The 57671-nt window shown below is 33.2% G+C and carries 57 protein-coding genes and 1 tRNA gene; 30 read left to right on the forward strand and 28 right to left on the reverse strand.

The features are described from left to right. Nucleotides 1-156 precede the first annotated feature (156 nt). The 3 genes from AB8B52_RS08080 to AB8B52_RS08090 all read left to right on the forward strand — a co-directional run bounded on the left by AB8B52_RS08080 (nt 157) and on the right by AB8B52_RS08090 (nt 1916). The gene (locus AB8B52_RS08080; RefSeq protein ID WP_406026961.1) at nt 157-741 is read left to right on the forward strand and encodes a hypothetical protein; all 585 of its coding nucleotides are present in this window, start codon (nt 157-159) and stop codon (nt 739-741) included. Nucleotides 742-964: 223 nt separating this feature from the next. Further along, nucleotides 965-1405 (forward strand): UPF0158 family protein, encoded by a 441-nt coding sequence (locus tag AB8B52_RS08085; RefSeq protein ID WP_406026963.1) that lies wholly within the window; start codon nt 965-967, stop codon nt 1403-1405. 160 nt (nt 1406-1565) lie between these two features. Next, nucleotides 1566-1916 (forward strand): hypothetical protein, encoded by a 351-nt coding sequence (locus AB8B52_RS08090; protein WP_406026965.1) that lies wholly within the window; start codon nt 1566-1568, stop codon nt 1914-1916. Here the strand turns inward: AB8B52_RS08090 and AB8B52_RS08095 are convergent. Then, complete coding sequence (locus tag AB8B52_RS08095) at nt 1913-2398, reverse strand: CBS domain-containing protein (protein WP_406026967.1); 486 nt, start codon at nt 2396-2398, stop codon at nt 1913-1915. The two genes, AB8B52_RS08090 and AB8B52_RS08095, sit on opposite strands and share 4 nt — an antisense overlap. A gap of 231 nt (nt 2399-2629) precedes the next feature. Here AB8B52_RS08095 and AB8B52_RS08100 point away from each other — a divergent pair, with 231 nt between their 5' ends. Next, nucleotides 2630-3439: an NAD(P)H-binding protein gene (locus AB8B52_RS08100; protein WP_406026969.1), complete on the forward strand. Its 810-nt coding sequence runs from the start codon at nt 2630-2632 to the stop codon at nt 3437-3439. Nucleotides 3440-3539: 100 nt separating this feature from the next. Next, nucleotides 3540-4259: a hypothetical protein gene (locus AB8B52_RS08105; protein WP_406026971.1), complete on the forward strand. Its 720-nt coding sequence runs from the start codon at nt 3540-3542 to the stop codon at nt 4257-4259. A gap of 58 nt (nt 4260-4317) precedes the next feature. On the opposite strand, the gene AB8B52_RS08110 is transcribed toward AB8B52_RS08105, so the two are convergent. Continuing rightward, the gene (locus AB8B52_RS08110) at nt 4318-4845 is read right to left on the reverse strand and encodes a hypothetical protein (protein WP_406026972.1); all 528 of its coding nucleotides are present in this window, start codon (nt 4843-4845) and stop codon (nt 4318-4320) included. Nucleotides 4846-5008: 163 nt separating this feature from the next. On the opposite strand from AB8B52_RS08110, the gene AB8B52_RS08115 reads away from it, so the two are divergent. Next, nucleotides 5009-5959, forward strand: coding sequence for an NAD-dependent epimerase/dehydratase family protein (locus tag AB8B52_RS08115; RefSeq protein ID WP_406026974.1), 951 nt, complete (start codon nt 5009-5011; stop codon nt 5957-5959). A 98-nt stretch (nt 5960-6057) separates the two neighbouring features. On the opposite strand, the gene AB8B52_RS08120 is transcribed toward AB8B52_RS08115, so the two are convergent. From AB8B52_RS08120 to AB8B52_RS08135, 4 genes are all read right to left on the reverse strand, one after another. After that, nucleotides 6058-7137: a hypothetical protein gene (locus tag AB8B52_RS08120; protein ID WP_406026976.1), complete on the reverse strand. Its 1080-nt coding sequence runs from the start codon at nt 7135-7137 to the stop codon at nt 6058-6060. A gap of 66 nt (nt 7138-7203) precedes the next feature. Next, nucleotides 7204-7449, reverse strand: coding sequence for a hypothetical protein (locus tag AB8B52_RS08125; RefSeq protein ID WP_406026978.1), 246 nt, complete (start codon nt 7447-7449; stop codon nt 7204-7206). A gap of 33 nt (nt 7450-7482) precedes the next feature. Continuing rightward, nucleotides 7483-7710, reverse strand: coding sequence for a hypothetical protein (locus tag AB8B52_RS08130; protein ID WP_406026979.1), 228 nt, complete (start codon nt 7708-7710; stop codon nt 7483-7485). Nucleotides 7711-7978: 268 nt separating this feature from the next. Beyond that, the gene (locus tag AB8B52_RS08135) at nt 7979-8158 is read right to left on the reverse strand and encodes a hypothetical protein (RefSeq protein WP_406026981.1); all 180 of its coding nucleotides are present in this window, start codon (nt 8156-8158) and stop codon (nt 7979-7981) included. Between the two features lie 373 nt (nt 8159-8531). Here AB8B52_RS08135 and AB8B52_RS08140 point away from each other — a divergent pair, with 373 nt between their 5' ends. From AB8B52_RS08140 to AB8B52_RS08150, 3 genes are read left to right on the forward strand one after another with little or no spacing between them, the layout of a single operon-like run. Continuing rightward, complete coding sequence (locus AB8B52_RS08140; RefSeq protein ID WP_406026983.1) at nt 8532-9050, forward strand: RNA polymerase sigma factor; 519 nt, start codon at nt 8532-8534, stop codon at nt 9048-9050. 53 nt (nt 9051-9103) lie between these two features. Beyond that, nucleotides 9104-10012, forward strand: a complete 909-nt coding sequence (locus AB8B52_RS08145; RefSeq protein ID WP_406026985.1) for a FecR family protein — start codon at nt 9104-9106, stop codon at nt 10010-10012. Nucleotides 10013-10040: 28 nt separating this feature from the next. After that, entirely contained in the window at nt 10041-12497 is a 2457-nt protein-coding gene (locus AB8B52_RS08150) for a TonB-dependent receptor plug domain-containing protein (RefSeq protein ID WP_406026987.1), read from the forward strand. Nucleotides 12498-12565: 68 nt separating this feature from the next. On the opposite strand, the gene AB8B52_RS08155 is transcribed toward AB8B52_RS08150, so the two are convergent. After that, nucleotides 12566-17611 (reverse strand): T9SS type B sorting domain-containing protein, encoded by a 5046-nt coding sequence (locus AB8B52_RS08155; RefSeq protein ID WP_406026989.1) that lies wholly within the window; start codon nt 17609-17611, stop codon nt 12566-12568. An 827-nt stretch (nt 17612-18438) separates the two neighbouring features. On the opposite strand from AB8B52_RS08155, the gene AB8B52_RS08160 reads away from it, so the two are divergent. Further along, a complete protein-coding gene (locus AB8B52_RS08160) occupies nt 18439-20013 on the forward strand; it encodes an anti-phage dCTP deaminase (protein ID WP_406026991.1) in 1575 nt (524 codons plus the stop codon). A 266-nt stretch (nt 20014-20279) separates the two neighbouring features. On the opposite strand, the gene AB8B52_RS08165 is transcribed toward AB8B52_RS08160, so the two are convergent. Genes AB8B52_RS08165 through AB8B52_RS08175 form a run of 3 tightly spaced genes read right to left on the reverse strand, consistent with a single transcriptional unit; the run spans nt 20280 to nt 22519 of the window. Next, nucleotides 20280-20720, reverse strand: coding sequence for a DUF6527 family protein (locus AB8B52_RS08165; protein ID WP_406026993.1), 441 nt, complete (start codon nt 20718-20720; stop codon nt 20280-20282). Continuing rightward, a complete protein-coding gene (locus AB8B52_RS08170; protein WP_406026995.1) occupies nt 20707-21879 on the reverse strand; it encodes a ThiF family adenylyltransferase in 1173 nt (390 codons plus the stop codon). Before AB8B52_RS08170 ends, AB8B52_RS08165 begins: the two co-directional genes overlap by 14 nt. Then, nucleotides 21854-22519 (reverse strand): multiubiquitin domain-containing protein, encoded by a 666-nt coding sequence (locus AB8B52_RS08175; RefSeq protein WP_406026997.1) that lies wholly within the window; start codon nt 22517-22519, stop codon nt 21854-21856. The genes AB8B52_RS08170 and AB8B52_RS08175 overlap by 26 nt, the downstream gene beginning before the upstream one ends. Before the next feature lie 433 nt (nt 22520-22952). Here AB8B52_RS08175 and AB8B52_RS08180 point away from each other — a divergent pair, with 433 nt between their 5' ends. Both AB8B52_RS08180 and AB8B52_RS08185 read left to right on the forward strand, forming a co-directional pair. Further along, nucleotides 22953-23294, forward strand: coding sequence for a helix-turn-helix domain-containing protein (locus tag AB8B52_RS08180; protein ID WP_406026999.1), 342 nt, complete (start codon nt 22953-22955; stop codon nt 23292-23294). Nucleotides 23295-23344: 50 nt separating this feature from the next. Further along, nucleotides 23345-24208: an ImmA/IrrE family metallo-endopeptidase gene (locus AB8B52_RS08185; protein WP_406027000.1), complete on the forward strand. Its 864-nt coding sequence runs from the start codon at nt 23345-23347 to the stop codon at nt 24206-24208. A gap of 43 nt (nt 24209-24251) precedes the next feature. Here AB8B52_RS08185 and AB8B52_RS08190 read toward each other — a convergent pair whose 3' ends face one another. The 5 genes from AB8B52_RS08190 to AB8B52_RS08210 form a co-directional block, all read right to left on the reverse strand. Then, nucleotides 24252-24500: a hypothetical protein gene (locus AB8B52_RS08190; RefSeq protein WP_406027002.1), complete on the reverse strand. Its 249-nt coding sequence runs from the start codon at nt 24498-24500 to the stop codon at nt 24252-24254. 9 nt (nt 24501-24509) lie between these two features. After that, complete coding sequence (locus AB8B52_RS08195) at nt 24510-25103, reverse strand: recombinase family protein (protein ID WP_406027004.1); 594 nt, start codon at nt 25101-25103, stop codon at nt 24510-24512. 154 nt (nt 25104-25257) lie between these two features. Further along, nucleotides 25258-25428 carry a hypothetical protein gene (locus tag AB8B52_RS08200; protein WP_406027006.1) on the reverse strand — a complete coding sequence of 57 codons (171 nt, stop codon included), beginning with the start codon at nt 25426-25428 and terminating at the stop codon, nt 25258-25260. Between the two features lie 176 nt (nt 25429-25604). Next, nucleotides 25605-25844, reverse strand: coding sequence for a hypothetical protein (locus tag AB8B52_RS08205; RefSeq protein ID WP_406027008.1), 240 nt, complete (start codon nt 25842-25844; stop codon nt 25605-25607). After that, the gene (locus AB8B52_RS08210) at nt 25841-26395 is read right to left on the reverse strand and encodes a hypothetical protein (protein ID WP_406027010.1); all 555 of its coding nucleotides are present in this window, start codon (nt 26393-26395) and stop codon (nt 25841-25843) included. The genes AB8B52_RS08205 and AB8B52_RS08210 overlap by 4 nt, the downstream gene beginning before the upstream one ends. Nucleotides 26396-27346: 951 nt before the next feature. Between AB8B52_RS08210 and AB8B52_RS08215 the strand changes: the two genes are divergently transcribed. After that, nucleotides 27347-28894: a recombinase family protein gene (locus AB8B52_RS08215; protein WP_406027012.1), complete on the forward strand. Its 1548-nt coding sequence runs from the start codon at nt 27347-27349 to the stop codon at nt 28892-28894. Here the strand turns inward: AB8B52_RS08215 and AB8B52_RS08220 are convergent. Both AB8B52_RS08220 and rseP read right to left on the reverse strand, forming a co-directional pair. Beyond that, nucleotides 28860-28933: transfer RNA gene (locus tag AB8B52_RS08220), tRNA-Asn, on the reverse strand. The genes AB8B52_RS08215 and AB8B52_RS08220 overlap by 35 nt on opposite strands. A 95-nt stretch (nt 28934-29028) precedes the next feature. After that, the gene (gene rseP, locus AB8B52_RS08225) at nt 29029-30375 is read right to left on the reverse strand and encodes an RIP metalloprotease RseP (RefSeq protein ID WP_406027014.1); all 1347 of its coding nucleotides are present in this window, start codon (nt 30373-30375) and stop codon (nt 29029-29031) included. Between the two features lie 194 nt (nt 30376-30569). Between rseP and AB8B52_RS08230 the strand changes: the two genes are divergently transcribed. The 4 genes from AB8B52_RS08230 (at nt 30570) to AB8B52_RS08245 (ending at nt 33983) form a co-directional block, all read left to right on the forward strand. Beyond that, entirely contained in the window at nt 30570-31250 is a 681-nt protein-coding gene (locus AB8B52_RS08230; protein ID WP_406027016.1) for an SCO family protein, read from the forward strand. A 90-nt stretch (nt 31251-31340) separates the two neighbouring features. Then, complete coding sequence (locus tag AB8B52_RS08235) at nt 31341-31574, forward strand: ferrous iron transport protein A (RefSeq protein ID WP_406027122.1); 234 nt, start codon at nt 31341-31343, stop codon at nt 31572-31574. Beyond that, complete coding sequence (gene feoB / locus AB8B52_RS08240; RefSeq protein ID WP_406027018.1) at nt 31567-33666, forward strand: ferrous iron transport protein B; 2100 nt, start codon at nt 31567-31569, stop codon at nt 33664-33666. Before AB8B52_RS08235 ends, feoB begins: the two co-directional genes overlap by 8 nt. A gap of 176 nt (nt 33667-33842) precedes the next feature. Then, nucleotides 33843-33983, forward strand: coding sequence for a FeoB-associated Cys-rich membrane protein (locus AB8B52_RS08245; protein WP_406027020.1), 141 nt, complete (start codon nt 33843-33845; stop codon nt 33981-33983). A 340-nt stretch (nt 33984-34323) separates the two neighbouring features. Here AB8B52_RS08245 and AB8B52_RS08250 read toward each other — a convergent pair whose 3' ends face one another. Further along, the gene (locus AB8B52_RS08250; RefSeq protein ID WP_406027021.1) at nt 34324-34755 is read right to left on the reverse strand and encodes a hypothetical protein; all 432 of its coding nucleotides are present in this window, start codon (nt 34753-34755) and stop codon (nt 34324-34326) included. A gap of 118 nt (nt 34756-34873) precedes the next feature. Between AB8B52_RS08250 and AB8B52_RS08255 the strand changes: the two genes are divergently transcribed. The 7 genes from AB8B52_RS08255 to AB8B52_RS08285 all read left to right on the forward strand — a co-directional run bounded on the left by AB8B52_RS08255 (nt 34874) and on the right by AB8B52_RS08285 (nt 40960). Next, entirely contained in the window at nt 34874-35536 is a 663-nt protein-coding gene (locus tag AB8B52_RS08255) for a metal-dependent transcriptional regulator (RefSeq protein ID WP_406027023.1), read from the forward strand. Beyond that, nucleotides 35520-36323, forward strand: coding sequence for a transporter (locus tag AB8B52_RS08260; protein ID WP_406027025.1), 804 nt, complete (start codon nt 35520-35522; stop codon nt 36321-36323). Before AB8B52_RS08255 ends, AB8B52_RS08260 begins: the two co-directional genes overlap by 17 nt. A 56-nt stretch (nt 36324-36379) precedes the next feature. Further along, entirely contained in the window at nt 36380-37291 is a 912-nt protein-coding gene (locus AB8B52_RS08265) for a metal ABC transporter solute-binding protein, Zn/Mn family (protein ID WP_406027027.1), read from the forward strand. Between the two features lie 44 nt (nt 37292-37335). Next, nucleotides 37336-38133 carry a metal ABC transporter ATP-binding protein gene (locus tag AB8B52_RS08270; protein WP_406027030.1) on the forward strand — a complete coding sequence of 266 codons (798 nt, stop codon included), beginning with the start codon at nt 37336-37338 and terminating at the stop codon, nt 38131-38133. Nucleotides 38134-38218: 85 nt separating this feature from the next. Next, a complete protein-coding gene (locus AB8B52_RS08275; protein ID WP_406027032.1) occupies nt 38219-38611 on the forward strand; it encodes a VOC family protein in 393 nt (130 codons plus the stop codon). A 68-nt stretch (nt 38612-38679) separates the two neighbouring features. After that, the gene (locus AB8B52_RS08280) at nt 38680-39807 is read left to right on the forward strand and encodes a metal ABC transporter permease (RefSeq protein ID WP_406027124.1); all 1128 of its coding nucleotides are present in this window, start codon (nt 38680-38682) and stop codon (nt 39805-39807) included. Then, a complete protein-coding gene (locus AB8B52_RS08285) occupies nt 39800-40960 on the forward strand; it encodes a metal ABC transporter permease (RefSeq protein ID WP_406027034.1) in 1161 nt (386 codons plus the stop codon). Before AB8B52_RS08280 ends, AB8B52_RS08285 begins: the two co-directional genes overlap by 8 nt. Before the next feature lie 284 nt (nt 40961-41244). Here AB8B52_RS08285 and AB8B52_RS08290 read toward each other — a convergent pair whose 3' ends face one another. Then, complete coding sequence (locus tag AB8B52_RS08290) at nt 41245-42033, reverse strand: TerB family tellurite resistance protein (protein WP_406027036.1); 789 nt, start codon at nt 42031-42033, stop codon at nt 41245-41247. Nucleotides 42034-42160: 127 nt separating this feature from the next. On the opposite strand from AB8B52_RS08290, the gene AB8B52_RS08295 reads away from it, so the two are divergent. From AB8B52_RS08295 to AB8B52_RS08315, 5 genes are all read left to right on the forward strand, one after another. Further along, complete coding sequence (locus tag AB8B52_RS08295) at nt 42161-42568, forward strand: hypothetical protein (RefSeq protein WP_406027038.1); 408 nt, start codon at nt 42161-42163, stop codon at nt 42566-42568. 140 nt (nt 42569-42708) lie between these two features. After that, nucleotides 42709-43119 (forward strand): BrxA/BrxB family bacilliredoxin, encoded by a 411-nt coding sequence (locus AB8B52_RS08300; RefSeq protein WP_406027040.1) that lies wholly within the window; start codon nt 42709-42711, stop codon nt 43117-43119. 87 nt (nt 43120-43206) lie between these two features. After that, nucleotides 43207-43944 (forward strand): lysophospholipid acyltransferase family protein, encoded by a 738-nt coding sequence (locus tag AB8B52_RS08305; RefSeq protein ID WP_406027041.1) that lies wholly within the window; start codon nt 43207-43209, stop codon nt 43942-43944. A 20-nt stretch (nt 43945-43964) separates the two neighbouring features. Beyond that, on the forward strand, nt 43965-44945 hold the full coding sequence (locus AB8B52_RS08310; RefSeq protein ID WP_406027043.1) for an acyl-ACP desaturase: 981 nt from the start codon (nt 43965-43967) through the stop codon (nt 44943-44945). Nucleotides 44946-44954: 9 nt separating this feature from the next. Next, complete coding sequence (locus tag AB8B52_RS08315; RefSeq protein ID WP_406027045.1) at nt 44955-45617, forward strand: HD domain-containing protein; 663 nt, start codon at nt 44955-44957, stop codon at nt 45615-45617. Between the two features lie 64 nt (nt 45618-45681). Here AB8B52_RS08315 and AB8B52_RS08320 read toward each other — a convergent pair whose 3' ends face one another. The 3 genes from AB8B52_RS08320 to AB8B52_RS08330 form a co-directional block, all read right to left on the reverse strand. Next, complete coding sequence (locus AB8B52_RS08320) at nt 45682-46461, reverse strand: hypothetical protein (RefSeq protein ID WP_406027047.1); 780 nt, start codon at nt 46459-46461, stop codon at nt 45682-45684. 94 nt (nt 46462-46555) lie between these two features. Further along, the gene (locus tag AB8B52_RS08325) at nt 46556-46729 is read right to left on the reverse strand and encodes a hypothetical protein (RefSeq protein WP_406027049.1); all 174 of its coding nucleotides are present in this window, start codon (nt 46727-46729) and stop codon (nt 46556-46558) included. A 16-nt stretch (nt 46730-46745) separates the two neighbouring features. After that, complete coding sequence (locus AB8B52_RS08330) at nt 46746-47624, reverse strand: AraC family transcriptional regulator (RefSeq protein ID WP_406027051.1); 879 nt, start codon at nt 47622-47624, stop codon at nt 46746-46748. A gap of 248 nt (nt 47625-47872) precedes the next feature. Here AB8B52_RS08330 and AB8B52_RS08335 point away from each other — a divergent pair, with 248 nt between their 5' ends. Beyond that, the gene (locus tag AB8B52_RS08335; protein WP_406027052.1) at nt 47873-48430 is read left to right on the forward strand and encodes a hypothetical protein; all 558 of its coding nucleotides are present in this window, start codon (nt 47873-47875) and stop codon (nt 48428-48430) included. Between the two features lie 327 nt (nt 48431-48757). On the opposite strand, the gene AB8B52_RS08340 is transcribed toward AB8B52_RS08335, so the two are convergent. From AB8B52_RS08340 to hemH, 6 genes are all read right to left on the reverse strand, one after another. Next, nucleotides 48758-49540: an enoyl-CoA hydratase/isomerase family protein gene (locus AB8B52_RS08340; protein ID WP_406027054.1), complete on the reverse strand. Its 783-nt coding sequence runs from the start codon at nt 49538-49540 to the stop codon at nt 48758-48760. A gap of 179 nt (nt 49541-49719) precedes the next feature. Further along, the gene (locus AB8B52_RS08345) at nt 49720-51201 is read right to left on the reverse strand and encodes an ATP-binding protein (protein ID WP_406027056.1); all 1482 of its coding nucleotides are present in this window, start codon (nt 51199-51201) and stop codon (nt 49720-49722) included. A gap of 149 nt (nt 51202-51350) precedes the next feature. Further along, nucleotides 51351-51899, reverse strand: coding sequence for a CopD family protein (locus AB8B52_RS08350; protein ID WP_406027058.1), 549 nt, complete (start codon nt 51897-51899; stop codon nt 51351-51353). Between the two features lie 73 nt (nt 51900-51972). Continuing rightward, entirely contained in the window at nt 51973-55059 is a 3087-nt protein-coding gene (locus AB8B52_RS08355) for a glycosyl hydrolase (protein ID WP_406027060.1), read from the reverse strand. Nucleotides 55060-55105: 46 nt separating this feature from the next. Beyond that, a complete protein-coding gene (locus tag AB8B52_RS08360) occupies nt 55106-56461 on the reverse strand; it encodes an MATE family efflux transporter (protein ID WP_406027062.1) in 1356 nt (451 codons plus the stop codon). Next, on the reverse strand, nt 56461-57498 hold the full coding sequence (gene hemH, locus AB8B52_RS08365; RefSeq protein ID WP_406027064.1) for a ferrochelatase: 1038 nt from the start codon (nt 57496-57498) through the stop codon (nt 56461-56463). The genes AB8B52_RS08360 and hemH overlap by 1 nt, the downstream gene beginning before the upstream one ends. Nucleotides 57499-57671: the final 173 nt, after the last annotated feature.

Raw genomic sequence — 57671 nt, forward strand, 5'->3', positions numbered from 1 at the left:
GCAACCAAAAATGCAATCAAATTATATAACTCTAAAAGATTACATTTATCTTTAAACTATAAAATACCTAATAACGTGCACCAAAATGCAGCTTAATTTTAATCAATAATCTGTAGACGTATTTTAGGACGAGACATTTGACCAAACTCAGAAACATTGAGAAATATCATAGCGTTATTACATCCAATTGAAAAAAAAGAAACTATAAGATTAGATTTTCAAACGGAATTATTGGAAACTGATATTTACGAAAAATTAAAACTTCCTGAATACGGAATTTACCAATTTATTGAAAACGATTTTCTGTATAATATGGAACAATCGGAATTGGACGCTGAACGAATAAAATATTATGAATTAAAGCGTGAAAAAAAAACTTGGTTTGGACTTTCAAAAAAAACAGTAACGGATTTACTAATTCAGCCGAAAAACAAATTTTATTACCCATACCAATATGGACATTATTTTTACTTGTATACTAAACATAAAGTAAATCCTGCCGAATTTCAAGAGTGGATTAACATTATGTTTCCAAATAAGTTTACTGATTTTGATGACACATTATTTATGGGAACTAATGAGAATTTCGAATTTTTAAATAAAGACGATTACTTTTTAATCACTCATCACGATTACCAACGGGATTTTGGAATTTCTGCAAATGAAATTATAACGAATGAGCTTCTAAAAATATTAAGAAAAGAAGAAGTTCAAAAAGAATTTAGAAATAAAAGAAAATAAAAAAACGTGTTACAACACCATATATAAGTTATTACAAATTCTAGACGACTTACAAAAGTCGTCACAGATTTTCTACAATAAAAAGAAATGGAAAACCCATAAAATAGACATTTTAATCTGACGAAAATAAAAATTGGATTGACGGAAGTACAACAGGATTAATTAACTTGGCTTTTTGGCAAAAAACAAATGTGGTTTATTTACAAAATGATTTAATAAAATAATGACTAATTCTCATCCCAATACAATCAAAGAAATTGCGCAACAATTAGATTGCGGATTCGACTGTTTCTTAAACCTTAGAACTAACGAAATTGTAGCTATTCCCAATTTCGGGCAACTGATGGACGAAGATGAATTTCGTGATGCGTTTGGCGAAGAGATAAAAAAAGTGGCTAACAAGAAAACAGATTTTATCAAATTTGAGGTTTTAGAGGGTTTTGAATCGTTTAAAATTATGGAACGATTTGTTGAGGAATTAACCGATAAAAATCTTCAATTAGAATTGAAAAACGTTTTAGCGAATAAGAAACCATTTCAGAATTTTAAGCATTTAATTGACCATTCAGAATTTAGACAACGTTGGTTTAATTTTAAACAAACTGAACTCGAGAAAAGAGTAGAAGCCCAATTAAAAATAGAAAAGCAAGCGCATAATATTTAAACTATCAGCCTAATTAAATTTTAACCTGTAAACACATTTAAGGACAAGACCAGAAACAGTGTCCGTCAAAAATCAATATTTAAAGCGACCTTAAGCACCATCCACTGCCAACGTACTTCACAATAATTATTAGTATATTGTACATACAAAAAGTAACCGTATGCGTAAAAAATGTCCAGAATGTGGTGATCTCATCGTTGGTAGAATCGATAAGAAATATTGTAGTGATGGTTGCAGAAATACTCAGAATAACCGTCTCAATAAAGATTCTAAAAATCTCGTAAGAAACACCAATAACCGTTTACGAAAAAATTACAGAATCTTAGAAGCTCTCAATCCTAATAAAAAGATGAAATGTTCTAGAGCGAAGCTTGTAGAAAAAGGATTCGATTTTAATTATATCACCAGTATTTATACTACCAAAGCTGGTACCATTTATTATTTTGTTTATGATCAAGGGTATTTACCGCTTGAAGGTGAGTATTATGCTTTGGTGAAGCGTGGAGATTAAACCCCTCCCTTAGTCGTACTATTCCAATTCTCACCTTTTAGCTTCAAGGCAGCAATCAAAATATCTTTTTGACTAATCTGACCGACGAGTTTTCCGTTTTCAACAATTGGGAAACGTCGTCTTTTGGACTGTAAAAATTTGTTAGCCGCATCAAAAACATCCATGTTACCATCAATGGTTTCAACATTTGTAGCCATACGTTTTTCAACATTGTCGTGTTCTAAAGGCATGTTATAATACCGACTTTCACTGAGTTGTTTTAAGCAGTCCCCTTCTGAAATGATGCCTACCAACTCTTGCTTTTCGTTAACTACTGGTCCGCCCGAAATCTTATTTTTAATTAAAGCCTCAACCACCTCTTGCACCGACTGATCTGGTTTAAAGGTTATCAACTTTGTAGTCATGTAATCTCTAACCTTTAATTGTGCAGATTCTGTAGAATTTTGCTGCTTACGAGCACCTTGAAAACTTTTAATTGGCATAATATCAGTATTTAGAGTGAATTTTAAAGTTACTTAAAATTAATGGGTTCACAAAATTGAACTTCAAAAGCCTATATAATCCGTATTTTTGTCAGTAATTTTTAATAGATTCTTTTTGAGCCTTATTAAACAATTGCCCAAATAAAACGAGACCTTTCAGGTTTTAAAAACCTACAAAGTCTGAAAAGTCTGAAAATCAAAACATAAGTTGTATTGTAAATAGCATTGATTTTGAAAACACAAATTAGCATTATCGGTTGTGGTTGGTTAGGCTTGCCTTTGGCTAAAAAATTAGTTGAAGACGGATTTTATATCAACGGTTCTACAACATCAAAAGACAAGCTAGGTTCTTTAAAAGTACTTAGAATTAATCCGTTTTTAATTGGTCTAACTGAATCTGAAATTTTAGGTGATGCTCATACGTTTTTAGCGGAAAGTGATACTGTTATTATTAATATTCCACCTGGATTGCGAAAAGATCCCACTAAAAATCATGTGGCTGAAATCAGAAATTTAATCACTGTTATAGAACAGCAGTCCGTAAATCACGTCCTCTACATCAGCTCAACATCTGTTTTTGAAGACTCCGTTAATTTTCCAATAATAAAAGCAGAAACGCAACCAAATGGCAGTTCCAATAGTGCCAAACAACTTATTGAAATTGAACATATGCTTCAAAATAACAAACATTTTAAAACTACAATTTTACGCTTTGGCGGTTTAATAGATGACAATCGGCATCCTGGTAAATTTTTATCGGGTAGAGCACATGTTTCAAATCCAGATGCTCCAATCAATTTAATTCATCAAACCGATAGTATCCATATTATTTTAGCCATACTTAAACAAAACGTTTGGAAGGTAGAATTTAATGCAGCCTATCCAAAACATCCCACAAAAAAAGACTATTACAACAGCTATTGTCAATCGAAAAATTTACCACTGCCAGCCTATAATAGTTCAGATAAAAGCAAAGGAAAAATAATAGATAGTACTAAAGTGGTACAACTTTTGAACTACAGCTTTCAAGTAGTACCATAGGCTTAGATTAAAATTATCAGTTTTTTAAGAGCATTTACTACTTAAATTTTATAGATTAGCCCATTATTTAAACAAATTAAGAATACTAAACTCAATACAAATGAAGACGATTACAAGCGCAATAATCCTACTATTTTCAGTAAGTATGTTTGCACAAACCAATACCGAATTAAAAAAGCACTACGAAGCATTTTACAAGCAAATGAAAAAACAAGGAGATGTGCAAGGTATTATCAATGCCATGACACATTTAGAGGTCTTAGACCCTTCAGTGGCTCGTAAGGATACTTTAGCATACATCTACCTTTCTGAAGGAGAGCACATGCAAGCACTAAATACTATTGGTGTTGAAAAAAATGCTACAGATTCTGATATGAATGTGGAAGTGAAAGCTTTGGCACTAAAAAACCTGAATCAACCTAAAATGGCTTTAGAACATTTTGAGGTCTTGTACACGCGAAAGCCAAATGTATATTTAGCCTATGAAATGGCAGATATGAAAATTCAGACCAACGATTTAGTAGGTGCAAAATTAAACATCGATTACGCTTTAGCAAATGTTACAGACGATATGAAACGTGCTTATTACGAAACACAACAACCTTATGAAACGTCTATGAAAGCGGCATTAACGTATTTAAGTGGCTTATTGAAGTTTTCTGAGAATAAATCGGCTAATATCGATGCAGCCTTAAAATTAATGAACGATGCTTTGGCTATCGATCCTAATTTTAACTTAGCAAAAGTAAGCCGACAAGCTTTAGAAGGCCAAAAAGCACAATTAGCTCAAAAAGCTGCTGCTGATGCTAAAAAAGGGTAATTACTAGAAAACATAAACAGTAAAATGCAGCCCAAAAGGCTGCATTTTTTTATGGCAATTATTCTGGTTGAATTTTATCATATAAATCGCGCTCTAACTTTTTATTAATTTGATAGTTAAGGTTAGACACAGCTTCAAACAGCCCTTTTATACTTTCTAATTTCTCACTTCTCTCAATATTATCGATGGTTAAGTTTTCGTTCAGTTTCAAAAGCTCAGTTTCTACAATAGCATTTCTAGATAATATAGGACTTGTTTTTAAATCTTCGGGTAATTGTGTTTTAAATTCGTCAATAAACGTCTTCAACAACACTTTATCTCCATTGAAAAAAGAAAAATCAGCTTTCTTTAAATAACCTAATTGTCTGGCAAGTTCTTGATATTTTTCCCAAGTGACTATCGCCTGTTCTGCTTCAATACTCAAAGCATAATCCTTATAATCAATACGTTCTATAGCTTTGGCTGTTATACGCGAACTCTGTTCTGCTTTTTCTATGTTTTCAGTAGTATCGACCTTATTGTTTTCCTTAGCACAGTTGATAACTAGCAGACAACAAAGGCCTAAAATAACTGATGTAATTTTCATGTTTGATTCTATTTGAATGGTAAAGATAGTTAAACGCTACATTTTAAGAATTTAGTATCTACTTTTAATGATCATCCGCACCACTTAGCATTTTATTTCTGAAAATTTTAATATTAGCACATCTTTATTCTTGTTACTTTTGAGCGTAATTTAACACGAGCTAATGTCTTCAAAAATACTCATTATTGGTGCCTGCGGGCAAATAGGAACGGAACTTACTTTAAAGTTGAGAGAACTTCATGGTGTAGATAACGTTATTGCTAGCGATATCAATACCCGAAAACTCGATTTGGTTAATGCTGGACCTTTTGTGATTTTAGATGCTAAAAACTTTAATGCTATTAAAGATTGCTGTGTTAATCATAACATAGATACCGTTTATCTGATGGCTGCGCTTTTAAGTGCTACTGGCGAAAAATATCCGATGGAAGCTTGGGATTTAAATATGAATTCACTCTTTCATGTCCTAAATTTAGCCAAAGGAGGACAAATAAAAAAAGTGTTTTGGCCAAGTAGTATTGCTGTTTTTGGACCCACAACTCCAAGAGAACATACACCACAGCATACCATTTGCGAACCGACAACGGTTTACGGCATTACCAAACAAGTTGGTGAACGTTGGTGCGAATATTATTTTAATAAATATGGTGTAGATGTGAGGAGCATTCGTTATCCAGGAATTATTAGCCATAAAGCCATGCCAGGAGGTGGTACCACAGACTATGCTGTAGAGATTTATCACGAAGCCATAAAAGAAGGTAAATACGAAAGTTTTTTGTCTGAAGACACCAATTTACCAATGATGTTTATGGATGATGCCATTAAGGCTACTACCCAAATAATGGCTGCACCTGCTGAGCATTTAACCATACGATCGTCTTATAATTTATCTGCCATTAGTTTTACACCAAAAGAAATTGCAGATAGTATAAAAGCTGAAATGCCTGAGTTTTCAATTTCGTATAAACCTGATTTTAGACAAGCCATTGCCGATAGCTGGCCATCTTCTATTGACGATAGTGTGGCACGAAAAGATTGGAACTGGTCGCACGACTTTGATCTTACAAAAATGACATCTGAAATGTTATCTCAATTATACAAAAAGTACAAATAATAACTAAAAAAAACCAACACTAATTAAAGTGTTGGTCTGCTATTAATCAATCATTTTGAATCCCTCAAAAGTTGAACTTTTTGTTAAAAAACATATCTTTAATCATTAATACAATAACTTCCAAAGCGGAGACGATCTGTACCTAGTTTTAATTCAATTTTCTTCTCAACAGGAGCTAGGTTAATGTTGCGAACCTCCCAAGTATCGTTAAAATCTGGTAGATCATCAACTTGGATTGTTAAGAAAATATCATCTCCAACTTCCGTAATCACCCATATTCCACTATATGTGTTAACGTCTTCTGTAACTAAAATAGTACCATCACTATTAAAAGTAAACATATAGTCTGTATAAATAGAGACAAGATTAGTATTGTCTCGTTTTAGTTTATCTATGCTCCACTCTGTACAGTCTTCAAAAGCATTTTCTAATTCATTTACTGAACAAGAACCACAATTTTGTTCATCATCGTCATCATCAAAATCATTATCATCATCTTCGTCGCAAGTATTATCTGTAGCCTCAATGACAGCTTCTAATTCTTGAATGTTATTTATTATTTGACTGGTATCATCAGAAAATAATACTGCAAAAGGAAAATTAAATGTAACCGCAGCGAATTGATCTAAATCTTCAATAAAATCAAATATTTCATTATCATTATTAATTGTTAATGTGGCAAATATTTCATTAATTTCATCGAAGTAAGATAGCGTTATTGGATATTGGAAATCTAAACATTCAATATCATCGTCATTTTCAGCATTTACTGTAAGTGCTAATAATTCTGTGTCAGAGTTTACAACATTGGTAGAAAAATCAGAAGAAATAGTAATTATTGGATACATAATCACTACTGAATCAACATCATCTTCAGAGAAATCAATAATATCCTCTATGTCTTCATAACCGTCCTCGTCAATGATTTCAAGTTCAATGCCGTTGACCATAACAGTAACTGGTAATTGTACAGTTAAATTGCTCGCTTTATCAATAATATTGTCTTTAGAGCCGTCTTTTTTTGCAACTCTACTCATTAAATTCGCCAAAGTAGAATTGGGTTTAATGGTCTCGTTGGTAGGAGGATCTATACTTAAATCATCTTCCGTTCTGCAAGATACTAGCACTATAAAAACCAGTGCAAATAAAAAATAACTTTTTTTAATCTGAAGCTTCATAATCATTATTTTTAAAAAGGTATTTTTAGCCTTTCAATCTTTGTTGGGTAACTTTTTATCTTAAAATTACATTTGGAAATTTACTAGTTTTTGTTCTAATTTGTTTAAACCTTTTGTTGTTCTTTTCAATTGGTCTAAACGCATTTTTGTAATGTAATACTTATACTCTTTAACTAGGTTATTTGGATCTTGAGATAAAACTTCCTTTAGTTCTTGTACTTTTTTCTCATAATCACTAATTTCACTTGCTTTGGTTGCAGCTATTAAGTGTAATAAACTTGTTGTTTTTTTTATTTCGAGGCAGTTGGTCATCTTTTTGCAATTATTATATAAGTTATACTTTAATTATGCACTCATTAGGGCTTCTAATTGGCATAAAGATGATCTTAATATTTCTTGTTCTGGTTGTCTTTTTGAATCTTCTAAGATCGCTTCAGACATAGAAACTACTTTAGTGCGGTAATAGTTAATTTCTTTTAGTTTTAAATCTCTTAGAACTTCACTTAAATTCGGTTGAACGTTTGTTTCTCTTAGTTTTAATTCAACTATTGTTTCGTTTAGGGTAGTATGCATAATGTAGGATCAATTTGGGTTATATAATTAAAACAACTCAATAACTGATTGTCCCAAGAATTTTTTATTTTTTTCTAAATTTTTATGATTTCTAAAGCTTAAATAGCTACAAATACTTGATAATCAACAGTAAAAAATAACAAATCTATTCTTGTTTTTTTTGAAAGAAATAAGAATTTTATAAAAATTACACGTCTAGGCAGCCTTTAAATAACTATTTACCTAACGATTAAGACCATTAGTGTTTTTAGATTTAATAATGACAACATTAGGCAATAAGAAGTAATTCTAAACGCCTTAGAGTTATACTAAGTAATGCCTGACAGTATTTATTTTTTGGGTCTTCTAAAATAGCCTCAGTAAGAGATATAACTTTTGAGCGTTGTCTAAGAATCTCTTCTTCTTTAAAAAAGGATTTATCAACGACTGAATTGAGATCTTCAATCATAATACTATGGATTAATCAAGAGCGTGTTTTATAATTGTGAGGGGTCGTCTTATTTCTAACTTGTTTTTAAAGATTTTCTGATTCAATTTCTGAAACGAAACAGTAATAAGTCTTTTTTAGCTTCAAATACAAAAGAGATCTTAAAGAGTATAGCTAGTTTCTTGAATATTTAATTTATTTAAAATGTCCGCAAGATTTGGACGAGAATCAAAATAATTTAACTTTAATTGTACAATGGCTTCGTTAAGGGTAGTGTGCATAATAGTGTAAGGTTTAATTAGGGTTACATTATTAAAACAACTCAATAAATAAATGTCCCAAGATTTTTTTAATTTTTTTCTATATCTTTCCTTTTCCTAAATAAAACCCTTAAATGCCACAATCTTTACACACAGATATCTGTGATAAAATACGTTTCTCAAAACTTTACGAAAAATACGCACAGACTTTAAGTAATATACTCTTGTATAAGTATGGTGATTTATTAAATCCTTCTGATAAAGTACAGGAAGCATTTATTAAACTTTGGGAAAACTGTTCTAAAGTAAAACCAGAAGCTGTAAAGACCTATTTATATACTACAGCAACTAATATGATGTTAAATGAAGTGAAACACCAAAAGGTAGTTTTTAAACATCAAGAAGTAAAACCAAAGGATTATACCAATGAATCGCCTGAATTTGTAATGCGTAAAAAAGAATTCTTACAACGCTTTGAGCATGTATTGTCTAAATTAAAAGAAGAAGAACGAGCTGCTTTTATGCTTAGTAAGGTTGATGGTAAAACCCATAAAGAAGTCGCCGAAATTTTAGGCATTACTAAAAAGGTTGCTGAACATAGGATATATGCAGCCTTTAAGAAGTTAAAAAACGAATTAGAAGAATTAAATTAATTTTTTTTGGGACAATTAATGTTTCAGTTGTTTTAAGTATAGAAGCCTATATTATGGAAAACGAATATTTAGTTAAAAAGTGGTTAAGCAATGAATTATCCGAAGCGGAGGAAGCATCCTTTAAAGCTATGGATGATGCAAAACTGTATGAAGAAATAATACAAGAAGCACAACGTTTTAATGGTAATACTCAAGCCAAAGTAGCCTCTTTTGAAGAATTAGATCGTTTACTATCCACGCAAAAGAAAGTTATTTCTTTAAGTTGGATGAAAATAGTATCTAGCATTGCAGCAATACTTGTTGCTGGTTTTGCTGTGTTTTCTATTTTAGATAATGGAAACATTAATGCGTTTGAAACAAATTATGCACAGAATGAAATTATTACGTTACCAGATAATTCTATTGTAAATTTAAATGAGCATTCTCAATTATCTTTTGATGCGTCAACATGGAATGATGAAAGAACATTAGATTTAAACGGAGAAGCTTTTTTTGATGTTGAAAAAGGAAAACGATTTCAGGTTAAAACCAATCGTGGTATTGTAAGCGTTTTAGGCACAGAGTTTAACGTTATTGCTACAGACAGTCTTTTTAAAGTATCTTGTTACGAAGGTTTAGTACAAGTTAATTATAATAACGAAGAAATTAAATTACCTGCCGGAACCGAGTTCACTTTAAAATTAGGAAACGCTAAAAAAACAGAAATAACTATTGCAGAGCCAAGTTGGATTAAAAACATGAGTGTTTTCGAAAACGCATCATTAAGTGCTGTTTTTAAGGAGTTTGAAAAACAATATGGTGTTACCGTTAATTTTGATCCAAGTATCCAATTACACTTTACTGGAGCGTTTGAGCATAATAATCTTGAAAATGCTTTGAATTCTATTACACAACCCCTTAATTTGACTTTTGTAATAAAAAACAACAATCAGGTTATAATTGGTAATGCTCATAAGGAATAAATATTTTATATGTATTTTAATAAGCTTATTGACATGCCTACATCTTAATAGCCAAGAAAACCAAAAAGTTCCGCTCTCAGAGGTATTATCTAAAATAGAAACATTACATCGTATTACATTTAATTACAAAAGTGGCCTTATTGATACCATTGAAGTTTTTCCACTTCAAAATAAATTAAGCTTACCAGAAAAAGTTAAAAAGCTCAATGAGCAAACTAATTTAATTTTTAAAAAGGTCAGTGATGCTATTATTACCATCTCCAAACCAATTACCATATGTGGTTATCTCATAGATGAGTTTTCTGAAAAGCCTCTTCAAGATGCCACCATTAATGGAACGCTAGATTATGCAATAAGTGACCAAAACGGTTATTTTGAAATAAAATTAAATTCTGAAGAAGAATTAGTTACTATTAGGCATTTAGGCTTTATACCTATTAACCGTGAAGCTAAATTGTTTAATAAAGAAGAGTGTGCTTCCATAATTATGTTTGTACAACAAGAAATGATTAATCCTGTAATGCTTCAAACCTACCTTATTAAAGGTATAGACAAAAAACAAGATTGGTCTACAGCAATAGATTATAGCAGATTTAGCCTTCTTCCTGGTCTTACGGAATCAGATGTCCTTCAAACTGTGCAAGCCTTACCAAGTATTTTAAGTGTCGATGAAACGGTGTCTAACATTAATATAAGAGGAGGTTCAAACGACCAAAATCTTTTTCTTTGGGACGATATTAAAATGTACCAAACTGGGCATTTTTTTGGTCTCATTTCAAGCTTTAATCCAAGTATGACGCAAACAGCCAGTGTTATTAATAATGGCTCTGATGTGTCTTATACAGATGGTACCTCTGGCACCATACACATGAAGACTAATGAGCATATAAACTCTGAGTTTGAAGGAATGTTTGGTTTAAATTTTTTAAACGCGGAACTATTTATAGACACGCCTATTGGAGACAAATCATCACTACAACTGGCATCCCGAAAATCTATTGATGATCTTCTTAGAACACCAACTTATAACGTTTATTTTGATAGAATAACCCAAGACACGGAAATACAAAACAACGTTTCTGACGTTACAAATTCTAACCAAGAATTTAATTTCTATGATACCTCTTTAAGATGGTTGTACAATCCATCGGATAAAAATTTCTTCCGACTTAACTTTATGCTCACCAATAACAACCTTAGTTTTAACGAAAGTTTAAATACTAATAGTTTTGAAAGAAACAGAGAAAGTAGTGTATCTCAAAATAGCATCGTTGCAGGCTTAAGCTATATAAGGCAATGGGATAAAAAATTCTCTTCTACACTTAATATTACTAATAGCGATTATAAGTTAGAAGCAGAAAACGCAGATATTATTGCAGAACAACTTTTTCTACAAAGAAACAGTGTTTCTGAAACAAACCTAAAATTTGAGAATAGATACGTCAAAGAGCTCTTACAATTTAAACTAGGATATAATTTTACAGAAACCGAAATCGTTAATTTAAATGATATCGACTTGCCAAGGTTTGTGAGACGAGACGAAGAAGTTTTAAGAGAACATGCTTTATTTGGGCAGGCTTGGTATAGTACTCCTAGTCAAGATTTTTCGTTTCGTGGTGGTATACGTGCTAATTATATAACCGAATTTAATGAGTTAATTATTGAACCTAGAGTAAGTGTTCGGAAAGCCATCGGAAACCATATAGAAATTGAAGCATTAGGCGAGTTTAAACATCAAAGCACATCACAGATTGTTAATTTTCAGAATGATTTTTTAGGTATTGAAAAAAGGCGCTGGCAACTTACTGATAATGATAGTATACCAATTATAAGAAGCAAACAAGCATCGATAGGTATACTGTATAATAAAAAAGGCTGGCTGGCAGATGCTAAAGCATATTATAAAAATGTAGATGGTATTACAACCCAAAGCCAAAGTTTTACCACTAAATATGAGACAGCAAGAACACAAGGAAGTTACGATGCCTATGGTGTTGAATTTCTATTAAGAAAAAAACTTGAAAAGCTTAGCACTTGGTTTAGTTATTCTTTCATTAAAAATATTTATACATTTCAAGATCTTGAAGAAGTAGAGTTTGCGAGTAATTTTGATATTACACATTCCGTAACAATTGGCAGTACGTTTAGTAATAAAAATTGGGATATTTCTGCCGGCTTAAATTATAGAAAAGGTAAACCAACTTCGATACCCTTAGCAGATAATGAAATTATAAAAGAAGATATAAATTTTGATATTGCCAATAACGAACGTTTATTAGACTATATGCGTGTTGATGCTTCTGCCATGTACAAATTTAAAATTAACAACACATTTCGGTCAGAAATAGGTGCTTCAGTTTGGAATATAATGGATAGAAGAAATGTAATTAATAACTACTACAGAATTACTGACGATACCATTAATCAATTTTCAAGATATTCACTTGGCCTAACTTCAAATGTTGTTTTTAAAATCTATTTTTAATACTTTATCAAAGTAAAAAGTAGATGGCTGAAGGCATTAACTTTTAAAAAAACCAAACATAATTATATTTACCGCTTCAAAGTAAAATGCCCAGAGAATTGGCGACCATCTTCAAGTATCACTCTAAACCAATAATCGCTTGTTGGTAAGTCTGCACCATTTAAGGTACCATCCCAACCATTGAGGGGTTCCAATTCCTTCAGAAGTTTTCCGTAACGATTAAAAATATAAATCGTGGTTCGGAATTGATGCGCAGAACTGATGCCTTTAAGTTGCCATGTGTCATTAACACCATCACCATTTGGTGTAAAATATTTTGGATAGCCAATGACTGGTATTTCTAGTGTGGCCACACCACAGCCATTTTTATCTCTTACATAGAGTGTGCGGAAACCGGCTTGAACGTTACTAAAAAAGGGTTCGTCTTGGTAAAACAAGTCGTCATCTAAAGCAAATTCATAGTCACCTAAACCTAAATTGTTATTCGTATTATTTATGGTTATTGAATTATTTTCCGAAATATCATTCACTATAATATCATCTAACGTAATAGTGGCTAGCTCAGAAGCATCAACAAAAACGTCTCTAGATCTAAAACAACCAGAACCGTCTGTTTTGGTTAATGTTATGGTATAGATTCCAGGATTAGAAACTTCTAAGGTTGTAAGATTAGAAAGTATAGTACCATCTTGGTACGTCCATTCATAACCATAATTTTCATTTATATTGGCCTCAATTGGATCTAACACTATTGTAAATGTAGGATCCGAAGAACAGACAGTTTGAGGCGTTTCAATAGTAAAATCTGGTCTAGCATTTACCACAAACTGTAACTCAGTACTATCTGAACAAACTTCATTTAAAGGGTTACTTACTACGGCAGTAACAGTCTGCGTATCTGTAACAAATGAGTTTGGTAATGGACTTGCTAGCTCGTTACCAAAACTATTAAAATAGCGCACTTCCATATTGGTTTGCCCTTGTAAAATTTCATCTTCAATGGTAGATGTATCAAAACTATAAAAGCCGTCGGTGTCATCATCGTCGTCATCACAAACTGGCGAAATCGTAACAGGATTAGCAACAGGCGAATCAAAAACTGTAAACTCTAAAGTGGTTTCGTCAAAACATGGGCCATTTGGATCTGCTGCAACAGTATTGGTAACACGAATGGTTATGGTCTGATTTTCTGTGAGAAATGGATTTGGTAACGGACTTGGTAATGCCACACCATTTTCATCAAAATAAGTAAGGCTAACCTCATTTAATGATTGACCATTTAAGACCGTTGCTTGTACTTGAGATACATCAAAAGGAAAAAATCCGTCATTATTATCGTCGCATTGTGCTTCAATAGTTACCGAATTTGCAATAGGTAATGCTTCTACAGTTAAGGTAATGTGTGTGCCTAATCCTAGACAATCGTTAGACAAATTACTATCTACTCTAATATAAATTTGTTGTGTGTTTGGAAAGCCAATATTTCTATAATTTGAAATATCAGTAATCTCATTAATTTCTGCTAAGGCATCAGCTTCAGTTCTAAAATATCTTGGTGGCAATGGATTTTGACCTGCAGGAATAAAGGCTAAAACCTCTGCTGTAACACTACTAAAATCAAATGTAGCAATGCCATCTCTATCATCATTATTTCCCGTATCATTTCCATTGCTATCCAAAAAATCGTCACAGACATTAAACGTTCTTTGAAAACTTGAAGGAATTACAGTTGTAGATACTTGAAGCGCTACTTCTGAAACCGAAACACAACCAAATTCTGAAACTACACGTGCCCAAACCGAACCACTACTTACATTTAGATTTGTAAACGCTGTAGCATCATCTATAAAACCTGCACTTGTTTCATCACCGACTATGGCATCAGCTTCTGTAAGATAATAGGTAAACACCTCATTTATAGCATTACCAGATACTAAAGCATTAGCTTCATTAAGGTTAAATGCGCTAAAGCCATCCGTATCATCATCACATTGTACTAAGGTTACAGGACTATTAATTTGAGGTAAAGGATTGACCGTTAAGGTGATTTCTTCCGAATAAAAATCACAACTGTTTCCAATTCTATTTAATTTTGCTCGATATAAATTTCCATTATAAGCTAAGGGTAGATTTGTAATGTTTAATTCTGAAGTTAATGCATTACTATAAATGGCATCATTTATAATAGGATTCCAGTTGATACCATCTGTACTTATTTCCCATTGAAAATCTTCGGCTGTATCTGACACCAGTGAAATTATAGTATCGGAAGCTTCACAAACTTCCGTATTTACTGGCTCGGTTAAAATTGAAATTGGTGCCGAAGTTAGATAATCTGTATTCGGAATAGTATAACCGTCACTGGCATTTGTGACTAGGCCAAAAGTATTTACAGTAACTGCAATATCACCTAATAAATCGTCCGTATTGGCATCAGAAAAACCAGCTTCAATAACATCGCTACAATCATCACCATCGCTGTCTAAATCGAGATATGAAAAGTTTGAATCTGCATCAAAATCATCAAGAGTATAAGTAATTATGCCACTATCTGCAAAGGTTTCAGCAACATCGATCCAACCGTTTAATCCAAAATCAAGTACTGTTCCGTCAATAATACCATCCGTATTTGTATCTGATAGCAAGCCTAGTTGTCCAGTTTCATACAAATCGTGAATGCCATCATTATCGCTATCTAAATCTAAATAATCCGCAATGCCATCGTTGTCGGTATCGATTGGAAGTGCTGCACTATCAAAAACATCATCTAAGCCATTATCGTCAGCATCAATGCCTGATAAGGCTACAAAATTATCACCCAAAACTTCTATAAAATCTGGAATACCATCATTATCACTATCTAAATCGAGCGCATTTTCAATACCATCACCATCTGAATCTAATTGATAACAACTTAAAGATATCGTACCACTAAAGGTTGAAGCTTCTGCTACGTTGGTGAGGTTATGTACAAAAGAAAAGCCGTCTACTTTATCTGCAAAAAATTCATAAGGTGTATTTCCTGAAGGATTTGGATTAATTTTAAATCGTATTTCAGAGCCAGATATCGAAGTGATTCCTGTTTCAAAAACACCATCAAAATTAGAATCGACTAGCAGTCTGTCATCAAAATCTTGAAGCGTAATATTTTTAGTTACAGGTGAAATTTTTACTGTAAAGAATTCGCCATCCGTAATAACGTGTGTTACTGATGTATTTTCAGAAAACTGTACGCTTACTAATTCTAAAAAAGATAGTGTATAATCATTTTCAGCAGCGGTTGCAGCTTCAACAACACTGGTGAAATCACCTTGATTATTTCCTGTAAAACTATTGGTATTTCCGGACGCATTTATTTCAGCATAAACACCCGAAGCTAAAGTTTCACTTGAACCATCTTGAAATAAAAATTCTGGTTGATTTAAATTTAAGAGATTGATAGTGACATTACCATTAGATTCTTCACAATTTAAAATACCGTCGTTGTCGTTATCAATGTCTAAATTATCGATAATGCCATCGTTATCTCTATCATCTGGACAAATACTTACAGGTATTTCAGCAGATTCTAAAACCAAACCGGAGCATGCTACAATACCGACAAGTTTATAGGTTCCTGCGATTGTTGGTGTTAAATCTGGTGTACTGATGCCTAAATCTACAAAACCACTACCTGAACCGTCATCGAATAGCCACTGGTAGCTATCAAAATTTTGGATATTGGCGCCAGAAAGTGTCACGTTTGGAATACAATTTCCTAAAGCTTCAAAATCTGCACTAAAATTAATTTCTGGTGCAGATGGAAATCCTGAATAGAAACTTCCTGATGTAGCTGACCCATTAAAATTAAAATAAGCACAATACAATTCATCACTACTCTGTACCGAAATGTTACCAGTTAAGCCTGTAACTTTATAAGTAATATAATCAGGATTTCCTGAAACAGCACTTGGGCCAATAGCACCAAAACTAGCGATTGCTGTATTGTTGATGGATACATTTGCACCAACTTTAGTGACTACAGTGACACCGCCAGAGTATGTGGCATTACCAATATTTTCAATGTTAGCGATATTATCTAAATTACCTCGTGCTTCACAGCTTAAAGGAGGTACAAAAAATAAGCCTTGGTTAGCTTCATTGTTAGTTGCACCAACACCTTGATATGCAAAAACATCCTCCGATGTTTGTACATACATATTTCCACTAGCATTATAGTTGTTTCCTTCAATAAGGTAATACTCACCTGCATTTATGGTTGCAATTGCAGGATTACCGTTAATAGTTATAGACGTATTATCAGAATGGGCTACAATTAAAACATTTTCCCAGTTATTAGAGCCATCTCCTTTTACAAAAATGTATTCATTTCCAATCTTAGAAGCACCAACAATTTGATCTAAACCATAATCACGACCATTTCCATTATGAAAACTGCCATTCGCCGAGCCACAATTAACAACAATTGGTTTATCCGAACTAACTAAAGCTCCTATTAAACCATCTCTATTAACGACTGTGTCTAAACTATTAGTGGCTATAATATAGCTTTCGTGTTCATTTAATGTAATTGAAATAGGCGCAGCTCCTGTATAATTTTTTATCACTAATCCGGCCGGAAGGTCGCTGAAAACAACCTCTGTATTATCTTCAGTTGCCATAACAGAAACAAAGTTTAAATAGTTGTCTTGTGGATTTTGATTTGTAAAACTACCTATTCTAAACTGTTGACCTAATGCTGATAAACCTTTACTAACTAATGCACCAGCCTGATTACTGTTACCAGCTTCCATTCTTACAGAAACATAAATAACGTCTTCTGCTTCAACAACATAACCCTTATTGGTTACAATACTAGTTTGGCTAGAAACAACAAACAACTGACCATTGCCTGTGCCTAAATTTATAACTCCAGGATTTGCATTAGACACTAAACCCGTGATATAACTTGTGGCTGGTAAACCTATTGGTTTAATAGTGTAAGCAACATCGCTAGTACTTGGTGTTGATAAATAAAGAAATTGACTTTCTGGGTTGGCATTACCAAATTCTGCACTTGTTAAAGGTGGGATATAATGTGTCTTGCTTAATTGCGCATGAATCTGACAGCCCATAAAAAAAGTGACTAACAGAAAAAAAAACTTTATGACATTAACTATTTGAATCACCAATTCACCGAATAAGAATATCGAATTTATACAATAATAATTAGTTTAGACGTATTCTGCTACAAAAGGTTTAATATCTGTGTTGTTTTGTTAAAAAGGTAAGTATCTCTAAGTTATTGCAACAATAAAACAGACACTTTTGTATTGGTTTTGTTTAATGCATAGAAGAAGCCTCAACTTCTAAAATCTCTCTAAAACACAAAAAAGCCACTACTTTCGTAATGGCTTTGTTTGTCTCGGCTGCTAAAGACTCGAACTTTGGACCCTCTGATTAATCCCGCACGTGCGGGACTCTAACCAACTGAGCTAGTTTACCTGTTGGTTCAAAATCTTTATCTATCAGTTTTTCAAGTAATTTTCTTGACTTTTGTGATTTTATAAAATATTCTAATACTTCTGTCTCCCATCTGGTAAGAGCTACTTTAAATACGCATGCCAATTCCCATGGTCGATACTTTGAAGTGAAAGTATTAAAGCTATACGTATTGTGTTTTATAAGCCGTTACCATGGGTCACTTGATGAACCAACATAGGTAGGTCTTGTAAGTTTTAGAATAAATAATATAGATGTAATACATAAATCAAACACAAAAAAGCCACTACTTTCGTAATGGCTTTGTATGCTCCCCCTAATATTGTTTTGTCGAACCAATTTAATGAAGAATTGATGAGGTTTGCTAGTTTATCCGAATCTACTTATAAAGTTTAATTTGAGATATATATTCTACTTGTGTATTATATTATTTATATTGTATATTTTTTAATATAAAAATATGGAAGTCACTAAACTAGTCGAACAGGATGAAGAATATTCTGGAAGAACAACAAGAGAAAAAGTAAATAACACTTTAACAGAAGAATTGTTTTTTGGGATATGCGCTCCAATAGGCTCTTTAAAAAGAGATGTGATTGTCACTTTAACAAAGATATTGGAAGATAAATTCGGATATGATGTTGAAGTCCTTAAACTAACTAATTATATTGAGAAATATAAGAACAATGAATTCAAGCAAATTGCATCAAAAACAGAAGCATTTTCTAAAATAATTTATAAAATAAACGAGGGAAACGCAATTAGAAAAAAATATTCTAATAATTCCGTTTTAATAGAACTCGCTGTAAAGGACATTCATGTATCAAGATTAAAAGAGAATAATTCAATAGACACAAAAAGCGAATTTTTAGACACCTCTACTTTTAAAAGCCGTAGAAAATGTTACATTTTCGACTCTATTAAAAACAAAGAGGAATTATTATTGTTAAGGAGGATTTACACCAAAAACTTTTTTTTATTTAGTGTGTTTTCTCCATTAGATGAAAGAAGACATACCTTAAGAGAAAAAGATTTATCTGAATCTGAAATAGATAAAATTGTTGATACAGACGAATTTGAAAATAACGACTATGGTCAAAACGTAAGAGGCACTTTTACAAATGGTGATTTTTTTCTTAGAGTTTCTCACAGTAACCTAGACAAATTAGACTTAAAAATTGAAAGGTATTTACATTTAATATTCGAGAGTGATATCATAACACCAACAATAGAAGAAACAGCTATGTATTCTGCTAAATCTGCGGCTGGAAACTCAGCTTGTTTATCTAGACAAGTAGGAGCTTCAATAACAGATGAAAATGGAAATGTAATTTCTACTGGATGGAACGATGTTCCTAAATTTGGAGGAAACCTATATCGTGAAGGGCAACCAAATGATATGAGATGTAAAGTTAAAGGCTTCTGTAGTAATGATTCTCAAAAAGACAGTCTAGTCTCAAAAGTTATAGATTCTATTAAAAAGGATAATACAATAAAAGAGATTCTACAAGATGGTGATGGTAAATTCAGCATTAAGATTATAGAGAATTTAAAGAAAAATTTACGAGCTTCAAAAATTAAAGACCTTATTGAATTTTCTCGTTCTGTTCATGCAGAAATGCATGCTATTATTTCTGGAAGCCAATTATCTGGTTCAAAAATGATAAATGGTAAACTCTTCTGCACAACATATCCCTGTCATAATTGCGCTAGACATATAATAGTTGCAGGAATTAAAGAAGTATATTATATAGAACCTTATGTAAAAAGTTTGTGCCTAACTTTACATGATGATGCAATAACTGAAGATGAAAAGAGTTCTAGTAAAGTAAGAATATTAATTTTTGATGGGGTAGCACCTAGAAATTATCTAACTTTTTTCACTAATTTTGTAGAACGAAAAATAAAAGGTAAATTAGTAGAAGTTGATTTAACAACTGTTAAACCAAAAATATCCAAGTCTTTACAGGCTCTACCAACTTTAGAACAACAAGCAATTCATTCGTTAAAAGAATGTGGACTAATTAATGACTAAAAAAGAAGACACAAAAAAGAAAGAATTAATACAACTTTCTATAGAATTTCCATCTTGTAACAAGATACATGATACAAATAATAGTTTTGAAATTAAAAGCTATATAAATTGTAGCACTCCTGTTATAAGTTTATTAGGCAATGATTTTTTGTGCAAAAAAGATAAATCTGATTATATTAATTTAGTATTAAATAACACTAAATCTTTCTAATCAAAAAGTTTAATTTTAAAAAGCCTCTATTTCAATAGAGGCTTTTTTATTTTAATCACTCTCCAAACAATAACTTCCATAACCACCACTTCTTTTTTGAAAGTGATTCTTCTGAATCTTGTTTTTCGCTAATTTCAATAACTGTTGGAATCCGTTTTTTACTTTCATAAAACTTATCCCTTTCGTTATTTTCAATTTTACGGATTTTATTAATCCTATCATCACTCCATGTTGATGCCCACTCAATAACTCCATTCGTAATCCAATAGTGAGACTTACAATCAAAACTCCAATTGCCAACAGATGGGTTAAGAGTAATTGCTTCACCATTATAACTCATTTTCCAACCTGTAGGTGATAGTGGGGTGTTAACCTCACTACCACAACCACAAGCACAGTTATGAATTACTGTACCATAATCTAATGATATGTATAAAACACCATCTTCGATTATCTCTGGCATAAACTCTACGAACTTATGTTCAACTATCATCATTTTCTATATGATTTACATTAATTGAATAAGTGCTATTATGCTCATTCTCAAGGTCATTAAGAAACCCATATAGCTTCTTCCACTTCATGACTGCAAAAACAGCATTTAAAGCATTTAGTTCTGCTATTTGAATATTTGTAGAATAAGCTGCATCATCCACATCATCAAATGAAACACGACCTTCCCAAACATGACTTCTCTTTTCTTGAGTACTAGCCGTCGTTCTAACCATTCCTATTAAAGAGTCATCAACACGCTTAACTCCAATACCAGTATCTATAAAAGAAATTTTTAGACTTTCTAGTTTCTTAAATATTCCTTTCTTAGCTTCACTTCTATCTATACATACAAAAACAAAATCTAAGTCATTAAGAAGACCTAAATTCGTTTTATTAATATATAATTCATGTGGTACTATATGCCTATGCATTTTAGAGTATATCCGACTGTAATACTCAACTTTCGGAGTAGATTCATTCAACTCTTCCAAAGATGGAGCACTAGGTGCTCTAAAAGCATTATGTTGCAAAAACTTATCACCATCAAACAAATGAATCTCACCTACAAGAGTTTTAGCAACAAAATCTAAAATGTAAGAACCCGTACCACCTAAACCGATAATACCAATCTTTAATCCAGATAGCTTTTGATTGATTACGTCAATTTCAGCTTTTGAAGAATTTGTATCACTATAAGTTAGTACAGATTCCATGTCTTCTGATTTTATTGCTCTGTAGGTCTGAGCAGTCACACTACTATCAAAATGCTGAGCTGGAGCCGAGATAATTTTAATATACTGAGTTACTTTTTCAAAATAATCTGGGTAACCATTAACAGGTTTGTTTGAAAATGAGTGATTAACAGTAATACCCTCTGCAAGTTTTACTGTATTACTAGCATGTTTTATTTGAGCAATAATTGTCCCATCTATATTACAAGGAAACTCACCTGCAAAATGAATTACATGTGTGTTTGGTTTTGTAACACGATTATTAGCAATAGACACGTTGGTTACCAACGTGCCTTTTACTACCTTCTTACTAGCGTTTAATAATGGAACGCTATGTACCAAAAGATAATTCCCGATTATCTCAACTTCGTAACCTTGGTCACGAAGTTTTTTGATATCAGGACTATGATTTATTAGTTTGAGTGACATTGAAAATCATTTTGTTGTTGACTAAAATCACTTCGCCTTTAACCATAGTACCATTCGGTTTACTAGGCACACCTTTTACATAATTTACAGTATAAATTACATTAGGATTAGCCACTATAGAACCGTACTCTAAAACTACAACCTCATCAAATGAGATTTTGTCTTTATTCCAAGGCTTTTCTCGAGCATTTACGATAATACAATCAATTACTAAATCTCGTTTACAGCTCACAAAACAAGATTTTTTGGTAATTGCAATCTTATGTTCAGCATCATCTTTGTAAGTGACTTCTACACCTCTTGCTCTTAACTCATTAAGAGAATACCTGTCTGAATCAATACCAGCAATAGCCATAATCTCATTTGGAGTCATGATACATTCGTGAACTTCAAATTCTTTATTATCGACTTTGATAATAATTCCTTTACGAACTTCAGCTCTAAAACCTTCTATTCCTGCTTTTTTTAAATCGACTGGCTCATCAAGCTGAATAGGCTCGAAACCTTTTTCATTGATTCTATATAGCAATTCATAATCTTCTACAGGTAAAAGACTTGCGAGAGTTAATAATTGGCGACCAGTTAATTTTGATTCGTTGGACTCGAATTTCTTTCTATTTATTCTAAATGTGTAATTCATCGTTTTCGATTTTTTACGTTACACCCAATTCAAGGTTTGGGATTACCTTGACTTGTCATTCTTTAAAACAGTATAAGTCAAGTACTATTCAGACAAAAATATTTTGCTAAAACACCCGATATGACGTAAAAAATCATTACTTTCGTATAACAAAACAAAGGAATCCTTTGATGGTGATAAAGCCTCAAAGTGTAGTCATCCAAACTATAATTCCTGTAAAATTTAAATCCAATTATATTGTTGTCGCAATAGATTGGATTTTTTTTATCTCTTTATCGGCACATTAGTTTTTAAATTCATGATGGCAAATATAAATTAAAAATCTAAATATATTAAGATTTAATCTTAAAAATTTAATCTTAATATTATTAGATAAAAATTAGTTAAACTAAGATTTAGTTATTATATTTGCACTAGAATTGAAAATCTTTATATGACATCATTAGGCTCTTACTTAAAGTCTTTACGTAAATCGAAGAACTTAACTCTAAAGTATATTGAAGAAAACTTAGGTATATCTAACGCATACCTAAGTCAACTTGAAAATAATAAAATCAAAAGCCCTTCAATATACGTGTTAACTACATTATCGAATGTTTACGACACTCCTCTTGCCGAAATATTAGAGGAATCTGGTATTGTTAAAAAACCAGAACAAACACAAGAAGAGACTCAACTCAATAGTCGAATTGCATTCTCTACGGAGAAAATGTCTAAAGAAGAAAAAGAGGAAGTACTAGAATATTTAAAATTTTTAAAATCGAAAAGAAAATAACCACCGTACTTCAATCACAAGATGCAATTGAAAAAATATCTTACAATTTATTGAAGGATAGCAATTGTTTTGATGTTTTTCCCACACCTGTTGAGGAAATAATACAATATGCTAATCTAAAGATAGATGAGGGCTTCGATTTATCTAAAATTGAAGAATCTTTTATTGATAATCTCAAATATAGAACCAAAGGACAAATACAAAATCTACTATCTGGATTAAGTAAGATTAAAGGTATTTTCTTTCGAGAAGAAAATATAATTTATGTCGACCTAAAGGATAAAACTAATAGAAAGTACTTTGTTGCTCTACATGAATTAGGGCATGGAATTTTGCCTTGGCAAAATGAACTATCTCTTGCATTTGACAATAAGTCTTCGCTTTCTATAGATGTAGAAGAACAATTTGAACTTGAGGCTAACCTATTTGCTTCAGCTACTCTCTTTCAACATGAAAGGTTCAATAGTGAATTGGAGAAATTACCCTTATCTATTAAATCGGGAATGGCTTTAGCTAAAAAATTTGGCTCATCAAATCACGCAGCTTTAAGAAACTATATACTAAAATCTAAAAACAGATGCGGTATGATAGTTTTAAATAAAATTCCAGAACCTAAATGGAATGAGCCTTTTTGTTCGTTAAGAAATTTATTCTACTCAAAGTCATTTTTACAGGATATAGGTAAATTAGATATACCTGAAACTTTTGGTTACAATTGGGAATTTGCTCAAGATTTCAAACACAAAAGAAGATTACACGATACTGGCGAGATTGAATTTAAGAACTCAATGGGTGATACTATAAAATGCAAATACCATTATTTTTTTAATTATTATAATGCTTTTGTATTCTTCTTTCCTATTGAAGAAAAGAAAAAATCAAGAACAAAAATCATTCTCCAAAATGTTAATTAGCCTTTTGTCATAAATTCATTTTACTTTGTAAAAGTAAAATCCTTTAGGCTCTAAGCCATTTAATGAAATTGATAACGCAGAGTACAACCAAGGTTAATAAAGAGAAAACTAACGATATTAATAATCCAATTGTACCAACATTACCACTGAATGAGGAACGTTTGTTTTTTCGCTTAGCAGATTCTACCGCATTGACCCATAATTGTGCTTCTTGTGAGAATCTCGTTAGGTTTGTAGAGTCATTAGTATTTGGTCGCCAATTGAAATTTTGCCTTTCTCCTTGTGTTGCCATACTCTTAAATTACAGGTTAATTAATCTTTTAACTTTTTGAGCCGTACCTAGAGAACACTCACCAAGTTTTGCAGCTCTTCTTAATGATTCTCCATTTTTAAGCTCTAACATTACATTTTTGTATTTTTTTAAAAATTCGTCATCGGTCATTTTAGTTCCGAATAATCTTCCAGTATATTTTCCTTTTGCTTTTGCAATCTTTATACCTTGTTTTTGTCGCTCTAACATATTGGTTCTTTCCATTTCAGCAACATTACCGAGAACACTAATAATCATCTTAAAAATTGGATTAGGTTTATTATCGACCATTGAGTACATACCAATGTTTTCAACATATAGATTAACCTTGTTATTATTAAAGAATTCAGAAACTGTTAGGATGTCTAAAATATTTCTACCTAAACGGTCTATTGAAGATACATGAACTTCATTTATCTTATTATTAGTAATATTGTTTGTCAATTTTTTTCCTTGTGGTCTGTCAAAGAATGGAATAGCACCACTAATTTTATCTATGTAAACAGATTGAAAATTATCTGAGTTAGTTTGTTGTCTCTCTGTATTCTGCTCTAAAGTTGAGACCCTAATATATTTTACTTTCATAATCTTTAGTATTATAAAGCAAATGTAGTGTATATATTTAGGGTGGCAAAATTATACACCTAAAAACCAGGTGTTTACATGAATTTAGTATGTCATTTTAGGTCATGGTCTTAAAATGATACAGACATGTTTTTCAATCTGAAAATAATTAATTTTAATCTCTATTAGTTATTTGTTTAATCTCTGAGTGAGTTTTCTCCATTTCAGACCTCATCTTTAAAACATTCAAATCTTGCATAAGTTCGTTTTTCTTAGTCTGGTCTTTTTCCAAGTTTATCATTTCTTGTTTGGCTTTTATTTTAGCTCTAATTTTTTCTATATCCATAATTTTAATTTTGTTTATAGGTCTGACTACTTTTAATCAAACCCTTATTTTTGATATTGTATAACCACTTTTAGTGTTCAACTTACCTAGTAATAACGTGTCGTTTATGGTACAATTTTTAAAAAAAAATTTTTAGACAGGTTCGATGGTACTTTTTTACAGGTAATCATCCCTAATTATAACGTGCGATACGTGTTAGGGTCTCCTGGACCATTCCAACTATTTGATAACTGCTCACATTCAAAAATAAAATGAAGGTTATTATTTCTGAATAACCAATGATATTCCAAAATCAAATCATCATCCGTTGCAGACATCTCGTGCGTAATTCCGTAATAGTTAACCATTAGTTCTCTTAGTTTTGGGTTAAGAGTAAAATCTCTTAATTCTTCATGTTTAGTTTTAATATGTTTCATAATATTCCGCTTTTAATTGGTGCTTTATCAATATATCTCATGCTACTAAACTTATTATTTATATCTGTAACTTGGTAAATAATCTCATACCAAGAAAAGTATTTATTAATAACGCTTTCAACTGTTTTTTTAGTTTTACTAGTTGAAGCATCAATAATAAAATGTGTGTGGTTATTACCTCTATTATCAAGTTCAATAGCGTACTTTATTTTATGTTCAGGTAACTGTTCCTTAATCTCTTTAATTAATTGGTAGTGATATTCTACTTCATAATTATTATGAGGATTCCAAGTTGCAAAACACTTCCAGTTGTCATGGCTTATGGGGTTGCTTTTAAGCTTATTTACGGGCATAAATTCATTAATAAGAGAATAATGTATTTGCCAACCTTTACCTTCCCAATATAACAGCTCAGTCCTTCCGCTATATTTCTTTTTTACGTTTGACATTCTATATTGTAACATTCTTGGAGATAACCCTGTTAGCTCTTTCAATTGGTTTAGTTTATAGTATATATTATTGGTGCTTTCAGCTTTAACTCTTGTTTTCATTCTATTTTTTATTTTAAATTTGACATAATAAGGTCAAGATGAGGTTGTAATACCTCAAACATTATTGTTGGTGTTAGTAATAAGTATGTGAAACTTTGGGAAAAACTGCACTATCAGGCAATTATTCTAAAATTCTTGTAGTTTATCATGAAATCAATCACAAATAAACTTAATGATGTGGATAGAAAATAGGCTTTAAAAATTGCACCTATAATTTTGAATAGACTTATGGATTCAATTATTATTAGATTAAGTGTGAATCACTTCTCAATCATTTATCGAAATAAAACGATTTGTTGTTAATTAACTAATCAGTTTTATAAATTAATTGAAATAATTAATTCGATACTAAGACTAAATAACTATAAAGTGGAAAAAAATACAAGTTTTTTGGTGCTTTTTTTAAAAAAATTTCAAAAGACCTTGTTTAAGTCAAAAAAAAATAGTTGATTAGTCGAACAAGTCTTAATTGGTGCTTTATTAAAAGCTTACTTGAAATAACATACTTCTGCCCAAATAAAACAACGAAGATTTCGGGCATTCAAATTTATGACACATTAGCTACTGCGCTAAAAGTCAATTCCCTTTTAAACCCTGTTTTAAAATTTTAAACCTGGCAAGTAATTGCTGAGGTTCATATTATTTGACTTTTAACATTAGGTATAAACCATCCTATGCCAAAAATTGGAATAAATATGTCATCACAAAAAGACTGAGATGGCACAGTCGATAGACTTTAAAAAATAACGAACCTCACCACTCCTAGTAAAAAAAAGAGGAACAGAGTGGTTAGTTACCATGTTAAGTTTAACAAAATGCAAAAAAATTTCAAATAAAAATGGAATAAAATATACTGACAAAGAGATTGAGATTTTGAGAGAAGTACTCTACTCAATAGCAGAAATACAATTTCAACAAATAGATATAAATAATAAATAAACACAATTTAAAATGAATTTAGATACAATAATATACAGTAGAGTTAGTACAGATGAACAGGCAAATTTTGGTTATGGAAGAGACCACCAACAAGATGTCTTAAAAACCTATTGCGAAATAAATAATTTCGGAATTGCTAAAGAATATATAGAAGACCATTCAGCCAAAAATTTTAATAGACCTGAATGGAAAAAATTAGAGAGCTTCGTTAAGGCTAATCGAAAAACTATAAAACAAGTATTATTTACAAAATGGGATAGGTTTTCACGAAACATGGAAGAAGCTATGCGAGTTATTAGACTATTTCGTGAATGGGGTGTCAGCGTTAACGCTGTTGAACAGCCATTAGATTTAAGTATATCTAACCAAAAGATAATGTTATCCATGTACTTAATTATGCCAGAGGTTGAAAATGACAATATCTCTAGCAGAACAAAAGATGGACAATACAAAGCGGCTAAACTTGGTGCTTTCTTAGGCACAACACCTTACGGTTATACTAGAGTTAGATATGACAAAAATGCCTCGATGAAGCCAAACGAAGAAGCTCCATTAATAAAGGAAATCTTTCATAGAGTAGCATTAGGTGTAGATTCTCTTGAAGGACTTAGAAGAGATTATGTTAAAAAAGGTTACAAAAAAGGAAAACAAACATTCCTTAATATGCTTAGGAATCGTGCATATATTGGTCAAGTTAGAGTCCCTCAATACAAAAAAGAGGATTCATATTGGACTGATGGACTACATGATGCAATAATTGATATTAATACATTTAACAAAGTTCAAGATGTATTAAAAGGTAGAGATAGAAACGCAAAACCACCATCTAGGAAAAACGATGCCTTACCGTTAAGAGGTTTCTTAGAATGTGAATTTTGCGGTGCAACGCTAACAGGTAGTGTGTCGAAAGGTAATGGTGGCTACTATGGTTATTATCATTGTAGAGGTGAATGCAAGAATAGTATTTCAGCAATTAAAACTGAAAAAATGTTTAGTGATAAGATTTTAAAAAGCATTAAAGTAAATACTAATGTTATTGAACTTTACAAGGAGATTTTAATTGACGTTCAAAAGAATAAACGAGGTAACAAGACAGAAGAAATAGCTCAAATCACGATAAAGATTAATGATGTTATTGATATAATAGAAAAGACAGAAGACAAATATGCTAATGATTTGATAACAATTGAAATATTCAATAAAATGATAAATAGATATAATAAAAATTTGATGTCATTAAGAGCAGAATTAGAATGTTTGAAAGATTCAAAAGAGCTATCTATAAAAATAATCGACAAGGCTTTTAAAATTCTTAAAAACATACCTCAGCTCTATAAAAATGGGGATTTTGAACAGAAAACTAGATTAGTTGGTTTATTATTTCCCAAAAAACTCATTCTTTCAAAAAGTGTATGTCGAACCAAAGAAAAAAATGTAGTAGTAGAGCTTCTTGTTAGGATTAACAAGGCTTCCAAAGGATTAGAAAACAAGAAAGCCATCATTTCTGATGGCTTGTCCACTCTTGCTCCTCTTCAAAGACTCGAACTTTGGACCCTCTGATTAACAGTCAGATGCTCTAACCAACTGAGCTAAAGAGGAAGGTTATTTTTCGCGTTAGCGAGCGCAAATATAAATCAATTTTTTTATTCTCACCAAATGAATTATTATTTTTTCATATTAAAATTAAAAAAATATTAATTCGTCACGGCTTTAAAAATATCGTTACCATTTGCAAACAGCACCAAAGCAATTAAAATAAAGAAACCTACTACTTGTGCACGCTCTAAGAATTTCTCGCTAGGCTTACGTCCAGATATCATTTCGTACAATAAAAACACGACGTGGCCACCATCTAAAGCAGGTATTGGTAACAAATTAAGTATTGCTAACATGATCGATAAAAAAGCTGTTAATCCCCAGAAATAAGGCCAACTCCATACTGGTGAAAACTGATCGTAAATGGCTTTAAATCCTCCTAAACCTTTATACGCTCCTGTACTTGGATTAAAAATTGCAGCTAATTGGTCAAAGTAATTCGTTATTGTTTTAGTGAATTTATGCCCTCCAGCAGCAAAGCTCTCGCTAAATGTGTATTCTTTTCGCGTCACTTCAAGATACCCTAAATCATCAAACCGACTGAAATTATTAGTCCAAGGATGAATCCCAAATTTACCATCCTTATCTAACATTAATTCTTTTTCAACGACTGTATTATCTTCTTTAAGAATTTCAACCAACACATTTTGGTTAGCTAAACCAGCTGTGAATTGATCTATTTGATCAAAATACTTTAATCGTTTACCATTAATAGTCGTAATAATATCACCTGTTTTTAAACCCTTATTGATGTTTACGGACGAATCTGCAACCTTACCAATCATAAAAGGTACACGATATTCAAAATTAAGCTTGCTTTTACTAGACGAATATTGCCCTAAAAAATCTTCTGGTAAATCAATGATTTTCTGTTCACCATTTCTTTCAATGGTGATCGTTTCAGCACTAATAAGATTAAATCCAATGTCTGAATCATTCACCACTTTTATATCATTAACCGCTAAAACTTTATCGCCTGTTTTAAAACCAAAATCTAAAAGCGCAGGGTTATCAATCCAATAACCATCTTTTAAACTATCAACTTTTACATCTGAATCTCCATATGCAAACGAAACAGCAACATAAATAACATAGGCTAGTATAAAGTTCACTGTAACACCGCCTAGCATAATAATTAAACGTTGCCAAGCTGGTTTAGTACGGAATTCCCATGGCTGTGGTGGCTGTGCCATTTGCTCCTTATCCATACTTTCGTCAATCATGCCTGCAATTTTAACATAACCTCCAAGCGGTAACCAACCAATACCATATTCGGTATCACCAATTTTCTTTTTGAAGAGTGAAAATTTTACATCAAAAAAGAGGTAAAACTTTTCAACCTTGGTTTTAAATAATTTTGCTGGTATAAAATGACCAAGCTCATGCAGCACAATAAGCAAGGATAAACTAAGTAAAAATTGAGATATTTTTATAACAAATTCCATGTAATCTTTTTCAAATTTCGATGCGCAAAAGTAAGGTTTTACAATCAGTTAGAAAATAATAGTATTTCTTATCGTTTTATTTTTAACATGGAATTATAAGTATCGTAAGAAAACAGTCATTATTCTGTTAAAACTATTCAGAAAAATAGCTTTGCATTGTACCTTTGTATTTTAAAAATAGAACCCATTTTAAGATGTCATTTCTCTCCTTTTTTAAAGACTATAAAAAATTCGGAATTTTCTTTTCAGTGCTCTCCGTCATCATTTTAATTATTATTTATAATATATTAAATGTAAAGCACCCACTTCCTATTTATCAACCTGGTATGGTAAGTGAAGAGTTGGTAGATAGCACGATTCAACATCAATTAAAATATCATAAAATTGGAGATTTTAGTCTTGTTAATCAAAATGGTGAAACCATAACCCAAGAGACGTACAAAGATAAAATCTATGTATCAGATTTCTTTTTTACAACCTGCCAAACCATTTGTCCTATAATGACAGATCATATGTATCAAATTCAAAAAGAAATCATCAATGATGATGACGTGATGCTCCTCTCACATTCGGTAACTCCAAAAATTGATAGTGTAGCACAACTAAAAAAATATGCTAAAGAAAAAGGGGTGATTGATAGAAAATGGAATTTAGTTACTGGCGACAAAAAACACATCTATGAATTGGCTAGAAAAAGCTATCTCGCTGTAAAAACAGATGGTAATGGAGACGCGTTTGATATGATTCATACCGAAAATTTTATGCTTATTGATAAAAAACGTCAAATAAGAGGCTTTTACGATGGCACGCAGCAAGAAGATATTAAGCGGCTTTTAGAAGATATTGAAACCTTAAAATACTTTGGAGGTTCTTAAAAGTTAAAAGTATCCAAATAAGTATTATCTCATTTTTGACACTAAGAATTTTCCCTTATTTTTACTTCTTTAAAATTAATCTAAATAAGAATAAGCTTGACATTAGCCGATTTAAAACGAGGACAACAAGGCATTATCACTGATGTGTCTTCTAACCAAATTCCATTAAAGTTACTAGAAATGGGTTGTTTGCCAGGTAATTCGGTAGAACTAGTTCAAGTGGCTCCGTTTGCAGATCCAATGTATCTTAACATTAACGGTTCTCATTTGGCGATAAGAAAAGAGACTGCTATCCACATATTAATTGAAACTTCAGATGAGTAAGCAGATCAATGTTGCTTTAATAGGAAATCCTAATACAGGTAAAACCTCCGTTTTTAATGCACTTACTGGCCTAAATCAGAAAGTTGGTAATTATCCAGGTATAACTGTTGAAAAAAAAGAAGGTATTTGCAAACTGCCTCGAGGAGTTAAAGCACATATTATTGATTTACCTGGCACATACAGTCTCAATGCGTCGTCATTAGACGAAAATGTGGTCATTGAACTATTACTAAATAAAAACGATAAAGATTACCCAGATGTTGCCGTTGTGGTGAGTGATGTGGAAAACTTGAAGCGGAATTTATTACTCTTCACACAAATTAAGGATTTACAGATTCCTACTATTTTAGTGATTAATATGTCTGATAGAATGGCTTACAAAGGTATTTCTTTAGACATTCCTTATTTAGAAGAACAGCTCGAAACCAAAATTGCTTTAATTAGTACTCGAAAAAAGAAAGGCATCGACGAACTTAAAGAATTGATTACAAATTTTAAAGAGCTTTCTACTACACCTTGTATGAATGCTTCCGAAATCGATGAAATCTATTTTAACAACTTAAGAAAAGCATTCCCGAATCAACTATTATACAAACTTTGGTTGGTGATTACCCAAGATGTTAACTTCGGAAAAACAGACCGAAAAACCTTTGATGCAGTTGCAGATTTTAAAACCAAATCTAAAGCCGATTTAAAACGACTGCAGCAAAAAGAAACCATAAAACGTTATCAGTTTATAAATCAAACACTTAAAAAAGGACAAACCATTGATCTAAAATCTGCGAAAGATTTACGCATAAAATTAGATCGTGTATTAACTCATAAAGTTTGGGGTTATTTAATTTTTGGACTTATACTTTTGTTAATATTTCAGGCTATTTACGATTGGTCAAGTATTCCAATGGATTTTATAGATAGCTCTTTTGCCTCACTAAGTGATTGGGTAAAAAACACCTTGCCAGCTGGTGCCTTTACCAACCTATTGGCCGAAGGGATCATTTCAGGACTTGGAGGTGTGGTTATTTTTATTCCGCAAATTGCCTTTTTATTTCTCTTCATTTCAATTCTAGAAGAAAGCGGTTATATGAGTCGTGTGGTATTCTTAATGGATCGCATCATGCGACGTTTTGGTTTGAGTGGAAAAAGTGTGGTACCCTTAATTTCAGGTACAGCTTGCGCAATACCAGCAATTATGGCTACACGTAATATTGAAAGTTGGAAAGAACGCCTCATCACTATTTTAGTGACTCCCTTCACTACCTGTTCTGCAAGATTACCCGTCTATCTTATTATTATTTCGTTAGTAATTCCTGAAGGACGAATTTTAGGTTTAAGTTACCAAGCCCTCACTTTAATGTTACTCTATCTTATCGGTTTTGGCGCTGCCGTTGGCTCTGCTTGGATTTTAAATAAAATTTTAAACATTAAAGGGAAAACCTTTTTTGTAGTAGAAATGCCAAACTACAAATTACCACTTTTAAAAAATGTAGCTTTAACCGTTTTAGAAAAAACAAAAGCTTTTGTCTTTGGTGCTGGTAAAATAATTTTAGCTATTTCAATTGTACTATGGTTTTTAGCGTCTTACGGACCAGGTGATAACTTTAATAATGCCGAAACGATCGTTACAGAACAATATGCGTCTGAAAATTTAACTAACGACGAACTTTCTCAAAAAATTGATGCTCATAAATTAGAACATTCCTTTATAGGCATTGCAGGCCACGCCATTGAACCAGCCATTAGACCTTTGGGTTACGACTGGAAAATCGGAATCGCCATTGTCAGCTCTTTTGCCGCACGCGAAGTGTTTGTTGGAACACTTGCTACCATTTACAGCGTTGGTAGTGACGAAGAGGAAACCATTAAAAACCGAATGGCTGGTGAAGTGAATCCTATTCTTGGAGGTCCCTTATTTAACTTTGCTTCTGGTATCTCATTATTATTATTTTATGCCTTTGCCATGCAATGTATGAGTACGCTGGCTATTGTAAAACGTGAAACCAATTCTTGGAAATGGCCAATGTATCAATTGGTTATTATGAGTGCTTTTGCCTATATTGTAGCTTTAATTGCTTATCAAGTTTTAAAATAAATAGTTTTCATGAATCGAAACCGAAGCGTTATTGGATTGCTTCTTGTGGTCACTGGTATAGTACTATATCAACTGGATCTCGGAAATGATTTAGCAGATTTTATTATGGGAATATTAGTTAGTTCAGGACTTATAATACTTATAACGGAACTTAAAAAATCCAAATCAAAAAAAGCATGAATGTAATCATTCAAAACATATTAGCATTTTCTGCACTCACAATTGCATTACTATATCTATTCAAAAACTTTGTGTGGTGGCCTAAGAAAAAAATATCTAAAGCTTGTGGTGGAGATAATGGTTGTGGTTGTCATTGATAAGAATATACTGCTGTTTCAAGCACAATTACTTTAAGAACTAACAACCTGCCATTTGTCAATTATATTTATCTTAATGGCTTATTTTTTCGACTATAAATCGAATACATCCTCTTTCTTTAAAGACGTCGTTAGTGGATTAATTTTATGTTTAAGCTTCTTAATATCTGCTATTCTTTTTATAACCACTTTCAGTTTACATCTAATTTATGGTGTTTTTATTATCGGTGTAGAACTGATTTTGGTTTTTGCACTAAAAGCATTTATTCAAAATAAGAGTTCATGGGGAAAGAGGTTATTCATCTTTTGGTAATAACTTATTTTGTTCACTTTCAAATTATTACATATTCGGTCTAAAAACAACTTGTAACTTATAAGATTTTTGGTCAATAACCGCTACACCATTTGGATAAGGAGATAAACTAAAGCCGTATATTTTAAAATCGGTAGCACTAAAAGCAAGGTTAGTAGCATCTCTAGCAAATCCACTAGCATCTATTCTAACTTTTTTATCAGCGACAAACTGTCCATTTTTATAAATTGAAACAAGCACATCAGCCTCTCCTGCTCTCACACAAGACACCATTTTAGGACATCTGGAATCAGTAATCACCTTTTTAAATTTTACGTCATAGTCTTCATGACTCGCTTTCTCACCAATGCTAATAATCTTAACAACACTCAACGAATCTTTAAGAACTTGATTTTGTGCATCTACAGTTTGAAAAATAGAAGTTAAACCTAACACTAGAATACATAAATAGACTTTCATAATATAAATTTAATTTAACCACTGCTTAAATCATGCCACAACTCATAATATTTTTAAAAATTTAGTTACATTTGAAAAATATTTAAGCTTGCTTAAAAATTAATTAAAGTCATTAAAAATGTCTATCGCAGTTGAAAACTTTGTAAAAGCCATTTACAATAATAATTCTAACGATGCTCATAATACCAAACCTGGTATCATTGCCAAAAAACTTGGTATTTCTAGTGCTGCAGCCACTGATATGGCAAAAAAACTCGCTATTAAAGAGTTGCTACATTATGAAAAGTATCAAGAATTACAATTGACCGATAAGGGTAAAAAGATGGCTCTGAATATCGTAAGAAAACATCGGCTTTGGGAAGCCTTTTTATTTAAGATGTTTGATATGTCACTTCACGATATTCATAAAGAAGCTGAACTTTTAGAACACCAAACTTCCGATTTATTAGCCGATAAAATAAGTGCGTATTTAGGACACCCAAAGTTTGATCCGCATGGAGATCCTATTCCCAATTCAAATGGAGAAATCACAACAATAGACACTTCTATTTCGCTTTCAAATGCTCAAGAAGGGAAAACGTATATTATATCAAGATTATTGAGTGATGATAAAGAGTTTTTTGAATTCTGTGCACATCAGAAATTAAAGTATGGTCATGAAATAAAAGTATCAAAACAATTTAAAAACAATAAAATGACTGAACTATCAGTACATAATAACACCATTTTACTTAATGAAGATTTTTCAACTTTAATCTATGTCAATGAAATTAAAAAATAAAACTTTAATTCTAGGCACTGTACTATTCAGTGCTGTTTTTAGTTCGTTTTCACAAGAAAACAAAACTGTAGAACCTTTAGTTACAGACCGACCAGATGCTACCGAAGCTTCCTCTACTGTTGGTAAAGGAGTCTTACAGTTTGAAACTGGTGCTTTATACGAATCCTTTGAAGACAATAACGTAAAGTCAGAAGACTTCACCTACAATACCATGCTCGTACGCTATGGGATTCTTGATAATCTCGAATTTCGACTAGGTTGGAATTTCATTGAAGGCCAAACCACAGTAAATGGAAACAAACTAGATGATATTACCAGCGGACTTAGCACGCTATTATTAGGATTGAAAGTTGATATTGCAGAAGAAAATGGAGCCATGCCAGAAATTGCTTTAATTGGTCATGTGTTCCCTGTATTTAGTGCGTCCACAGACTACAGACCAGAAACAACAGCTGTTGATTTTAGATTATCACTATCACACACACTTAGCGAAAAATCGAGTTTAGGTTACAATATTGGTGCACAATGGGGAAATGATTCTTCGGAAGCAGCTGCTATTTATACGATCGCGTACGGTTACAGCTTATCAGATAAATTCGGGTTTTATGCAGAACTCTATGGCGATTTACCCGAGGATAGTTCTGCTAACCATTACTGGGATGCTGGTTTTACATACTTAGCGTCTAATGATTTACAGTTCGATATTTATGGAGGCACAAGTATTACCGAAGGTCAAGATTTATTATTAGGCTTGGGATTGAGCTATAGAATCAGAAAAGCCGATTAAGACACTTCGTGAAATTAAAAAAACACTATCAAAACAAACTACAATTTTTGAATACAATGAAACATAAAATTATCATACTCGTATTAATCACTGTCCTTTTTAGCTGTAAGGATGAAACCAAAATTGACGGTAAACTTAACGTCGTCACCTCAACAACCATGATTACGGATCTCGTAAAAAATATTGGTGGAGACGCTATACATGTTGAAGGTTTAATGGGAAGCGGAGTCGATCCGCACTTATACAAAGCAAGTGAAGGTGATGTCACTAAATTGGTGAATGCAGATATTATTTTTTACAATGGTTTACATTTAGAAGGCAAACTTGTTGAAGTTTTTGAAAAAATGGGAAGTGCTACTAAAACACCTATTGCATTAGGAGAAAGTTTGGATAAAAACAAACTTATTGGTTCAGAATATTTTGCTTCAAACTACGATCCTCATGTGTGGTTCAATATTGACTTTTACAAACAATTTGCCAAAAAAGTTAGTATGGTATTGTGTGAAAAAAATCCTGAAAATGCAGAACTTTTTCGAGCGAATGAAAAACGCTACTTAGCGGAATTAGAAAAATTACAAGACGATATAAAAGGTGCTATTGAAAATCTTTCACCCGAAAAACGCATCTTAGTTACAGCGCATGATGCCTTTAACTATTTTGGTGAGGCTTACGGTTTTAAAGTGGTAGGCTTACAAGGCTTATCTACCGCAACTGAAGCTGGAGTAAAAGACGTACAAAAATTAGCAGAATTTATCATCGCTTATGAAGTTAAGGCCATCTTTATTGAGAGTTCTGTACCTAAACGTACTATTGAAGCCTTGCAAGAAGCCGTAAAATCTAAAGATCATGAGGTAGTCATTGGTGGTACGCTATACTCAGATGCACTTGGTAATGCAGGTACCCTTGAAGGCACTTATCTTGGCATGTATCGTTATAATATTAAGACGATTATTAACGCGCTACGCTAAGTGTGGTGCAGGCAAGAATCTCTTGAAATATATCTAAATTTGATATGAATAAAAACTCCAAAGAAAAAACAGAAGACAAGCGTTTCAGTAGTGAGACCTCAACTTCGGCAGGAGTCATAGCTGTAAAAGTTGACGATTTAACCGTCGCTTACAACTACAAACCTGTACTTTGGGATATTGATTTAGAAATTCCCGAAGGTGTTCTTATGGCTATCGTTGGCCCAAATGGTGCAGGAAAATCGACCCTTATAAAAGCAATTTTAGGCATACTAAAACCTATTGCTGGTAGTGTTACTATTTACGACCAACCCTACGAAAAGCAAAGACAACTAGTTGCTTATGTACCACAAAAAGGAAGTGTAGATTGGGATTTTCCAACCACAGCTTTAGATGTCGTCAAAATGGGAACTTATGGCAGTTTGGGTTGGATAAAACGCCCTGGACAAAAAGAAAAAAAAGCAGCACTCGAAGCCTTAGAAAAAGTAGGCATGCTCGCGTTTAAAAACCGACAAATAAGTCAGCTTTCGGGAGGGCAGCAACAACGCATATTCCTAGCTAGAGCTTTGGTGCAAAATGCGTCTATCTATTTTATGGATGAACCGTTTCAAGGGGTTGACGCTACAACAGAAATCGCGATTATTAATATTTTGAAAGAACTGAGAAAAGCCGGAAAAACCGTTATTGTAGTGCATCACGATTTACAAACCGTTCCTGAATATTTTGATTGGGTCACCTTTTTAAACGTGAAAAAAATTGCCACAGGTCCTGTAAAAGATATTTTTAATGATGATAATTTAACGAAGACTTATGGAATTAATTATAAGGTGAGTATTCAGGAATGATACATTCCTGCGCAGGCAGGAATCTCAAAAATACATCTGCAAACTTTTAAAAATAGATTCCTGCTTTTGCAGGACTAACAAACATATGAAATACGCCTATACCATTCTATACGTCGATGATGTTGAAAAAACCATCAGTTTCTATGAAAATGCTTTCGGGTTTCAAAAGAAATTTATCACACCAGAACATGACTATGGCGAATTAATTTCAGGTGAAACCACCATTGCTTTTGCTTCAAATGTATTAGGACAATCCAACTTCGAAAAAGGGTTTCAAACATTAGACGCTACTAAAAAACCAAACGGAGTTGAAATGGCATTTACCACAGAAACTATTGAAGTCGATTTCAAAAAAGCAATAGATGCTGGTGCTATTGAATATGAACCAATTGTTGAAAAATCTTGGGTACAAAAAGTAGGTTACTTGAGAGATCTTAATGGGTTTCTTATAGAGATTTGCACACCTATTAAAAGTTAAATGAAATAATGTAATCGTAAAAGACCTCACAGGTTTTGAAAACCTGTAAGGTCTAAAACACAAGGATCATAGACATAACAGAATACATACAACTCGTCTTTACAGACTACACCCTTAGAACCATAACGCTTGGTACAGCCATACTAGGCGCTGTTACAGGCATGTTAGGCAGTTTCGCTGTGCTCAGAAAACAAAGCTTATTAGGAGACGCTATTTCTCATGCTGCTTTACCAGGCATTGCCATTGCATTTTTAATTACTGGCGCAAAAGACAGCAACACCTTACTTCTCGGAGCTTTAGTTAGTGGTTTAATTGGTACATTCTGGATTAGAGGCATCGTAACGAAAACTCATTTAAAATCCGATACGGCTTTAGGTTTAATACTATCTTTATTTTTTGGATTCGGCATGTTATTACTCACGTTTATTCAAAAACAACCCAACGCCAACCAAGCTGGATTAGATAAATACCTTTTTGGGCAAGCTGCTACTTTAGTTGAAAGTGATGTTTGGATGATGGCCATTGTTACCGGAATTTGCCTCATGGTAATGCTCACCTTCTGGAAAGAATTTAAAATCTTACTATTCGATGCTGACTATACTAAAACACTCGGTTTCAATACCAAATTTATAGATATTCTTATCACCACATTTATTGTTTTAGCTATTGTTTTAGGCTTACAAACCGTAGGTGTCGTTTTAATGAGTGCTATGCTTTTAGCACCTGCTGCTGCGGCAAGACAATGGACGAACAGTTTATCGGTTATGGTGTTTTTAGCGGCAATTTTTGGAGCGTTTTCAGGAATTTTTGGTACAGCAATTAGTGCAAGTCAGGATAATTTATCTACTGGACCTGTCATCGTTTTAGTTGCTGCTGTTTTTGTAGTCTTCTCATTTATATTTTCGCCGAGTCGTGGCTTACTATTTAAACAAATCCGTTTTATTAAAAACCGACGCGATTTAGAATTACACAAAACCTTAGCTTTTATGCATCATATTGCCGAAACGCATGACGATATTTCGCATCCACACGCTATTAAACTTTTAAATAATTTTCAAGGCTATACAAAAAGTACACTTCAAAAATTAGTGGACAAAAATTATGTACAGCTAAATGGTCATATGTGGAATTTAACTGAAACTGGTTTCGAAACTGCTGCGAACCTCTATACTAAACAATCTACAGAAGATGAGTAGCGCACAACTAGAAATACAAATTATTGCAAGCTTAGTCGCTGTTGCCTGTGCCATTCCTGGGACGTTTTTAGTGCTCCGAAAAATGGCCATGATCAGTGATGCCATTAGCCATTCTATTTTACCAGGCATCGTTGTTGGGTTTTTTATTACGCAAGATTTAAATTCACCTTTATTAATTCTTTTAGCTGCTTTAACAGGAATCATAACCGTAGTTTTAGTCGAGTACATTCAAAAAACAGGCTTGGTAAAAGAAGATACAGCCATAGGCTTAGTGTTTCCTGCTTTGTTTAGTATTGGTGTGATTATGATTGCTAAAAATGCTAACGATGTTCATTTGGATGTGGATGCCGTTTTACTTGGTGAATTAGCCTTTGCACCATTTGATAGGTTACTTATTACAGGCACAGATGTTGGTCCAAAATCGCTTTGGGTGGTTGGCACGATTCTATTAATTACCGTAACCCTTTTAATACTCTTTTTTAAAGAACTAAAAGTAAGTACGTTCGATAAAGGTTTGGCAGCCTCCTTAGGGTTTTCACCAGCGATTATTCATTACGGATTAATGTCAGTGGCTTCAGTAACCACTGTTGGTGCTTTTGATGCGGTTGGTGCTATTTTAGTCGTTGCATTAATGATTGCTCCCGCTGCTGCTGCCTATTTGCTCACTACAGATTTAAAGAAAATGTTAGTTCTAGCGGTGATTTTTGGCATTTTTAGTGCTATTATGGGTTATTGGGTCGCACATTGGTTAGATGCATCCATTGCTGGCTCCATTACAACGGTTTTAGGTTTGGTATTTTTATTGGTTTATTTATTTGCGCCTTCAAAAGGGATTATTGCCGTTATGTATAGAGAAAAACAGCAACGTACCGAAGTCTCTTTACTCACCTTTTTATTACACCTAAAAAATCATGATGAAATTGAAGAGCGACACGTCAATCACCTCAACGAGCATATCAATTGGCAAAAAGTACGCTCTCAAACGGTTCTGGATTTAGCCCAAAAAAATAATATGATTCATATTGAAAACAGCGTCGTGTCACTAACCAAAAAAGGTGATGAATTTACCTCAAAAGCCATTGATTATATCATTACCAACGAAGATGCGCAGATTGAAGATATGAAAGATGATTTCTTTTTGTTTAGAGGGTGAATGGATTTACGAATTATGAATTCCGTTCATTTATAGTGGTAATCATTTTTCTAAAAAGGTCACCTCAATAATTTAAAAAAACGAAAAGAAAGTTTTAATTAAATATAGCGACTAGTGAGCATATAAGATGAATTTATGGAACTATTTAACTATTTAATTGGGCAAGGGGGATTAATGATTTTTGCCGTATTTGCAGTATTTGTATGGTTATATAACAGATATAAAACACAGCGCTATTTTAAATATATTGATAAGCAACAAAAAAATAAAAAACTTAAATAATACTACTTAAACCCACGCTCTTTCTGAATATGCTCATAAGCTTCTTGCACTTGCCTAAACTTAGCTTCTGCACCTTCTTGATGTTCTTTACCTAAATGCCCAACACGATCTGGATGGTACTTTTTAGCCATTTTTCTATAAGCTTTTTTAACTTCAGAATCTGATACAGACTTCTCAATTTCGAGAATAATGTAAGCGTTATCACTACTGTTGTAGAACATGGCTTTAATACTTTCGTAATCTCTACTACTGATACCTAAATAGCCTGTTATGGTGTAAATCTGTCGTATTTCGTCTTCAGTAACGAGGCCATCCGCTTTCGCAATTCCGAATAAAAAATGAAGTAATTGTAAACGCGATGCATGATCCATCATTTGTTTGATCTGCGTACAAACCTGACGTGTAGATATATTTTGTTTGGTAATGCGTTTAAACAGTTCAAACGCTTTATTAGCTCTGTCTTTACCATACATATTGGTAAACTGCTGACGTACAAAATCTAGTTCGCGTTGATCTTGTTTGCCATCGGCTTTAATGACAATAGAGGCTAAAATTAGAAGGCTCACTTCAAAATCTCCCGACTGTGTTTTGGGCTTAGAGCGTTGCTGACCATAATTTGGTTGTTTACGATAGGTTCTGCGCTGCCCACTTGATTGACGATCGCCAAGTAAAGGCGTCTCACCAATTTTTAAATTATCGACAAAACTACCTATCGCCAATCCTATAATAGCACCTATTGGACCTCCAAAAGACCAACCTATAGCACCACCAACCCATTTTGCAAAACTCATGTATCTTTATTTTATAGAATTCAAATATACTATTTGTTAGTAAGATGAAAGTGTATTTTGTTACGATTAGTACGCAACCTTTTGTTTAAAATTGTATCTTAATAGAGATCATCAATCCTTTATAATTATGAAAACGCGCTTGTTTACTTTAATAGTAGTACTCTTCCTATTCAGTTGCAATAACGATGACGATGCAGCACAAAATAGCGAGCCAACTCTTATTGGGCCTTGGTCTTTAGTCAATGTTTCTGGTGGTTTTGCTGGTATTGATGATGATTTTGAAGTAGGCTTGATTACTTGGGATTTTAATGAAAATTTCTTAGAATTTACAGTAACAAATAACAATACCACTAATGTTATTTTTGATGGCTTACCTTCTGGTACTTACAATTTTCAGGTACTTTCCACAACAGGTGAGGATAGTCAATTAGTCACAGAGACCTTTAGCTATGAAATTACAACGTTAACCTCGTCACAACTTGTGTTAGATGAAGGCATTGCTTTTGATGGGTTCTTACTCACATTTAGTAGATAATACCTTTTTTTTACCATTGAAAACCAAAATACCATAATTCAAACTGCTTACTGAAGACTATAGACTGCCGACTTATTTTCATTATCTTTGCATTTCGATATTTATCGGATTAAAAAAAGATTAATTAAAATTTAAAAAATATGTATCCAGCAGAATTAGTAAAACCAATGCGTGAGGATTTAACCAAAGTTGGTTTTGAAGAATTACATACCACAGAAGCTGTAAATAATGCCATTGCAAAAGAAGGTACAACTTTAGTGGTTGTAAATTCAGTGTGTGGTTGTGCCGCAGCAAATGCAAGACCTGGTGCTCGTATGAGTTTAGAGAATGCAAAAAAACCAAATCATATCGTTACCGTTTTTGCAGGTGTAGATAAAGAGGCGGTTGATGCAGCAAGAGCACACATGGTACCTTTTCCTCCAAGTTCGCCATGTATGGCTTTATTTAAAGACGGAGAATTGGTACATATGTTAGAGCGTCACCATATTGAAGGTCGTCCTGCAGAGTTAATCTCAGAAAACCTTATGGATGCTTATAATACACATTGCTAAGCATAAAACTATAAGACATAAATTTAAAAACCACGAAATACCTCGTGGTTTTTTTGTGTATAATCCGCATTGACTTAAATTTGTGATATGAGAAAACTACTATCCTATCCGCTTTCTGTTGTATACTACATATGCTTTGGGACTTGTTTAGTTATTTTTCATCCTATTCAGTGGTTTAACTTTAAGGTATTTGGGTATAAAGGTTTAAAACATACGGTAGATACCTTACAATTTTTTCTAATGCGTTGCCTTAATCTTTTAGGTACCAGAATTTCATTTTACAATCCCTACAATATTACTACTGATAAACCAATCATTATTGTGGCGAATCACCAGAGTATGCATGATATTTCACCTATAATGTGGTACATGCGCAAACACCATGTGAAATTCGTTTCTAAAAAAGAACTCGGAAGCGGAGTGCCAAGTGTATCCTTTAACCTGCGTCATGGAGGTTCTGTGTTAATAGATCGAAAAAATCCAAGACAAGCCTTACCTGCAATGCTAAAATTTGGAGAATATATTGAAAACACCAAACGTGCAGCAGTCATATTTCCTGAAGGCACCAGAAGTAAAGACGGTACACCAAAACCGTTTAAAACCAAAGGCCTAGAAATGTTGATGAAAAAAATACCTTCAGCACTTATTGTGCCTATAACTGTAAATAATTCTTGGAAGATATTACGCTATGGAAAATTTCCGTTAGGCATCGGAAATCATATGAAATTTACGGTGCATAAGCCCTTAGAAATTATTAACTTTACGGATAAGAACGAATTAATTCGGCAAGTTGAACAAACCATTGTTGCTGCTATTGACAAATGACCGCTAAAATAACCCTGAAGATGTCGTTAAAAAATGTAAGATTAGAAGTGATGAAGCATCTCGAAAAAGATGTTGATGCTCTTATTGAAAAATACTTAATTCCGGTTGAAGATATCTGGCAACCTACCGATTTTTTGCCAGACTCTACAAAAGAATCATTTTACGAAGACGTTAGAGAAATCAGAGAACTCTCTAAAGAATTATCCTATGATTTTTGGGTGGTTTTAGTTGGAGATATGATTACCGAAGAAGCCTTACCAAGTTACGAATCTTGGCTTATGGACGTTGAAGGTATAGACCAAGTAGAAGGCAACGGTTGGTCGAGATGGATACGACAGTGGACAGGCGAAGAAAATCGCCATGGTGATGTTTTAAACAAATACCTCTACCTCTCTGGACGTGTAAATATGCGCGAAATTGAAAAAACCACACAATATTTAATTAACGATGGTTTTGATATTGGTACCGACAGAGATCCTTATAAAAACTTTGTGTACACCAGCTTTCAAGAACTCGCCACCTATGTGTCTCACAATCGTGTGGCTAAAATTGCAAAGCAAAAAGGCAATAAACAATTGGCAAAAATGTGTAAGATTATTTCTGGAGATGAAATGCGTCACCACCATGCTTATTCAGAATTTGTGGAACGTATTTTTACGGTAGATCCGAGTCAGATGATGATGGCTTTTCATGATATGATGAAACGAAAAATTGCCATGCCAGCCCATTTCTTAAGAGAATCCGGAGATAGAATCGGTACGGCTTTCGAAGAGTTTTCAAACACTGCACAACGTATTGGTGTCTATACCTCTAACGATTACGTCGATATTTTACAAAAACTAATTGACCGTTGGGATATTGGTAATATTAAAGGCTTAAACGAAGAGGCTGAAAAAGCCAGAGATTATTTAATGAAATTACCTCCACGTATGTATCGTTTATCGGAACGTGTTAAAATCCCTGAAAATTCATTTCAATTTAAATGGGTAGATCCTGCATAAATATTTAGCATGACCCTTTCCGACGCTCAACTCATAGAAGCCACCATAGACTTCGTTAAAACCGAACTTCAACATGCTGAAGGTGGTCACGATTGGTTTCATATTGAACGGGTTTATAAAAACACATTATTGATCGCAAAACATGAAAATGTAGATCTTACCATTGTGTCTTTAGCAGCTTTATTACACGATATTGCGGATTCTAAATTTCATAACGGAGATGAAACTATTGGGCCAAGAGTAGCAAGTACGTTTCTTTTAAAACACAATGTTGATAGTGAAATTATAGAGCATGTGACTCAGATTATTGAAAACATGTCTTTTAAAAATTCATTTGATTTAAATCCATCATTCAGCTCTAAAGAAATGGAAGTAGTACAAGATGCAGATCGGCTCGATGCTATTGGAGCTATTGGTATTGCACGCTGTTTTAATTATGGTGGTTTTAAAGACCGACCACTTTACAATCCTGAAATTCCGCCAAACCTCAACATGACTAAGGCTGAATACAAAGCCGCTAGCGCACCAACGATTAATCATTTTTACGAGAAATTATTACTGCTAAAAGACCAAATGCATACCAAAACTGGAAAGCAAATTTCCTTAGAACGCCATAAGTATATGGAAGGTTTTTTGAAACAGTTTTATGCTGAGTGGGAAGGAAAAAAATAAAAAAGTGCCACTAGAAAATTTAATCCTAATGGCACTTTTTTAATGGCTAATAGTTAACCTCTAATTAGTTTCTGTACGTGTATTGCGCTGAATAAATACTGGTTTCTGTTTCTGGTTGTCCGTCAAAATCTTCGTCATAACTTGTTCCTGTTACTGTACCAGAAACTGGATAGTTGTCGCTATTATAAACATAATCTGCTGCTAAATTAAAAACTAACTCACCGTTTTCATCTTTGTAACTAATACTTACAATATTATTTAAAGGTAATAATAATCTGGCTTGTATCACTTCTGCACTAGTAGGATTCATGCTTAAATTTAACTCTACATTATCTAAAACAGCAATAATACCTGCTGCCTGCATTGTGTAAAAATACGGATTAGGATTAGCATCGTACGTGATCTCAGCTGTGTACTCTAATTCAATGTCCGTGTTACTAGACCAATCATACTCAGTTTCGTAAAATGTAATTGTAGTAGGGTTTCCGTTATCGTCATACTGCGTTACTTCTCCAGTTTCGAATGCATTATAAGGAGATTCATATAATTCTTCAATATTAAGATTATCGCCTTGTCCACTAATATTACTTAATTCATTATTACTGTAAACAAAAATACTGCTATCAACACCATCTGTAATAGAAGACACTCTATTATTAGCATCATAATTAACTGTAATTGTTGTGTTTTCTGAAGGGTCTTGTGCAGATACTACAGCTACAGTTTCAATCAATCTTGCAACCGCATCAGGATTAGCGTCATCAAACTCCTCTGAGGCAGAGTCCTCACAACTCATAAAAACAACTAACGACAAACAGAACAATGATAAAAATTTTAATTTCATAATATAATATTGATTTTAATTTAGTGCGCAAATATAAGGCTTAAGTGATTTAAATTATAACGCTTAATTATTAATTTAAAATTCACATCAGTACCTAATTCTCCTTAGCAACTTCTAGAGCTGTTAATTTATATTCAATAATAGCCATTTCTTCTCCATAGCTAATCAGTTCATCAGCTGTTAAACTTGAACTTTCATTGACCGTTTTAAGAATCTCTTCACCTTGCTTTGTATAATAGGCTATTGCAATATCTATTTTAGTGTCCATAATATGTTTAGATTATTTATTGCAGCATTAATTTTAATTCACTTCTATATTTAGAGGCACTTTTTCCTGTAAATTCTTTAAACAACTTATTGAAATGCGAAAAATTATTGAAGCCACATTCAAAACTAATATCGGTAATGCTCATTTGGCTTTCAGACAACAATTTGGTAGCATGCACCACTCTATATTCGTTAACCAGTTTGGTAAATGTTTTACCCGTTACTTTTTTAAAATAACGGCAAAAGGCAGGAACCGTCATACTCACCTTATCAGCAATCTCGTCTAAGCTTATATGTTCTTGAAAATTCTGATTGATATGCTTAAAGATGACATCAATCTTAGCGCTGTCTTGTGGTTCCGTTTCAAAAGCAAAACCATCTGCATTAAGTAAGGTGTAATCTTCAGATTTTGCTAAACCGTGAAGAATTTCAAGAAGAATCAGTATTTTTTTAAAGCCTTCTTTTTCGTTTAACTTTTCAATTTTACTACCTAATTTTTTCTTCGTTTTTATTCCGAATAAAATACCTTTTTTAGAACGCTCAAACAAAAGATTAATATTTTCCATTTCTGGAATATCAAAAAAATGATGCCCTAAAAATTCGGGTTTAAACTGCACTAAAGTCTCAGAACCGTTAATAGTTAAGCGATCTGTAAAACCGTTGTGTGGTAAATTAGAACCAATAAGTAACAGTTGACTATTGTTAAAGTATGATAAATGATTTCCGATATGTCGTTTACCTTGACCTTTATTCACATAAACCAATTCAATCTCTGGATGAAAATGCCAAAAAGGTTTTGTTTCTCCTTTATAGGCATCAATTTTATGCTTTCTAACTAAAATTGAACTTCCAAATTCTGGACTTATTTTTTCTAATGTCGGCTTTCTTGTATTCATAGCTTATATCACACTTCAAAGTTACACCTAATCAGAATTAAAATCTATATACAATTACCATTATTATATTCTATTTTAACCTAAATATAATATTTAAATAACCGTAGGGTTAATTTTGAACACAAATATGCCAAAATCCTTGTTTTCTAAACCGTGAAGTCGTTCTAAATTTGCCCTATCAAATCGTTTAAAGCGGAAGTTGTAAACTAAAATAACAACTGCAGCTTTAAATTAAAACTTAAAATATTATGAAAACTATATTGAAAAACATTTTAGTATTAGCTGTGATGTTAGGAACGTACACAAGCTACGCAACAACAACAGTAGAAAAAATACCAACTGTTAGCAAAGTGAGTAAGGGAGATTACATTTCCGTATCGGACGCTTTAGGTAAAGTCGTTTACAGTGGTTATGCCAATTACAATGGAAACCTTAAAAATCTATACGATTTTTCACAATTAAAGAATGGTGTTTATACCGTTGAAATCAATAAAGATTTTGAAATAAAGATTAATGCGGTAGCTGTGAAAAATAACCAAGTGACGTTTATTGAAGATGCTAACCAAACCATTTATAAGCCTGTATTTAGATCTAAAAATGCACGAGTAATTATTTCAAAATTGGCGCTCGATACTACAGAGATGGTTGTAGAACTTTATTACGAAGGCGAAAGCATCCATACAGAAACTGTGAAAGGAAATGACGTTTTAAATCGTGTTTACAAGCTAGATACATCGCTTAAAGGCGAATACCAAGCCGTAATTACTACAAACAATCGTGTGTTTGTAGAAAACTTTAGAATATAAATTGTTATTTATATAATTAGTTAATTTAGTTGAAAAGGTGGATTTTAGAGAACCCACCTTTTTTTGTTTGTAAATTCTATTCTGGTATTAAAACAACACATACGTGTAGCTAAAATAAAGCCTAGCAAAACATCACTATTAAAATATTGATATCAATTAAAAATTTAAAATTATGCATAAAATATACGTCATTCAGCTTATACTCATGAGTCCATTAATTGTGCTGACTTTCATTTTAATGACACCATTTTACTTTATTTATAAATTAGTAGATACATTGATTTTTAAAAGGTATTTTAATACCTCATCATCACAATAGTATCATGATTACTTCCCAGGAAACTCAGCCTTACGCTTCTCTAAAAAAGCGGTTGTGCCTTCCACAAAATCTTCCGTACCAAAGCATTTTCCAAATTGTTTAATTTCTACTTTATAACCGTCTTTGCCATCTGTATAATTGGCATTAATGGCTTTAATCGCTTTACCAATAGCCACTGAGGAATTGCGCATTATTTTGCTCGCAATTTTTTCGGCTAATGGTACTAATTGGTCTGGTTCGACCACATGATTTACCAAACCGTAGCTTAAAGCTTGGTTGGCATCAATCATACCTGCTGTCATTACCATTTCCATTGCTCTACCTTTACCAACCAATTGCGGTAAACGTTGCGTGCCTCCATAGCCAGGTATCACTCCAAGTGACACTTCTGGCAATCCCATTTTGGCATTACTACTTGCTATTCTAAAATGACAAGCCATGGCTAATTCTAGTCCTCCTCCAAGCGCAAAACCGTTGACAGCTGCTATTACTGGTGTTTTTAAATTTTCAACAAAATCGAATAATATAGCTTGACCTTGTGCTGCTAATTTACCTCCTTCATTGACGTTAAAATCGGCGAATTCGCTAATATCTGCGCCTGCAACAAAGGCTTTATCACCACTTCCGGTAATAATAATGACTTTGGTGTTTTTATCTTTATCTGCAGCTTTAAACGCTTCATGTAATTCTTCAATTGTTGCCTTGTTTAAGGCATTCAACTTTTTAGGTCTGTTGATAGTAATGCTTGTAATGCCGTTGGTTGTTTTGGATAGTATGTTTTCGTAATTCATTGTTATGTGTTTTTAATTCCCACGAAAGTGAGAATCTATTTGTTTTTTTATCCGATTCCGAATGCTATCGGAAGGGAATCTGTTTATTTTTCATTCCATTGAATGATATGGAAAATTATTTATTTCTTAAAAATATCTTTGCAAACTTGCTGGTAATAACCAAGGCTATTGCTACTTTACTATGAGATTCCTGCCTTCGCAGGAATTTGGTCTACAGGAAAAATAACCGTAAAAATTGTGCCTTTTCCTAATTGAGAAGTAAAGGTAATACTTCCGTTATAAGTTTCCACAATGTTTTTTACCATGGCCAATCCTAATCCCATTCCGCTAGTTTTAGTCGTAAATTTTGGTTCGAATATTTTAGACTTCGTTTCCTCTGAAATTCCAGAACCGTTATCTTCAATCGTAATATTTACATTATTGCCTTTGTTAAAAACACGCACATTAATTCTAGGATTTTCTGAATCTTCTGGCATAGCCTGAATTCCGTTTTTAACTAAATTAGTGACGACTCTAATGAGTTGTGTTCTATCGAATTTAGCAATGATTTCTTCGGTTTCGGAATTGAATTCAATATAGTCTTCATTGAAAATATCGAGCGATAATTTTACAATTTGTACCACATTAAGCACCTCACTTTTCTGTGCTGGCATTTTAGCAAAATTTGAAAATGCAGAAGCAATAGAACTCATGGTGTCAATTTGTTCTATCAACGTGTTGCTATATTCTTTTACTTTTTGGTGAATGTTTTCGTCTTCAGGATTAAATTTTCGTTGAAAACTCTGAACCGTTAATCGCATTGGTGTCAGCGGATTTTTAATTTCGTGTGCTACTTGTTTTGCCATTTCGCGCCAAGCTTGCTCACGCTCATTGGTTGCTAAAACTACAGCACTGGCTTCGAGCTCATCAATCATGCTATTATAAGAATTTACCAAATTTTCTATTTCTTCGCTAGACGATTCAATTTGAATTTTCTTGTTTCGTTTTTCCAATCGAATCTCATTCATCTTATCACTAATCGTTTTTAGTGATTTGGTAATGTATTTCGAAATAAAATAGGCCAAACCAATAGCCACTAAGATCATCACTAAATAAGCATAACCCAAACGCATTAAAAATTCTTGTAACTCTCTATTTAAAAAATCATCATTTTCTAAATAGGGCAAATTTAAAATGGCTAAAGTTTTAAATTTTTCATCCGTTAAATACGTGTAAGATGATTGAAATGTTTGTCCGTTTTCTTGATTCTTCACAACGTACCTATGCTCTAAAGTATTAGATAACTGGTTCAATATTTCAGCATCTAAGCATTGTTCTGTTGAATCTCTTTGAATGGTTCTTTTAGAACTTTTAAGCAATTGACCTTCTAAATCGTAAAGGTTAATTTGAAGGTTATGAATGGCATCGATGTCAAAAATTTCATCTTTAAAAATAAGTGGAATATTTTCTGTAGTTACAGGATAAGTCGTTTCTCTAATAGCAAAATTAATACTACTTCGTATGGCTTTTTCTTTGCGCTCTAAACGCTCTCTGTGATAATCCTTAGCTTCTTCGTTATATTGATAAATGGTTACGGCAGCTATTAAAACAGAAGCCAATAACACCAAAAGTATCATGGCTACAAATATTCGGGCTCTTAAGGACAGGCGTTTTATAATCATAGACATTCACTTGGCAATGGCAATGTTCTCATTTAGATATGAAGTTTTAAATATAGCAATAATCAGTCCAAAAGTGCGAAGCACAAATCTCAAATTCCAAAAACAAAATTCCGACCGTTCAAATTTGGGATTTAGACCTTAGGATTTATTTACGCTTCTGGATTTTTAGCACGTACATTTTTATAAAGTTTGAAACCTAGCATAATTAAAACACCCAAAACTACGATGCCGATGACACCAAAAATCCAATTGATAGTGCTTTTTAAAATGACTAAAAATACAACGGCAAATAAGATGAATGTGGCTCCTTCATTCCAAATACGCATAAAACTCGATGTTTTTTTTACCACATCATTTTGTAGTTGTTTGTAATAGATATGGGTTTGGTAATGGTAAATAAATAATAAAAGCACGAAGCTAAGTTTTACATGCATCCAACCTTGTTGAAACCAACTTGGCATTAAAATCATGAGCCAAATAGCAAATAATGTAGCTAATATTGCCGAAGGCCACGTAATAATAAACCATAATCGTTTTGACATCAGTTTAAGCTGTTTGCCTAAAATTTCTTTATCTGGCGAGGGTTTATGAAAGGCTTCGATTTGGTACACGAATAACCTGGGAATGTAAAACAAGCCAGCGAACCATGTAATGACAAATATGAGGTGTAATGATTTTATGTAGTTGTAGTATTCCATGATAATTTAATTTTGAAAAAAGACCTCACAGGTTTTGAAAACCTGTGAGGTCTCTGTACTAGATAAGACATTTCTAATCCTCAACAAATAAATAATTTAACTGCTTCGCATTAAACGCAGCATTAAACGCTTTTACCTCATCATTCAAAATGGTATTAAACGCTTTTAATTGCGTTTCTATTTTTGCCGATAACTCATTTTTTACAGCAATGTCTTGTTCGGTTGGTGCAAAATCTCCCATTCGCACTAACGAATTTAAATGCCCTAATTTATTAGTTAATCGAATCGGAAAGTTTAAAGGATCTTGCCCACTTCTGTTTTGGGTTTGGTAGAGTTCCTTCTCAATAGTAGAAAGTTGCGCTTCTAAAGCTTTTGCTTTTTCAACCAATTCTTTTACAGTTTCATCATCCTTATATTGTTTTTGAAATGCTCCAAGTTGTTTGTTGACTGCTCGTATTTTTTTGATGGATTGGTGTGCATCATCCATGGTTTTATTCACGTCTTCAATAAAATCGAATTGCTTTTGCATATCGGCTTGCGTGCTTTCTGCTCTAGGATCTGCTAAAATTGTAAAGGGTTGCGCTTGTTGGTTTCCATTTACATTTAAACTCACTTTATAGGTTCCTGAAATAGCCTTTGGACCATCTAAACTTGCCCACCACAAAATCATACCGTCTAACTTTTCTGCGCCATCATACGTCATGTCCCAAACAAATTGATTGGCTCCTTTCTTAACTTTTAGTTTGTTCTTTTTATCTGAAGTTGAAAAGGTCTTAATCGTATCTCCTTTAGTATCAAAATAGGTTAAGGATACGTTATCGTCTTCTTTTAAATCTTTCAAATTGAAATACGTCATCACACCGTTAGGATGGTTGGTTCCATTCGTTTTACTTCCTTTTCTACTTCCACCTCGCATTCTGTAGGTGTCTTTTGGTTGAAACAACAGGTTTTTACTTAAATCTGCATCGTATAATTGGTGAATCACAGATAAATCATCAATCATCCAAAGGCTTCTTCCTTGTGTTGCTACAATGAGATTATTATCTTTAATCGTTACATCTGTAATAGGCACAATTGGTAAATTGAGTTGAAACGGTTTCCAGTCTTTACCGTCATTAAACGATATATACATGCCTGTTTCGGTACCAGCATATAATAAGCCTTTTCGTTTTGGGTCTTCTCTCAGGACTCTTGTAAAGTGCTCTTCGTTGATGCCGTTGGTTATTTTCGTCCAGCTCTTTCCGTAGTTAGTGGTTTTGTATAAGTAAGGTGCAAAATCGCCAGTTTTGTATTTTGTTCCGGCAACGTAGCAGGTGCCTTCATCAAACGCACTTGGTTCAATGCTGTTAATCATCATCCATTCTGGCATACCTTTAGGTGTCACATCGGTCCATGTTTTTCCTCCGTCTTGCGTGACATTAATTAAACCATCATCACTACCAACCCAAAGTAAGCCTTCTTTTAATGGTGATTCGTTGGCTGCGAAAATGGTACAATAATATTCTACTGACGTATTATCTTGCGTAATTGGACCACCTGATGATTTTAATTTTTCAGGATCATTTCGCGTTAAATCCGGACTAATAATATCCCAAGATTGGCCTTCATTTTCAGTAACATGCACGTGTTGCGAAAAGGTGTATAATCGGTTTGGATTGTGTCTCGAAAATATAATCGGGAAATTCCACTGAAAGCGATATTTCATACCTTCTGCTCCGTGACCCATTGGGTTATCTGGCCAAACATTTATGGCTCTAACCGTTCCTGTTTTGTGATTTTTTCGCGTTAAAAAGCCATCGTAACTGCCACCATAAACAATATCATTATCTTTTGGATCTACCGCAATATGAGCAGATTCACCTCCAGCCGTGCTTTCCCAATCATCTTCTGTGATGGCACTTCCATCGGTTCTGTGGGGAATTCTAATGGTTGAATTATCTTGTTGCGCCACATAAATTCGGTATGGAAATGCATTATCTGTGGTTACTCTGTAAAACTGCGAGGTGGGTTGATTGTAGTACGTACTCCATGTCTCGCCACCATCGTAAGTGACTTGTGCTCCACCATCGTCTCCAATAATCATGCGTTTTGGATCTTCTGGTGCAATCCATAAATCGTGATGATCTCCGTGAGGTGCATTATACGTGTTGAAATTTTTACCTCCATCTGTACTTTTATGGTAACGTACATTTAATACATAAACGGTATTGACATCTTCCGTATCTGCATAAAGTCGTGTGTAATACCAAGCACGTTGACGCAATTTACGTTCGCTATTGACTTGCGTCCATGTGTCGCCACCATCATCACTTCGGTATAAGCCACCTTTATCTTTATTTTCTATAATCGACCAAATGCGTTGGCTATTTAAAGGTGAAACTGTAACTCCAATAATTCCTAAAGTGCCTTCAGGAAATCCTTTGTTGGTTGAAATTTCCGTCCATGTTTCACCACTATCGGTACTTTTCCATAAGGCAGAACCTTCTCCACCAGAATTTAAACTGTATGGTGTTCTGTTGATGCGCCAAGTAGAGGCATACAACACTCTTGGGTTTGTAGGATCCATAATTAAATCGACAACACCAGCATGTGCGTTTGAGAATAAAGTTTTCTTCCACGTTTTTCCTCCATCAATACTTTTATAAACTCCACGTTCTTCTGTGGGCTTGTAAAGATTACCCATAACACCTGCGTAAACAATATTATGATTTGTAGGATGCACCGCAATACGTGGCACATGTCTTGAGTTTTTTAATCCTGAGGCTTTCCATGTTTTACCAGCATCTTCACTTTTCCAAATACCGTAACCTGAAGAGACATTTCCTCTTACGGTTTTTTCACCACCACCTACATAAATTACATTAGGATCGCTTTTAGAAACGGTTATGGCACCAATACTTCCGCCAAAAAAGCCATCTGAAATATTTTCCCATTGACGACCTCCGTTGGTTGTTTTCCAAATACCACCTCCTGTGGCTCCAAAATAATACAAATTAGGTTGATTTGGCACTCCGGTTACTGCAGCACTTCGTCCTCCTCTAAAAGGTCCCAAAAGGCGATACTCCAAGGCATCGTAATCGGATTCTTGAAAATTTTGTGCTTGCAAGTTTAAGCTGAAAAAAGAGAATAGTAAAACTGAAATAATGGATAAAGATTTCATATTGAAAAGTGGTTGGTTAATCAATCTTAAAATTACGGATTATATCTTATTTATCTGCTTTGGTCAATAAATTTAACTTTACCTCACGATGTAAAAAGTAAGCGGTTACCACTGTTGAAAGTACATCTGAAATTGGAAATGCAATCCAAATGCCTAATTCCCCAAAATATAAAGGTAAAATATACATTAACGGAATAAAGAAAATGGCTTGTCTTGTCAGTGTTAATATAAGTGCTGGCAACGCTTTACCAACAGCCTGAAAATAGGCAGCACCAATTAATTGTAAGGCCAAAATTGGTACAGCTGCAAAAGCCAGTCGCATATTGTTTGGCGTCATATTTATCACATCGACATCTGTTGTAAACCATTTGGTAATAACTTCAGGAAACAGCATTAGACTCACAAATACAATCGTTGCTAAAATACTGGCATATTTAATGGCTGTAAATATGGATTCTTTAACGCGTTCATATTGATTTGACCCATAGTTATAACCTGCAATAGGAATAAAACCTTGTGTAATGCCATAAATCGGAAATAATGCAAACATGCTCAATCTCCCAATAATAGCATATGCGGTTACAGACGTTTCACCTCCAAAATTAAAAAGTGCATTGTTGACTAATAAAAACGTTACACTAACCACCGCTTGTCTGGTTAATGTTACAAAACCTAACGACCCAATTTCTGAAACAATAATTTTATCTAATGCAAAATGAGAACTGTTGATTTTTAATTCTGAATTTTTAGATAAAAAATACCAAAATATAAACACAAACGACACAATATAAGAACCCGTTGTAGCCCAAGCTGCTCCTGCCATTCCGTAATCCAAAACATTGATAAATAGATAATCTAATACTAAATTCCCAACGGACGGAATCATCATGGCATACATGGCAAATTTCGGTTTTCCTTCTGCTCTAATAACGGTATTTCCCATCATAACGAAGCCTAAAACAGGAACTCCATAAAGAATGATTTCGTAATAAATTTTTGCAGGCTCAAAAATGTTGCCCTTTCCACCAAAAGCAGGAATTAGAGTATCTACAAAATACAATCCAAATATGGCGAATGACACGGTGAATAAAAACGTTAGCGTCAATTGATTTCCAAACGTTTTAAGCGCTTTTACCTTATTATCAGCACCTAAAGCTCGCGATATGATGGAAGAACCTCCAATACCAATGGCCATACCCAAAGCCGCAATAAAAAACGACACAGGCAATACCACGTTTATGGCTGCAATGGCTGTAGAACCAATCCAATTGCCAACAAAAATAGTATCAACTAAGATGTTAAGAGACATCACCAAAATACCAATAGATGCTGGTACGGCTTGTTTAATCAGTAATTTACCGATAGGTTCAGTGCCTAAATCTTGAGATGCTATTTTTGCCATTAAGCCGTTACTGATGCTTCAGTATGCGCCCATTCTTCAACCATATTAGTAAGTACTTGTGCAAAATCTTCACGCTCATTAAGACATGGAATCACTGTAAATTCCTTACCTCCTACTTCGTGAAAAATTTCTTCGCCTTCCATCGCAATTTCTTCCAAAGTCTCTAAACAATCGCTTACAAAAGCAGGTGTTACAATCGCCATTTTTTTGGTTCCTGCCTTACCCATTTTTTCAATAGTTCTGTCTGTGTACGGTGTTAACCATGGATCAAAACCTAATCGCGATTGAAACGTAGTAGAATACGTTCCGTTTTTTAAACCTAGTTTTTTAGCCACGTTTACTGTCGTAATCTCACATTGGTGACGGTAACAAAATTCGTGTTGCTCACTGCCCTTTTTAAAACAGCACTTGCCATCCATTTTGCAGTTGCCTTTTGTAACGTCACTTTTACGAATGTGACGTTCTGGAACTCCATGATAACTAAATAAAATGTGTTCGTAATCTAATGTATCTAGGGTTTCACCAATACTTTTAGAAAGTACGTTTATATAATCTTCGCGCTTATAAAACGCAGCAGTTCTTGTAATGGTTACATTTGGAAAATGCGCTGCCACCAATTCATCTATTTTTACATCAATAGTTTCTGTGGTTGCCATCGCAAATTGTGGATATAAAGGAATTGTTTTGATTTCTGTACACCCTTTATCAACCAATTCTTGCAAGCCGTTTTTAATCGTCATACTTCCGTAACGCATGGCTAATGCCACAGGATATTCTACTTTTTCTTGTACTTTTTCTTGAAGTCTTTCAGATAATACAATTAATGGCGAACCGTCTTCCCACCAAATCTTTTTATAAGCTTTAGCCGATTGCTTTGGTCTTGTATTTAGAATAATTCCTTTTACTAAAAGCGTGCGTGCCCAAAGTGGCACATCGATAACGCGCTCATCCATTAAGAATTCACCTAAGTACTTTTTTACATCCTTTGGTTCTGGACTATCTGGCGAGCCCAAATTGACTAATAAAATTCCTTTCATGCTGAATTTATTTCAGTATCTCATAATAGATACTTTTAATTTCCATTTTCAAAAACAAAAATACAACTCTAAATAGAATAGTTGACCATCGTTAACATCGATTTTAGTTATGCTACCATCAGCAAATATTTTACGTCTTTTTAAGTTATAGAACTAACAACCGACTCATCTGA

This window comes from Winogradskyella sp., from assembly GCF_045105575.1.
In the GTDB taxonomy this organism is placed as follows: Bacteria; Bacteroidota; Bacteroidia; order Flavobacteriales; family Flavobacteriaceae; genus Winogradskyella.

What these genes read in the sequence shown, in the direction of transcription:
- AB8B52_RS08085 (WP_406026963.1), top strand. Translation starts at nt 965, where the DNA reads ATGACTAATTCTCATCCCAATACAATCAAAGAAATTGCGCAACAATTA.
- AB8B52_RS08090 (WP_406026965.1), top strand. Translation starts at nt 1,566, where the DNA reads ATGCGTAAAAAATGTCCAGAATGTGGTGATCTCATCGTTGGTAGAATC.
- AB8B52_RS08095 (WP_406026967.1), bottom strand. Translation starts at nt 2,398, where the DNA reads ATGCCAATTAAAAGTTTTCAAGGTGCTCGTAAGCAGCAAAATTCTACA.
- AB8B52_RS08105 (WP_406026971.1), top strand. Translation starts at nt 3,540, where the DNA reads ATGAAGACGATTACAAGCGCAATAATCCTACTATTTTCAGTAAGTATG.
- AB8B52_RS08110 (WP_406026972.1), bottom strand. Translation starts at nt 4,845, where the DNA reads ATGAAAATTACATCAGTTATTTTAGGCCTTTGTTGTCTGCTAGTTATC.
- AB8B52_RS08115 (WP_406026974.1), top strand. Translation starts at nt 5,009, where the DNA reads ATGTCTTCAAAAATACTCATTATTGGTGCCTGCGGGCAAATAGGAACG.
- AB8B52_RS08120 (WP_406026976.1), bottom strand. Translation starts at nt 7,137, where the DNA reads ATGAAGCTTCAGATTAAAAAAAGTTATTTTTTATTTGCACTGGTTTTT.
- AB8B52_RS08125 (WP_406026978.1), bottom strand. Translation starts at nt 7,449, where the DNA reads ATGACCAACTGCCTCGAAATAAAAAAAACAACAAGTTTATTACACTTA.
- AB8B52_RS08130 (WP_406026979.1), bottom strand. Translation starts at nt 7,710, where the DNA reads ATGCATACTACCCTAAACGAAACAATAGTTGAATTAAAACTAAGAGAA.
- AB8B52_RS08135 (WP_406026981.1), bottom strand. Translation starts at nt 8,158, where the DNA reads ATGATTGAAGATCTCAATTCAGTCGTTGATAAATCCTTTTTTAAAGAA.
- AB8B52_RS08140 (WP_406026983.1), top strand. Translation starts at nt 8,532, where the DNA reads ATGCCACAATCTTTACACACAGATATCTGTGATAAAATACGTTTCTCA.
- AB8B52_RS08145 (WP_406026985.1), top strand. Translation starts at nt 9,104, where the DNA reads ATGGAAAACGAATATTTAGTTAAAAAGTGGTTAAGCAATGAATTATCC.
- AB8B52_RS08155 (WP_406026989.1), bottom strand. Translation starts at nt 17,611, where the DNA reads ATGGGCTGTCAGATTCATGCGCAATTAAGCAAGACACATTATATCCCA.
- AB8B52_RS08160 (WP_406026991.1), top strand. Translation starts at nt 18,439, where the DNA reads ATGGAAGTCACTAAACTAGTCGAACAGGATGAAGAATATTCTGGAAGA.
- AB8B52_RS08165 (WP_406026993.1), bottom strand. Translation starts at nt 20,720, where the DNA reads ATGATGATAGTTGAACATAAGTTCGTAGAGTTTATGCCAGAGATAATC.
- AB8B52_RS08170 (WP_406026995.1), bottom strand. Translation starts at nt 21,879, where the DNA reads ATGTCACTCAAACTAATAAATCATAGTCCTGATATCAAAAAACTTCGT.
- AB8B52_RS08175 (WP_406026997.1), bottom strand. Translation starts at nt 22,519, where the DNA reads ATGAATTACACATTTAGAATAAATAGAAAGAAATTCGAGTCCAACGAA.
- AB8B52_RS08180 (WP_406026999.1), top strand. Translation starts at nt 22,953, where the DNA reads ATGACATCATTAGGCTCTTACTTAAAGTCTTTACGTAAATCGAAGAAC.
- AB8B52_RS08190 (WP_406027002.1), bottom strand. Translation starts at nt 24,500, where the DNA reads ATGGCAACACAAGGAGAAAGGCAAAATTTCAATTGGCGACCAAATACT.
- AB8B52_RS08195 (WP_406027004.1), bottom strand. Translation starts at nt 25,103, where the DNA reads ATGAAAGTAAAATATATTAGGGTCTCAACTTTAGAGCAGAATACAGAG.
- AB8B52_RS08200 (WP_406027006.1), bottom strand. Translation starts at nt 25,428, where the DNA reads ATGGATATAGAAAAAATTAGAGCTAAAATAAAAGCCAAACAAGAAATG.
- AB8B52_RS08205 (WP_406027008.1), bottom strand. Translation starts at nt 25,844, where the DNA reads ATGAAACATATTAAAACTAAACATGAAGAATTAAGAGATTTTACTCTT.
- AB8B52_RS08210 (WP_406027010.1), bottom strand. Translation starts at nt 26,395, where the DNA reads ATGAAAACAAGAGTTAAAGCTGAAAGCACCAATAATATATACTATAAA.
- AB8B52_RS08215 (WP_406027012.1), top strand. Translation starts at nt 27,347, where the DNA reads ATGAATTTAGATACAATAATATACAGTAGAGTTAGTACAGATGAACAG.
- rseP (WP_406027014.1), bottom strand. Translation starts at nt 30,375, where the DNA reads ATGGAATTTGTTATAAAAATATCTCAATTTTTACTTAGTTTATCCTTG.
- AB8B52_RS08230 (WP_406027016.1), top strand. Translation starts at nt 30,570, where the DNA reads ATGTCATTTCTCTCCTTTTTTAAAGACTATAAAAAATTCGGAATTTTC.
- feoB (WP_406027018.1), top strand. Translation starts at nt 31,567, where the DNA reads ATGAGTAAGCAGATCAATGTTGCTTTAATAGGAAATCCTAATACAGGT.
- AB8B52_RS08245 (WP_406027020.1), top strand. Translation starts at nt 33,843, where the DNA reads ATGAATGTAATCATTCAAAACATATTAGCATTTTCTGCACTCACAATT.
- AB8B52_RS08250 (WP_406027021.1), bottom strand. Translation starts at nt 34,755, where the DNA reads ATGAAAGTCTATTTATGTATTCTAGTGTTAGGTTTAACTTCTATTTTT.
- AB8B52_RS08255 (WP_406027023.1), top strand. Translation starts at nt 34,874, where the DNA reads ATGTCTATCGCAGTTGAAAACTTTGTAAAAGCCATTTACAATAATAAT.
- AB8B52_RS08260 (WP_406027025.1), top strand. Translation starts at nt 35,520, where the DNA reads ATGAAATTAAAAAATAAAACTTTAATTCTAGGCACTGTACTATTCAGT.
- AB8B52_RS08265 (WP_406027027.1), top strand. Translation starts at nt 36,380, where the DNA reads ATGAAACATAAAATTATCATACTCGTATTAATCACTGTCCTTTTTAGC.
- AB8B52_RS08270 (WP_406027030.1), top strand. Translation starts at nt 37,336, where the DNA reads ATGAATAAAAACTCCAAAGAAAAAACAGAAGACAAGCGTTTCAGTAGT.
- AB8B52_RS08275 (WP_406027032.1), top strand. Translation starts at nt 38,219, where the DNA reads ATGAAATACGCCTATACCATTCTATACGTCGATGATGTTGAAAAAACC.
- AB8B52_RS08285 (WP_406027034.1), top strand. Translation starts at nt 39,800, where the DNA reads ATGAGTAGCGCACAACTAGAAATACAAATTATTGCAAGCTTAGTCGCT.
- AB8B52_RS08290 (WP_406027036.1), bottom strand. Translation starts at nt 42,033, where the DNA reads ATGAGTTTTGCAAAATGGGTTGGTGGTGCTATAGGTTGGTCTTTTGGA.
- AB8B52_RS08295 (WP_406027038.1), top strand. Translation starts at nt 42,161, where the DNA reads ATGAAAACGCGCTTGTTTACTTTAATAGTAGTACTCTTCCTATTCAGT.
- AB8B52_RS08300 (WP_406027040.1), top strand. Translation starts at nt 42,709, where the DNA reads ATGTATCCAGCAGAATTAGTAAAACCAATGCGTGAGGATTTAACCAAA.
- AB8B52_RS08305 (WP_406027041.1), top strand. Translation starts at nt 43,207, where the DNA reads ATGAGAAAACTACTATCCTATCCGCTTTCTGTTGTATACTACATATGC.
- AB8B52_RS08310 (WP_406027043.1), top strand. Translation starts at nt 43,965, where the DNA reads ATGTCGTTAAAAAATGTAAGATTAGAAGTGATGAAGCATCTCGAAAAA.
- AB8B52_RS08315 (WP_406027045.1), top strand. Translation starts at nt 44,955, where the DNA reads ATGACCCTTTCCGACGCTCAACTCATAGAAGCCACCATAGACTTCGTT.
- AB8B52_RS08320 (WP_406027047.1), bottom strand. Translation starts at nt 46,461, where the DNA reads ATGAAATTAAAATTTTTATCATTGTTCTGTTTGTCGTTAGTTGTTTTT.
- AB8B52_RS08325 (WP_406027049.1), bottom strand. Translation starts at nt 46,729, where the DNA reads ATGGACACTAAAATAGATATTGCAATAGCCTATTATACAAAGCAAGGT.
- AB8B52_RS08330 (WP_406027051.1), bottom strand. Translation starts at nt 47,624, where the DNA reads ATGAATACAAGAAAGCCGACATTAGAAAAAATAAGTCCAGAATTTGGA.
- AB8B52_RS08335 (WP_406027052.1), top strand. Translation starts at nt 47,873, where the DNA reads ATGAAAACTATATTGAAAAACATTTTAGTATTAGCTGTGATGTTAGGA.
- AB8B52_RS08340 (WP_406027054.1), bottom strand. Translation starts at nt 49,540, where the DNA reads ATGAATTACGAAAACATACTATCCAAAACAACCAACGGCATTACAAGC.
- AB8B52_RS08345 (WP_406027056.1), bottom strand. Translation starts at nt 51,201, where the DNA reads ATGATTATAAAACGCCTGTCCTTAAGAGCCCGAATATTTGTAGCCATG.
- AB8B52_RS08350 (WP_406027058.1), bottom strand. Translation starts at nt 51,899, where the DNA reads ATGGAATACTACAACTACATAAAATCATTACACCTCATATTTGTCATT.
- AB8B52_RS08355 (WP_406027060.1), bottom strand. Translation starts at nt 55,059, where the DNA reads ATGAAATCTTTATCCATTATTTCAGTTTTACTATTCTCTTTTTTCAGC.
- AB8B52_RS08360 (WP_406027062.1), bottom strand. Translation starts at nt 56,461, where the DNA reads ATGGCAAAAATAGCATCTCAAGATTTAGGCACTGAACCTATCGGTAAA.
- hemH (WP_406027064.1), bottom strand. Translation starts at nt 57,498, where the DNA reads ATGAAAGGAATTTTATTAGTCAATTTGGGCTCGCCAGATAGTCCAGAA.